We start from the raw sequence: 57671 nt of genomic DNA, 5'->3' as shown, positions 1-57671 counted from the left end.
CCGTGCCCGGAGAAACCGCAGGCGTTGATCCAGGTCGGCGCGGCAGGATCCGGTCCGAGGATGCCGTGCCGGTCGGGAGTGTTCTCGTAGGTGCCGGCCCAGCAGGCGCCGCGATCCAGCGGCAGGCCGGCGATCCACGGGAATCGCCCGGCGGCGCGTTCGAGCACCGCTTCCATCCACGGCCAGTCCACGGTCGTGTCGTAACCGTCCGTCTGGTCCGGCCGTGCCCCGCCGAACAGCAGCCGCGGCCCCTCGCTGCGGACATAAACGCCCGATCCGAGATCGATGGTCATGGGCAACGGAGATGGCAGAGCACCGGGGGCGGTCGCATAGATGTTGCGACGGGAATGCACGACCGGCACGGTCAGCCTGGCAAGGGCGGCCAGCTCGCCCGCCCAGCCACCTGCGGCGTTCACCAGATGCTGGGCGCGGATGGCGCGCCCGCTCGCGGTGACATGCCAGCCGCCGGTCGTGTCGTCGGAGGTGATCGCGCCGACCCGGTGCCGGAAGAGCACTTCCGCACCGGCGTTCCTGGCCAGCGTCAAGAACGCGCTCGTCGCCAGGTGCGGATCGACGACTCCGTCGGCCGGTCCCCAGGTGGCGCCCGCGATACCCGCCGGGACGAAGGGCGTGACGCGCTCGGCCGCGGCCACGTCGAGGACTTCGACCGGTACCCCGTGCCTGCGTTGCACCTCTACCGCGGCCAGCTGGGCCTCCCAGGCGGCGTCAGGAACCAGCAGCAGGTATCCGCTGGGCCGGTAACCGACGTCGATGCCGTGCTCGGCGGGAAACGACCGGAACCGGCGGATGCTCCGCCACGACATTTCGATGTTGAGCGGATCCGCCCACTGCGCGCGGATCGAGCCGAAAGAGCGGCCGGTGCTCCCTTCGGCCGGTCCGTTGAGGGCGTCCACGACGACGACCTGCCGGCCCGCCCGCGCCAGGTGGTAGGCGCTGCTGGCACCTACGATGCCGGCGCCGACGACGAGCGCGTCCGTGACGAGGGTCTTGCCCATGTGGGCCTCCCGTTCCTGCGGCTGGTGCGGTGATTCGACGCTAGGCGCGGTGAACGGGTGCAGGCTTCGGCACGGGCGCGGAAGAACAGGCGCGCATTCCGACACTACGTAGAAACGGCGACACGCCTAAAAAGCGACGTGAGGTGAACGGCGACACGCCTACAAAGCGGGACGTGAGGTGAACGGCGCCGCACTCGCGTCAGCGGGCCGCGGCGCGGTAGGCGGCGAGCCGCAACGCGACGTGCAAGTCGCCTCGGCCAGGGCCGCTTCTCAGGCTGACCCCGGTCAGCACCTCGATGCGGTCGAGCCGGTAGTAGAGCGTGGTGCGGTGGATGTGGAGCGCGGCCGCGGTTCGCGTGATGTCGCCGCCGTGGTCGAGCATGGCGCGGGCGGTGATCATCAGGTCCGGTTTGGGCTGCCGGGCCAGTACGTCGGCGCCTGGATGGATGTCGGCGACCGACAGGTCCGGCGGCGCGGCCACGATGAGGTGCCACGCGCCGAGCGCGTCCCAGGACGGCCGGGAGAGCGCCGCTCCGGCCCGCAGGACCTGTAGCGTCGCCGTCGCCCGCGTCACGGCGAGGTGCAGATCGCCCACCGGTACGGGCCGCCCGCTGGTGGCGCCGGCCGCTGCGGGCGGATTGACATGGGCGCTCATCCCGCCGCGCAGCTTCCAACCGCCCGGCGCCGATGAAGCCTGGACGACGACGGTGGCGGACGGATCGAGCTGTTCGAGGGCGATCAGTTCGCGCGCCGCGTCGTCGTCGGGACCGGCCTCAAGCCGCGCGAGAAGCGCGGCCCGTCGCCGGTCATGATCGTCCTGGCTCCTCGACCACGCCAGCGACATCGCGGCCAGGTCGGCACAGGCGACGATCCGCGGCAGGTCCGCCTCCGTGACGAGCTCGTCACCGTTGAGGACCCACAGGTAGCCGAGCAGATCCCGCCCGGCTCGCAGGGGAACGCACCAGCGCGGCAGCATCTCGGCCTCGGGCACGGCCGGGACGCGCACCGGACCTTGGGCGCGTGGCAGCCCCAGACGGACCACGACCGCGGCGGCGGCCGAAGAGACCTCGCGCTGCATGATGGTGCGCAGGCGCGTGCCGTCGACCTCACCCTGCGCGCTCCACCACAGCGGACGGTGACGGGCGTCCTCGACCAGAACGGGATGCCCCAGCGACACCGCGAGCTTGTCGACGGCCTCCTGCACATCTGCCGAGGCGGTCACAGCATTCGCCCCTTGGTCCGATCACGAGGGCCCGGCCACCGGTCGAACCCCTTTTCCATCCCCTACCCGACAAAGCGTAGGAGAGTCCCGCAGGAGATTCCACGACGGCGCCGAAGCCTGCGGCCGCTCGCGCTGCTTACGGTGCGGATATCCACCCGAAGCGACCTTCCCGGAGCCATCACCATGACCGCTCTCACCGGCCGTACCGCTCTGTTCCCGATCGGTCCCACGGCCTTTCGCGGCTATGCCGCAGGATCGCCCGAGCGCGCGAGCACGGCGGCAGCGCTGCAGGAGATCCGGACGGCCGGCTATGACATCGCCAACCTCATCGGCGGCCACGAGGTGCGTACGGGGCGGCAGTCGCCGGTCGTGACGCCGCATGAACATGCCTGCCGGCTCGGGCAGGTACACCAGGCCGGCGAGGCGGAGACACTCCGGGCGATCGAGGCCGCGACCGCCGCCTCCGCCTGGTGGGGCCGGCTGTCGTGGGAGGAGCGCGCCGCGCCGTTCCTGCGGGCCGCGGATATGCTGGAACACGGCCACTGGCGCGACCGGCTCAACGCCGCCACCATGCTCGAGCTGTCGAAGACGACCTACCAGGCCGACGTCGACGCCGCCTGCGAGACCGTGGACTTCATCCGCGCGAACGTCAAGAACATGCTCGACATGTACGACGTACAGCCCGGATCGCTGCCGGGTATGTGGAACCAGGCCGACTACCGTCCGCTCGAGGGCTTCGTCTTCGCCGTCACCCCGTTCAATTTCACCTGCATGAACAACCTGGCCTTCGGGCCCGCGGTGCTCGGCAACACCGTCGTCTGGAAACCGGCCGAAAGCGCGTCGCTGGTGGCGCATCTGTCCATGCGGTTGCTGCGCGAAGCCGGTCTGCCGGACGGCGTGATCAACGTCGTCTACGGTGACGGTCCCGAGATCGGCGCGGTCGCCCTTGGCCATCGCGATCTCGCCGCGGTGCACTTCACCGGCTCGACCACGACGTTCCAGCACATCTGGCGCACGGTCGGTGCGAACGTCGCGTCGTACCGGAACTACCCGCGTCTCATCGGCGAGACCGGTGGCAAGGACTTTATTCTCGCCCACCCGTCAGCCGACCTCGACTCCCTCGCCGTCGCCTGTGTCCGCGGCACGTACGAATACCAGGGCCAGAAGTGCTCGGCCGCGTCCCGCCTCTACGCCCCCCGCAGCCTCTGGCCCGCGCTCAAAGAGCGCCTGATCGAGCTCACCAAGTCGATGGTCGTCGGTGACCCGACGGAACCCGAGACGTTCGTGGGCGCGGTGATCAACGCCCGTCAGCACGCCAAGCACGCCGAGGCCCTGGCGCGCGCTCGCGCCGATGGACTGGTCGTCGTCGGCGGTGGCACCGACGACTCCAAAGGCTGGTTCGTCGACCCCACCGTTCTCGAGGTCCACGATCCCTTGTCGCCCTTCATCACCCAGGAACTGTTCGCCCCGGTGCTGACCACCTACGTCTACGACGACTCCGACTGGGAACACGTCCTGCGCCTGGTCGACGAATCCACGCCGTACGGCCTCACCGGAGCGGTCTTCGCGTCCGACCCCGCCGCGGTCCAACAGGCGGAGGACGCGCTGCGCTACACCGCCGGCAACTTCTACGTCAACGACAAGCCCACCGGCTCGGTCGTCGGACAGCAGCCGTTCGGCGGCGCGAGGGCATCCGGCACCAACGACAAGGCGGGCACCGTCTGGAACCTCATCCGCTTCGCCAGCCCGAGGGCCGTCAAACGCAACCACCTCCCGGTACGCGACTATCGCTACCCGCACCTCGAACCGTGAAAGCGCTCACCAAGCGATACGCCGGAGTGCGGTGGAGTAGGCGGCCGCCGCACGGTCGATGTCGTCGTCGGTGAGAGCGGTCGACATGTTGATCAGACCGCGCGGCGCGGTGTAGACGCCTTCCAGCAGCAGCGCCAGGTGCAGTGCGGCGAGCAGCGGGGACGCGGCGGCGCGTACCCCAGCGGCGTCGGACGGCGCCTCGGCGGCGAAGTGGACGTTGAGGATGGAGCCCGCTCGGGTCACGCTCAGCGGTAGCCCTGCGTCCCGTCCCGCGGCTGTCACGGCCTCAGCGAGCCGTACGGCGTGGCCTTCGAGCGTGGCGATGGCCGGCGCATCGAGATGGCGGAGCGTCACCATGCCGGCGACCGCCGCGGCGAGATGGCCGTTGAACGTCCCAGCGTGAGTGATGGATCCAGGAGTGGTGGAGGCGGCGAGCAGCATGACGTCCGCACGGCCGCCTACGGCGCCGATCGGCATTCCGCCGCCGATGATCTTTCCCAGGAGCGTGAGGTCGGGCGACAGCCCCTGCCTGCCCTGTTCGCCCGCGACGCCGTTGCGCAGCGCCTGGATCTCGTCCAGGACGAACAGCGCTCCGCGGGATCGGGCCAGGTCCTGCACCCCGGCGAGGAAACCGGGTGCCGCGGGGACGACTCCGCCCGCGCCCAGGAACGGCTCGGCGAAGACGGCGGCGACATCGTCGGTCAACGCCTCGCCGACGGCCTGGAGATCGTTGTAGGGAACTACGACCACGTCGGGCTCGCCCGGCAGCAGTGGTGGCATGCTGCCGTGGTAAGCCCCGTCGAACATCAGCAGTGCCTTTCGCCCGGTGGCCCGGCGGACGAGGCGGGAGGCGAGGATGGACGCCTCGGTGCCGGAGTTGGTGAACCGCACGCGTTCGACCGACGGCACCCGGTCCGCCAGGAGCTCGGCCAGCTCGATCTGCCGCTGGTGCGCGCTGGCGAAGGCCAGGCCGCCGGCGAGGATCGCGGTGACGGCCTCGGTGACCGGCGGGAACGCGTTGCCGTGAACCAGCGAGGTGTAGTTGTTGACCAGGTCGAGGTAGGTGTGACCGTCGACGTCGCGCAGGCGGGCGCCGTGTCCCTCGGCCAGGGCCACCGGGTGGGGCGGATAGGTGGTGATCGACCGGGTCTCCCCGCCGGGCAGCACCCGGACGGCGCGTTCGTGGGCCGCGGCCGATCGGGGCGTCCTGGCGCGGTACTCGGCGACGAGATCGGCCATGCGGTCGGCTCCAACGGTGGTCATGATCCTCCTTCTTCCAAGCCGGGCCGAAGCGTCAGCGGCAGACGAGCCGGGCGGGGTTCGCCCGGGTGATGTGGTCGTACTCCCCCGGGTCCAGGCCGGCCCGGAGCAGCCGTTCCCGGAAGCCGCCGGGAACGAACACGTAACCGCCGCCGCCGTACGCGCGGAGCTGGGAGACCAGGCAGACGTCGTGAGACAGCAGCACCCGGTCGATGTGGCCGGCCCGCACCAGGCCCATCACCATGCGGACCCGGCGCTCGACCTCTACCGCGCTGTCGGTGTTGATGGTATCGACACCGACGTAGGCCCCCCTGTCGGCGATCTCCCCGGCGTAGCCGGGGGTGAGCACCAGGTCGCAGTGCCCGATGGCGATCCGCGCCGGGTCCGCGCCCGCGGAGACCAGCAGGTCGAGCTGGGGCAGGCCGACCTGCCATCGCGCGGCGTGCGTGTAGATCGCGGCGCCGGTCTGTCGCTGGGCTCGGGCGGCGGCGCGGAGGGAACGTTCCTCCGCTGCGGAGATGTACCACTTGTCCGCCCCGACCTCGCCGATCAGACCGGCGCGGACGTCGGTGCCCGGAAACCCCTCGGTGAGATCGCGGACGATCTCCTCCGCTATCTGCTCGACGCTGTGCCGGTCGATCCACTCCAGGTCGAGGTACGGGTCACGATAGTGGCCGGTGCCCAGGACGACCTGCACACCGGTGGCCTCGGCGACCCGGCGTACCGCCTCGACGTTCGCCGGATCGCGGGTGGCTCCCGGCGGGTACGGCCGCGACCCGGCGTCCATCGCCGCCCCATGAGTGAGCTCGGCGCTGGTCAGGTCGAACACCGTGGCGCCGCCGAGATCGCGGAAGGCCCGGACCTCCTCAGCGACGAGGTCTTCGTCGATCAGCAGGCCGTCGGCGCGGCGCTCCCGCATCAGGTTGATGAACAGGTGCTCGTGCGGCAGGACGAACCCCAGGTCGTTCTGGTCGATCCGGCCAAGAACAGTCATCACTGATGGCATTCGGCTCCTAACGGATTTGTCGGGTCAGGGTGAGCAGGCGGGCGGGGGTGGTCCGGGTGAGCCGCCCGATGTCGTCCGGGTCGAGGCCCCGTGCCAGCATCAGTGGCAGGACCCGCCGCAGGATGTGGGTGTATCCCTCGCCGCCGTGGCGTCGCAGCTGGGTCCTGCGGCAGACGTCCTGGGCGATGACGACGCGGTCGCCGTACCCCGAGGCGGTCAGTTCCCGGATGTGGCGGACGCGGGTACCGTCGTTGGGCATGTCGAAGCCGGGATCTTGTGGGTAGTAGACGGATTCGGTGCCGAAAAGGTCGAATTCCAGCACACACCCGGTGTCCGCGAGTTCGCGCATGTCGTCCTGCTCGGTCAGCGTCCGGTCGATGTGCGACATGACGGTCCGAGCTGGATCGCCGCCCGCCTCGACGACGACCTTCAGGTGGTCCCTGGGGGCATCCGCGTGGCGGCCGGGGTGGATCAGCAGGGCGGCTCCGGTCTCGGACTGCGCGACGGCGGCGGCCCTCAGCACCTTGACCTCGTCGGGGTGGGGCGGCCAGGACAGTCCGATCTCGCCGATGACGCCCGCGCGCACCCCGGTCCCGTCCACGCCGTCGAGGATGTCGCCGACGATCTCCTTGGCGATGTCCTCCTCGGTCATGGTCGCGATTGCCGGCGGATGGAAGGCGACGGTGTAGTAGCCGCTGCCCATGACGATGTGGACACCGGTCCTCTCGGCGATCTCACGCAACCCTGAGGGATCGCGGCCGAGCCCTCTGGAGGTGGCCTCCACGATCGTCCCGCCACCGGCCGTGCGGAACTCGGCGAGCTCGGCGGCCGCGGTCCGCACGTCGTCGAGGCGCATGTCCAGCCGGTTACGGCGATCCACCCGTGTCTCGTACAGATTCTCCAGCGTGATCTCATCGTCGCGCGCCTCGCCTTCGCCGAGATAGCGGGTGAGGTCGCACAGGAGGTGTTCGTGGGTCTGAACGTGCCCGAGCCGATCCGCGGGGACCGGCCCGAGCACGGTCGAAACGACGCCGCCCTCGCCCACTAGGCGTCCGCGGGGTGGTCGGCGAGGCTGACCTTGTTGGTCTCGTGCGCGAGGTAGGCGGCCACGGCGGTGATCAGACAGGACACGGCCATGAAGACCGAGACGTAGATGGTGTGTGGCGCACCGCCACCCGCCGCGAGAAGGCTGGTGGCGATCAGGGGGGCGAGTCCGCCGCCGAGCACCGAGGCGATCTGGTAGCCGAGCGAGGCACCGGTGTAGCGGGTCTTCGTGCCGAACAGTTCGGCCACGAAGGCGCCCATCGGTCCGTACATCAACGCGTGCACGGCCAGCGCGAGGACGTACCCGAGCACGAGCAGCGGCACGGACCCGGTGTTGATCAGCTCGAACAGCACGAATGAGGTGAGGGCCAGGAGGATCGCGCCGGTGATGTAGATGGGCCGCCGGCCGTACCGGTCGGACAGCGCGGCGAACAGCGGGAGGCACAGCATCGAGACCGCGGACGCGATCATCAGCGCGTTCAGTGTCGTGGAGCGCTGGTAGCCGGCCCCGGTCGCGTACGCGATCACGAAGGTGATGAGCACCGAGTTGGCGGCGAACGGACCGAATCCGATGAGGGCCGCCAGCACGACCACGCGCGGACGGGTCCGCAGCACCTCGACGATGGGCGGCCGGGCGGGCCGGTCACCGCCGGCGCGGCGGGCCTGCTCGAAGACAGGGCTCTCCGCCACGCCGAGTCTGATCCACAGCCCCACCGCGATGAGGATCACCGTGGCGGCGAAGGGGATCCGCCAGCCCCACGAGAGGAACTGCTCCTCGGGCAGTCCTGAGACGAGGGAGAACACCCAGGTGGACAGCAGCAGGCCCGAAGGGGCGCCCATCTGCGCGACGCTGCTCCACAGGCCGCGGCGGTTCCCCTTCGCGTGTTCCAGCGTCATGAGCACCGCACCGCCCCACTCGCCGCCGACCGCGACTCCTTGCAGCAGCCGCAGCACGATGAGGAGGACGGGGGCCCAGACGCCGATCTGATCGTAGGTCGGCAGTGCCGCGATGAGCAGGGTGGCCGCGCCCATCAGCAGGATGCTCGTCACCAGCATCCGCTTGCGCCCGAGGCGGTCGCCGAAGTGGCCGAACAGGATGCCGCCGAGCGGCCGCGCGGCGTACCCCACGGCAAGTGTGCCGAACGAGGCGATCAGGCCGACGCCCGGATCGACCGCGGGAAAGAAGATCTTGCTGAAGACCAGGGCCGACGCGGTGCCGTACAGCAGGAAGTCGTACCACTCCACCACGCTGCCCAGATAACTGGAGATGAGGACGCGGCGCTTGACCGCCTTTTCTGCTTGAAGGACATCGCTACGGTTCGAGTCGGGGTTGTCGGTGGTCATGTATGCCTCCAAGGGGCCTGGGTCGCCAGGGCGGTGAATGCGTCCAGCGAGGTCGGTTCGGCCAGGGTGTCGCGGCTCGCGACCTCGGACGGCGCGGCGCCCAGCAGGATCTTCTTCACCGGCAGTTCGAGTTTCTTGCCGGTGCGGTTCCTCGGGATGACCGGCACGGTGGTGATGCCGTCGGGCACGTGGCGCGGGGAGAGGGCGTCTCGCAGCGCGGTGGTGATCCGCCGGCGCAGGGCGTCGTCCAGCTCGACGCCGTCATGCAGTGCGACGAACAGGAGCAGTTGGCCGGGGCCGCCGGCGCTGTCCTCCAGATGCACGACCAGGCTGTCGTCTATTTCCGGCAGTTCTTCGACGATGCGGCAGAACTCCGCGGTGCCCAAGCGCACCCCGCCACGGTTGAGGGTCGCGTCCGAGCGTCCGGCCACCGTGCAACTGCCCGTCGCCGCGGTGAAGCGCACCCAGTCGCCGTGCCGCCACACGCCTGGGTAGGTGTCGAAGTAGGCGTCCCAGTAGCGGGAGCCGTCGGTATCGCCCCAGAAGCCGATCGGCATCGAGGGCATGGGCCGGGTGATGACCAACTCGCCGAGCACGTCGGTCACCTCGTTGCCCAGCTCGTCGTAGGTGGTGGCGACGCCCAGGCAGGGGCCGGAGATCTCGCCGGCCCAGACCGGCTGCAGTGGGCTCCCCTGCAGGATTCCGGTGCACACTTCGGTGCCGCCGCTGCCCACGTTGAGCAGCACACCGGGGCCGAACTGCTCGTGCACCCAGCGGAATCCCTCGGCCGGCAGCGGGCTTCCCACAGCTCCGATCTGCCGCAGCCGGGACAGATCGTGGTCCTTGGCCGGGGTGAGGCCTTCTTCGCGGCAGGCCATCAGGAATCCGGGGCTGGCCCCCACGAGGGTGGCGCCGGTCTCCTCGGCCAGTCGCCACTGCCAGTCCAGGCCGGGGTGGAGCGGGTTGCCGTCGATCATCACGATCGAGGCGCCCACGAGCAGCCCGGAGACCAGTGAGTTCCACATCATCCATGCCGTGGTGGTGAACCACAGCATGCGGTCGCCGGGGCCAAGATCCCAGCTCAGGGAGTGGTTCTTCAGGTGTTCCAGCAGGATTCCGCCGTGGCCGTGGATGATCGGTTTGGGTTTGCCCGTGGTGCCGGAGGAGAACAGCACGCACAGCGGGTGGGCGAACGGGACGGTGTCGAAGCCGGGTTCGGCGGGTCCGGCGAGCAGGTCCGCCCAGGTGACCGTGTCGGCGAGTTCCCCCGGCCCGTACGGTACGTGGACGGTGTGACGAAGGGTCGGCAGTCCGGTGCGGATCGCCGCGACTTCGGCGCGCCGGTCGATGTCCTTCGCGCCGTAGCGGTACCCGGTCATGGCGAGCAGGACGGTGGGCTCGATCTGGGAGAACCGGTCGATGACGCCACGCGCGCCGAACTCCGGTGCGCAGCTTGACCAGATCGCCCCCAGGCTCGCAGTCGCCAGGAACGCCACGAGGGTTTCCGGGATGTTCGGCAGATAGGCCACGACCCGGTCGCCTCGGCCGACACCGAGGCCGCGCAGGCCGGCCCGGGCCCGGGCGACCTGGTCGGCCAGGTGCCCCCAGGACAGCTCCAGTGGTCCGCGGGTCTGCGAACGCGCCAGCACGGCCGTGTCGCCGGGCGCGGCTCCTGCCGGCCGCAGGACGTGCTCGGCGTAGTTGAGGGTCGCGCCGGGGAACCACTCGGCACCGGGCATCTCCCGTCGGCCGAGCACCCGGTCGTAGGGGGTGCGCGCGCTGACGTCGAAGTAGTCCCAGATCGACGACCAGAAGCCGTCGAGGTCCTCGACTGACCAGCGGTGCAGGTCGTGGTAGTCGGTGAAGGCGAGATCCCGGGTGCGCTCCAGCCAGGTGAGGTAGTCGCCGATCGCCGTGGCTCGGCGCGCGTCAAGAGCCGGTTCGCGCAGCATCTCCGGCTCGTTCATGTGACCGCCTCCTTGGTACGGCGGTGTCCCGGGCGCGGATGGAGTGTTGTCATGCGAGGGGGCTTGCCTTCTTGCTCAGCGTGGTCAGGGTGCCGTCGAGAAGTTCGAGCAGCAGGTCGGTCTCCTCGGCGGTGATGGTCAGCGGAGGAGCGACGAGGACGGCGTCGTTGATCCCGCCGGTCGCCGGGTAGAGGAGCAGCCCGTGGTCGCGGGCCGCGAGCACGATCGCGCGGGTGAGGGAGCCGACGGGCTCGCCGGGGCTTCGGGTCGCGCGGTCGCTGACCAGTTCCAGTCCTTGGAGCAGGCCGAGGCCGCGGACCTCGCCGATGACCTCGTGCCGCCCGGCCAGGTCCTCCAGACCCGCGCGCAGTTGCCTGCCGCGCGCTGCGGCGTTCGCCACCAGATCCCGGGATTCGATGGCCTCCAGGACGGCGAGCCCGACGGCGCAGCCGAGCGGGTTGCCGCCGTAGGTGTGCCCGTTGGTGACCGACGCGGTCCCGGCGGCGATGGTGTCGATGACGTGCTCGCTGACCAGCACCGCCGATACGGGCGCGTAGCCTGCGCCCATCCCCTTGCCCAGGACCACCAGGTCGGGTCGTACGTCCCAGTGCTGCGCGGCCAAGATGGTTCCGGTGCGGCCCAAGCCGGTCATGATCTCGTCGGCGATCAACGGCAGCCCGCGCTCGCGGCACAGGCCGGCCAGCGCGGGAAGGTAACCGTCGGGCGGTGTGATGGCCCCGCCGGCCGCGCCGCCGATGGGCTCCACCACCACGCCGGCCGCGGCAGGGCCGTGGGAGTCCAGCACGCGGGCCGCTCCCTGGGCGAGGAACGCGGTGAACGCCGCGTCGTCGCGGCCCTGGGCGAACCGGTAGGCGTAGGGCGGGGTGAGCTCGTTGAACCCGTGGAGCAGTGCTTCGGCGGCCCAGCGGCGCTGCGGATGGCCGGACAGCGACAGCCCGCCGAGGGTGGCGCCGTGGTAGCTCACCGCGTGGGAGACGAACCTTGCCCGCTCGGGCTCGCCCCGCTCCCGCCAGTACTGCAGGGTCAGCCGCAGCGCGGTCTCGACCGCCTCGGACCCGCTGTTGCACAGAAAAACATAGGGATAGCCGGTCATGGCGCCCAGCCGCTCCGCCAGTTGCTCGGCCTGCGCGCTGTGGAACGTCCCGCGGTGCGCGAAAGTGATCCGTTCCGCCTGCTCGCGCATGGCCCGCAAGACCTCCGGATCGGCGTGGCCCAGGCTCGCGGTCACCGCGCCGGAGCATCCGTCGAGGTAGCGGCGGCCGTCGGTGTCGTACACGAAGACCCCACGACCGTGGCTGACGAAGGGCAGCTCCTCGCCGAAGAAGAACTTGATCAGGCGGCTGCCGTCGGGCTGCATCGCGGCGCGTTGCGGGTTCATGGGTGGCGGCTCCTGGGGTCCGAGCACATGCGGGCATTTCTTGATGAAAGATCACAAACAGGACTCTCATCGCTTGTACGAGGTACAGGATGTCTTGTACAACGGACAAGAGCAAGGGGCATGCGTAAACCTCGTGTTCCCCGCCTCGACGCTCAGCGGGGGCGGCCGCCCTTCGGCCGTGTCAGGAGATCTTGGAACGCAGTCCTCTGACCAGCAGCTCCAAAGCCATGGTGAAGCTGCCATCCATGGGCTTGTCCCGTCCGGAGTCCCATCTGGTCAGGAAGGCGTTGTTCTCCAGCAGTGGCAGGTTGCGCGTCAGCGCCGGGAACGCGTTGGGGTTGACCGCTCGCAGTTCCGCCGCGAAGCCCTTCTGCCAGCCTTCCTTGGCGTCGGCGGGGCCTGCGGAAAGCTCCAGGGTGATCCATCCGAGCACGAACCCGATCACCGCGTTGTAGATGTGAACGAGCTCCTCCCCCGCGAATCCGGCCCGCTGCAGAACGCCTACCACGCGCTCCACGAAGGGAACCGCCGTCGTGGTCACCACCAGTTGGGAGCCGATGATGGGAGCGAGATTCGGATGCCGGTGCATCGCCTCTCGGCACAGCCGGGCCATTGCCACCAGCCAATCGTCCCAAGCCGCGCCCTGCTCGGCCGGCAGGACGATCTCCTCCAGGACCCGTGCCGAGACCGCTGCCACCAATTGCGCCTTCGTGCCGGTGTGCCAGTACAACGCCGTGGGGTAGACCCCCATCTCCTTGGCGAGCGCGCGCATGGTCAGCGCTTCCAGTCCGTGCTCGTCCACATAGCGCAAAGCAGCGTCCACCACGTCCTCACGCGACAACGGCGCGCGAGCCTCCCGCCGAGCACGGCGCTGCGGACCGCTGCCCTCGCTCATCCGGATTCCTTCCGTAGACGACCAGTCAAGACGAACCAAACGTTAGCCCGTGTCGCGTTCGCAGACGGGCACCGCGGGCATGGACCGTCACCCTCAAGTGGTGTCGCCGGCGACCAATCGCACGCTGGACCTCAAGTCAGGACGGGCGGGCGGGCCATACCCGTTGGTGTCGAGCTCGCGCAGCAACGCCTCCATCAAGGCGGCGAAGTCGACCGCGATGCTCGTCAACCGGGGAAAGACCAGTTGCCCGATCGCCGTATGGTCCACGCCGATCACGGAGATCTCGTCGGGCACGGCGAGACGCAACTGGCGCGCGGCGGCGAGGATCGCGATCGCGACGTCGTCGTTGTAGCAGCACACGGCCAAGCGCTCGGCCGAGCCGGCGGTCACCTGTGCCAGCGCCTCCGTCGCGCCCGCCGCCTTCAGGGGGACGTGGATGTGCGTGACATCCACGCCGCGTGACGCCGCTTCCGCTTCGGCGCCCCGCAGCCGGATCGGGCCGACGGGATCCAGGCGCCAGTCCGCGAGCGAGGCATAGACCAATCGGCGACGCCCATTCGAGAGCGCTTCGGCGACCTGCATGCGGCCGATCAGGAGGTCGACCTCGTTCGATTCATTGTTGATGACCTGAGGCACAAGGCGCACACCCGCCGCCTGAACGAGCTCACGTCCCGCTTGGTCCAATACGCCGAGATCGACGACGACGGCGGGCCGCAGGTTCAGGATGGCCCGAAGCGTCTCATCGGCATCGGGATCGGCGAATCGGACCATCAACGTGAGTCCATGCGTCGCCGCGACGCCGGCCAGGCTGTCGATTCCTTCCTGCAGTTGAGGGCCGAAGGTGGCATTGGGCATGAGGAGGAGGGCGATGTCGCTCTTGCCCATCGCCAGCGCCCTGCCTGCGTGAGATGGGCGGTATCCGAGTTCGGTGGCTGCGGCGTACACGCGGTCGCGGGTCTCTTGCGGGAAGCGTGCGTCCTTGCCGTTCAGGATGCTGCTCACGGTGGACCGCGAGACCCCGGCATGATTCGCGACATCTTGGCTCGTCACGCTGAGTCTCGGCGGGTCCTGCGTCATAAGGGGAGTTTGCCACAGCGTCACCGGCACATTTCCGGCCGGGAACGATCGGGTGGCGAGTCAGAGCCCGACCGTCCGTGCATCGGAGAGGCAGTTGGGTCCAATCCGATGTGAAGTGCCTGTTGACGCGCGTTACGGGGTCGCGTACGTTCCAGTATCGCGCGTTACTTACGCGAAACAACGGAGGTGTCCGCGAAAATGAGCGACCAGGACATGGAGTCTGACCCGGCTCGGCAGGCCCTGACTACACCCCTGGAGGACTCGCGCGGCGAGCAAGCCTCCTCCTTCCCCACCATCAAGATCCAAGAGAAGATCGCCTACGCGTTCGGTGACATCGGTTCCAATCTCGTCTACGCGCCGGCCACGAGCTTCGTGCTCTTCTACCTGACGAACGTCGCCGGGATCGGCGCGGCGATCGCCGGCACCATCCTCCTGATCGGGCAGTTGCTCAACGGCTTCACGGACGTCACCATCGGCGTGCTCATCGACAGGACATCGACGCGGTGGGGGAAGGCGCGCCCGTGGGTGCTCTGGACCGCTGTGCCGTTGACGGTGAGCTTCGTGCTGCTCTTCTCCGTACCGGCCGGATTCGGCGAGACCGGGAAGATCGTCTGGGTCCTGATCATGTACACGCTGGTCATGGCGGTCTTCTTCACCGCTTCGAACGTGGCGTACAGCGCCATGCTCTCGGTGATGACGCCGAGCCCCAAGACCCGGGTGACCCTGACGACCTTCCGGTTCTTCAGCGCGCTTCTGACCACCCTCATCGTGAACTCCATCACGCTCCCGGTTGTCGGAGCGCTCGGCAATGATCAGTTCGCCTGGACCTCGACCACCGTGATCTACGGCGTCATCGCGACGTTCACGCTGATCGTCGTCTTCGCCGGGACCAAGGAGCGCGTGACGCCGGCGAAGGACGTCGGCAACAGCGCGAAGCAGCCGCTGAGATTTCTGCTCAGGACCCTGACCCGCAACCACTATTTCTTTCTCGCCGCGGCCCTGTTCACCGCCTTCAACCTCATGAGCGGTCTGTCGTCGGCCTCGGGTGTGTACTACGTGGCGAACGTACTCGGCGACGTCTCGCTGTTCGGGATCGTCAGCATCGCGGGGATCCTCCCGGCTCTGATCGGCATGCCGTTCATGCCGGCCCTGATGGGACGCCACGGCAAGCGCGCCATGTTCCTCGTCGGCATCGGAGTCATGCTGATCGGATCGGTGATCCCGCTGTTCACCCCGGAGAACTTCGTGGTCGTCCTCGCCGGACTCGTCCTCCGCGGCTTCGGGATGGTTCCGCTGACCGCCGGCCTTCTGGCGATCGTCGCCGATGTCGTGGACTACGGCGAGTGGCGCAACGGAATCCGTACCGACGGCTTGATCTACAGCTCCGTCGTCCTGGGTCAGAAGATCGGCAGCGGCTTCGGAACGGCCATCGTGGGCTGGGTGCTCGCGTTCGGCGGCTACAGCGCCACCGCGGCGCATCAGAGCGACGGGGCCATCCGGGCGATCCTGGCGTCGTTCCTCTACCTCCCGCTACTGATGATCGTCATCACGGGAGTGATCGTCTACTTCTTCAAGATCGAGCGGCACGCGCCTGAGATCCAGCGCTTCCTCAGGCACCACGTGGAACTCCCGCCCGGCGATCCCACCACCAACCAGGGTTAACAGGCCCGAGGAGCTACTGATCCCGCGTCATGTGGGCTCTTTGCTCCGAACGATCGATTCACGTCCATCTGGCGCCCGCTTCGGGCAGAGGAGGAATGCCATGGCTCAGCCGACGTTCGCGTACGAGCGGGGTGTCGAGGTCCCGATGCGTGACGGGATACGACTCAATGCGGTGGTGTACCGGCCCGCGGAAGGGACGGCTCCGACGCTGCTGGTGAGAACACCGTACGGAGTGAGCTCGGCGTTTGTGGGGATGGCGGGGAACGGGGCCGGGTTTCCCAACGCCACGTCGTTCGTGGACGCCGGATTCGCGGTCATCTGGGTGGAGACGCGCGGGACTTTCGGCTCCGAAGGGATCTTCCGCCCCAAACTCGACGAGCCTCAGGACGGCTACGACACCATCGAGTCGATCGTCGCTCAGCCCTGGTCCGACGGCCGCGTGGCCATGTACGGGCCTTCCTACCTGGGGATGACCCAATGGGCCGCGGCGATCGCGGATCATCCCGCGCTCAAGGCCATCGCGCCGATGCAGACGGCCATGGATGTGCACGCTCTCTGGCATCACCCGGGCGGAGCGCTGTCCTTGAGCGCGGTCACCACATGGCACGCTCTCATGTACCTCAACAATGAGGTGCGGGAGATGATCCGCGGCAACGGCGACATGGAGCGTATCTCGGCCCTGAGCGCCGGGCTCGCGGACCAGCTTTCGCTCAACGACCACACGCCTCTGGCCGATCATCCTCTGCTAGCCGGGCGGGGCTGGCTCGACGAGATCCTCGAGCATCCGGACTATGACGCGTTCTGGGATGCTCAGGATTTCTCTGCCGCCCTGTCCAAGGTGACGGTCCCTGTGCTCGCCGTCGGCGGATGGTTCGACCTCTTCATCGGGCAGCAACTGCGTGATTTCCAGAACTACCAGAAGTCCGCCGGATCCGCCGAGGCGGTGGCGGGATCCCGGCTGATCGTCGGCCCGTGGGATCACAACCCCACCTTGGCCGGCCATTTCCGCGACCATGACTTCGGCCTGTTCGCCAGCGCCGGCGCCATCGATCTCACCGGAGAGCACATCCGGCATTTCCAGCGGTGGCTGGGGCCGCAGCCGCCCGCACCACAGATGCCGAGCCCGAGCAGGGTGAAGCTCTTCGTCATGGGTGTCGACGAGTGGCGGGATTTCGACAACTGGCCGGTCCCCAACGCCCACCCGGTCTCGTACTACCTCGCGCCTCCAACCGAACCCGGGGCGCGCAGTGGGAAGCTGACGGCGCATCCTGCCGAGTCCGAGCACCACTACGAGTACTCCTACGATCCCGCCGACCCGGTGCCGACGACCGGAGGCTCCCAGATCCCCACACTGTGGGGGTTCAGCGGGCCGGCCGACCAGCGCCCTCTCGACTCCCGGCCCGACATCCTCTCCTTCGAGACCGCCCCTCTCGATCGGGACACCGACGTCATCGGCTTCATCTCGGCGACACTTTTCGTTCAGTCGAATGCCCCCGACACGGACTTCACCGCCAAGCTGATCGACGTCCATCCTGACGGAAAGGCTCTCGGACTCTGCGACGGCATTGTCCGCATGCGCTATCGCGACTCACTGCGCACGCCGGAACCGATGGAGTCCGGCGAGGTCTACGAGGTCAGTGTCGACATGGCGGTGACGGCCAACGTCTTCCGAGCGGGCCACCGCATCCGGGTGGACATCTCGAGCAGCAACTTCCCCCGGTTTGACCGCAACACCAATACCGGTGGCCGCATCAGTGGAGAAAGCATCGAGGATGCGGTGATCGCGCACAATGCCGTTCTGGCGGGGCCGCGGCATCCGAGTCGGATCATCCTGCCCATCGTCCATGGCTGATGCGGCTATCCGGTCGCTCCTCGACCAACTGACCCGTCCACAGACCACCTACCCGGAGAAACACCCATGAGCCGTACCTCCTTCAACGGCGGATGGCAGTTCCGCGCGAAGTTCAATCCGTTCGCTGAGCTGGGCCGGATCACCATCCCCTATCAGGACGTGACCCTTCCGCACGACGCCATGATCGGCCGGGCGCGTGACCCGCAACTGCACTTGGGCGCCGGCACCGCCTACTTCCCCGGTGGCGCGTACGAGTACCGCAAGACGTTCGATGTGCCGGAGGATCTCGCGGGAAAGCGCGTCGTCTTCGAGTTCGAAGGTGTGTACCGCGACGCCATGATCCACGTCAATGGCGACTACGCCGGCCAGCGCCCTTATGGCTACTCGCGCTTCCTGATCGACGCGACCGATCTCGTCCGGGCCGGGGGCGAGAACGAGATCCACGTCGATGCCCGAAACCACGGCGACGGCCGGTGGTACACCGGCGCGGGCATCTACCGAGACGTCTGGATGCACGTGCTGGAGCCGGTCCACTTCGGGATCGATGGGATCCGGATCCGGACGCCGGACATCGAGCCGGCACGGGCGATGACAGACGTGGAGATCACCGTCGTCAACGACACGGCGGCGCTGCGCACCGTCGATGTCCGTTCGGAGATCGCGGATCCGTCCGGCGAGGTGGTCGCGTCGGGGGCTTCCCGCGTCACGCTGCTTGCCGGGGAGTCCGCGGTCACCCGTCACCGGCTGTACGTCCCTTCGCCGGCGTTGTGGAACGTCGGCACTCCCCGCCTGTACACCTGCTCCACCGAGCTGCGTGATCAGAACGAGCAGCAGCTCGAGACGCGCACCATCTCCTTCGGCATCAGGCGCCTGCAACTCGACCCGAGAGCCGGCCTGCGTATCAACGGCGAGACGGTCAAGCTGCGCGGGGCCTGCGTGCACCACGACAACGGGATCCTCGGCGCGGCCACCGTCGCCGCGGCGGAGGAACGCCGCGTCCGCATCCTCAAGGAAGCCGGCTTCAACGCCATCAGATCGGCCCACAACCCGATCAGTCCCGCGATGCTGGACGCGTGCGACCGCCTCGGCATGTTCGTGCTCGACGAGGCGTTCGACGTGTGGACCCACGACAAGACCAACTTCGGCTACGCCGTCGACTTCCCGGAGTGGTGGGAGCGGGACCTTGAGGCCATGGTGGCCACGGACTTCAACCACCCCAGCGTGATCCTCTACTCGATCGGCAATGAGATCCCCGAGACGGGAACCCCGATCGGCGGGGTATGGGGGCGCAGACTCGCCGAGAAGGTCCGATCGCTCGACGACACCCGATACGTGACCAACGCCATCAACGGGATGCTCGCCGTCATGCCCGACGTGATGGCGATGATGCAGCAGCCGGACACGCCATCGGACTCGACGGACGGCCCCGGCATCAACACCCTGATGGCCGACGTGGGCGACTTCATGAACATGATCGGCTCGTCGGAACCCGTGACGCGGAAGACCGCGGAGTCCTTCGGCGTGCTGGACGTCGCGGGCATGAACTACCTCGAGAGCCGCTACGAAACCGACCGTGACCTCTTTCCGAACCGGATCATTCTGGGCACCGAGACGTTCCCGGGTCGGATTGACCGGAACTGGCAGCTCGTGCTGCGCAACGACCACGTGATCGGCGACTTCACCTGGACCGGCTGGGACTACCTCGGCGAAGTGGGCATCGGGCGCGCCCGCTACCCCGACGACGAGGCGCCGGGCGCGGCCCTCAGCGGTGACTATCCCTGGCTGGCGGCGTGGTGCGGCGACGTCGACATCACCGGATACCGCCGCCCCGCCTCGTATTACCGCGAGACCGTCTTCGGTCTCCGGAGCGGACCCTACATTTCAGTCCAGCGCCCGGAGCGCTACGGCCAGATCGTCGAGCTCGGCCCGTGGACGTGGAGTGACAGCATCTCCAGTTGGAGCTGGGACGGATTCGACGGCAAGCCGATCAAGGTGGAGGTGTACAGCGACGCCGACGAAGTCGAGTTGCTCATCAACGGGCGGTCGGCCGGGCGTCAGCCGGCGGGACCGGAGCACCGCTTCCGCTGCGAGTTCGACACGGTCTTCGAGCCGGGCACCGTCGTGGCGGTCGCGTATCGCCGCGGACGGGAGGCGGGCCGATTCAGCCTGACCTCCGCCACCGGCCCGGTAACGCTCAGCGCCGTCACGGATCGGAGCGTCGTGCGAGCGGACACCTCCGACCTCGCCTTCGTCGACATCCTCCTGGTCGACGGCGCGGGCAATCCGTTCACCATGGACCGCGACGTGACAGTCGAGGTTGACGGACCCGGCATCCTCATGGGGCTGGGCAGTGCCAACCCGGCGACCGAGGAGGGATTCGGCGCGAGCACCTGGCGGACCTTCGATGGCCGGGCACTCGCGGTCATCCGCCCGACCGGGCCGGGGAGTATACGGGTCGCGGTGACGTCCAAGGAGTGCGAACCGATCGACCTGATCATCGAGGCCGGCTGAGCCCGAGCGCGCGACCCTGCGACATCGCTCAGGCGGTGTCGCAGGACCTCACGTCGCTGATGACTCCCCCGCCGTTACGAGGACGGCGACCTCGGCGGCCGTCGCTGCCCGATGCCAAGGTTCGAGCGCACCGGTCAATAGGTGGCGCGGCCGCCGCTGATGTCGTAGACGGCGCCGGTGGAGAAGCTCACCTTGTCAGAGGTGAGCCAGGCGATGAGCTCAGCGACCTCCTCGGCGCGGCCGATGCGGCCCATGGGGATGAGGCTGGTGATGTGGGCCAGCGCTTCGGGGCCGGTGGTGGCGTTCATCGGCGTCTCGATGACGGCGGGGGCGATGACGTTGGCGAGCACGCCGCTGGTGGCCAGCTCCTTGCCGAGGGACTTGGTGAGCGCGATGACAGCGGCCTTGGAAGCGGAGTAGGGCGACATGTTGGGGTTGCCGTCCTTGCCGGCCATGCTGGCGATGTTCACGATGCGCCCCCAGCCACGTTCGCGCATACCGGGGACGAAGGCTTGGCAGGTGTGGAAGGTGCCTTCGACGTTGACGTCGAAGGTGCGCCGCCAGCCGTCGAGCGGGATCTCCCAGAGCGGGGCGTTGGGGCCGACGATGCCGGCGGAGTTGACGAGGATGTCGATCGGGCCGATCTGGCCGGCGGCGGCGTGGACGGCGATGGGGTCGGTGACGTCCACGACCAGGTCGGCGTCGTCGGCGATGTCGAGGGTGATGACGTTGATGCCGTCGGTTTCCAGGCGGATGGCGGCGGCCTTGCCCAGGCCGCTGACGCCGCCGGTGACAACTGCGGTGCGGGAGGAGCTCATGATGTCCTTTCAGTGGGATTCGCGTGGCACGTGATCGCCGCTGGAGCCGACGAGGAAGCCGAGGTCGGCGCCGGTGTCGGCCTGGCCGACCGTGTCGACGTAGAGGCGCTGCCAGCCACGCGCCGGGCGGGCGAATGCCTGAGTCATCGCGGGAGAAGGCCGGCGGGCGGCCAGTTCCCCGGCGGGGATGTCAATGTCGAGCCGCCGGTTGGGAACATCCAAGATGATCATGTCGCCCGTCTGCACAACCGCCAGAGGACCGTGCGCGGCGGCTTCAGGGGCGACATGCAGGACGACGGTGCCGTAGGCGGTGCCGCTCATGCGGCCGTCGCAGATGCGGACCATGTCGCGGACGCCCTGGGCGAGCAGCTTGGGCGGCAGGGGGAGGTTGGCGACCTCGGGCATACCGGGGTAGCCCTTGGGGCCGCAGCCGCGCAGGATGAGCACCGAGTCGGCGGTGACGTTCAGATCGGGGTCGTCAAGGCGAGCGTGCAGGTCTTCGATGGAGTCGAAGACGACGGCGGGCCCGCGATGCCGCAGGAGGTGGGGCGAGGCGGCGGCGGGTTTGATCACAGCGCCGTCGGGGGCGAGGTTGCCATACAGCACAGCGATGCCCGCGTCCTGTTGCAAGGGCTTGTCACGCGTGCGGATGACCTCGGGGTCGTGGATCGTCGTGTCGTCGAGGTGGTCGACGAGCGGGCGGCCGGTGACCGTGATCGCGGCGGGGTCGAGCAGGTCACGGACCTCATTCAGGACGGCGTGCAGGCCGCCGGCGCGGTGGAGGTCGTCCATCAGGAAGCGCCCGGCCGGTTGCAGGTCCACCAGCAGGGGAACGCCGGAGCCGGTGCGGTCGAAGTCGTCCTGGGTCAGCTCGACGCCGAGCCGGCCGGCGATGGCGAGCAGGTGGACGACGGCGTTGGTCGAGCCGCCGAGTGCGGCCAGGGCGACGACGGCGTTGAGGAACGAGCCGCGGGTCAGGATGGTGCTGGGGCGGCGTCCGGCGGCGACCATCTCGACGATGAGCCGGCCGGTTTCGTGGGCGCCTTCCAGGAGGCGGTTGTCCGGAGCGGGGGTGCCGGCCAGGCCGGGCAGGGTCATGCCGAGCACCTCGGCCAGCAGGCCCATGGTGGAGGCGGTGCCCATCGTGTTGCAATGGCCCTTGCTGCGGATCATGGACGATTCCGAGCGCAGGAACTCGGTCTGAGTGAGCGTTCCAGCGCGGACTTCCTCGCTGAGCTTCCACACGTCGGTGCCGCAGCCGAGCGGCCCGCCCCGGAAGTGGCCGGTGAGCATCGGCCCGCCCGGGACGACGACGGCGGGCAGGTCGACCGAAGCAGCGGCCATGAGCAGGGCGGGGATGGTCTTGTCGCAGCCGCCGAGCAGCACCACGCCGTCGATCGGGTTGGCACGCAGCATCTCCTCCGTCGCCATCGCCGCCATGTTCCGCCACAGCATCGCGGTGGGCCGGACCTGGGTCTCGCCGAGCGAGACGACCGGCAGGTTCAGCGGGACGCCGCCCGCCTCCCACACGCCGCGCTTGACATGCTCGGCGACGTCGTCCAGGTGATTGTTGCAGGGGGTGAGGTCGGAGGCGGTGTTGGCGATCGCGATGTGCGGACGGCCGTCGAAGGCGTGGGACGGCAGCCCGCGCCGCATCCACGCGCGGTGGATGTAAGCGTTGCGGTCGGCACCCGCGTACCACTGAGCGCTACGACTCCTCGCCATGAAGCAACCACTCTTTCCAATAATTGGAACATAGATCCGGTTGTCGGAATTTCCTATGAGATTAGCCCATATGCCATCACGACAGAAGCGCTCATTGAGGAGAACTTCCGTTTAGTGGAACGGTGGTCTAACCTTCGGAACGTGTCCTCGCAAAACGTGGCCGAGTCGGCGATCGATGCCGATGCCGGCTCCAGGCTGGTCGGGTCCGACCGCGTGCTGGCGGTGCTGGCCGAGCTGGCGCGCCATCCCGACGGGATCGGGCTGGAGGAGATGGCGCGCGCGGTGGCCAGCCCGAAGCCGACGGTGCATCGGGCGCTGGCCGCGCTGCGCCGGGCCGGGTTCGCCGCGCAGAACGATCACGGCCGTTACGTGCTGGGGGACGAGTTCCTGCGGATGGCCTTCGCGCACCACGAGGCGCGGCCCGATCATGTGCGTGTCGCGCCGGTGCTGAAGGCGCTGTGCGACCGTTACGGCGAGACGATTCACTACGCGGTGCTGGATGGGACGTCGGTGGTCTACCGGTCCAAACTCGACCCGTCTGCCGGGGCGGTACGGCTGACCTCGGTCGTCGGTGGCCGCAACCCGGCGCACTGCACGGCCGTGGGCAAGGTGCTGCTGGCCGAGGCCCTGCGGGACGAGGACGCGGTCCGCGCCTGGGTGGGGAACCGGACGCTTGAACGCCCCACCGAGCGCTCGATCGGCACGATCGAGGAGCTGCACGCCGAGCTGGTACGCATCCGCGAGCAGGGTTACGCCGTCGACGACCAGGAGAACGAGCCGGGCGTCAACTGCGTGGCGGTCCTGGCCTTCCTGACCTCGCCCACCGTGCCCAGCGGCGCGATCAGCGTCAGCGGCCTGGCCTACCGCACCCCATTGCGGACGCTTATCGACGACCTGGCCGCCATCCACGCCATTGCTTCCGGAGAGGATCCCTCGTGACGGAGGACCTGGCGGCCCACCCCGGCTCCGGCCGACTGTTCACGGCGAAGGCCGGCGCGCGCGACCTGCCCGCGCCCTACTGAGTCCCGCTCAACTGAGATTCGGAGAAGCACTCTTGTACCTGATGCGCATCGGCGCGCCCGGCGCCGAAAAGCCCGTCGTTCGCGTGGACGACACCCACTACGCCGACGTCTCCGACGTCACCCCCGATTTCGACGAGAAGTTCTTCGGCGCGGGCGGCACCGCCCTGCTCGCCCAGCCGGTGGCCGATCGGATCGCACGCGGCGAGGTCCACGCCTTCGCCGGTGAGCGCATCGGCGCCCCGATCGCCCGCCCCCACCAGATCCTGTGCATCGGCTTGAACTACAGCGACCACGCCGCCGAGACCGGTCAGGCCGTGCCGGACGAGCCGATTCTGTTCACCAAGTCGCCCAACACCCTCGTCGGCCCGTACGACGACGTCCGCATCCCGCGCGGCTCCACCAAGACGGACTGGGAGGTGGAGCTGGGCGTCGTGATCGGCAAGCGCACCTCCTACCTGGACTCGGTCGAGGAGGCGCGCGACGCCATCGCGGGCTACCTGGTGGTCAACGACGTCAGCGAGCGCGCCTTCCAGATGGAGCGCGGCGGGCAGTGGAGCAAGGGCAAGTCGGCCGAGACGTTCAACCCGGCCGGGCCATGGCTGGTCACCCCCGACGAGATCGCCGACGTCGGGAACCTGGGCATGTGGCTGGATGTCAACGGGGTGCGCCGTCAGACCGGCACCACCAAGACGATGATCTTCGACCCGTATTTCATCGTGCACCACCTGAGCCAGTTCATGGTGCTGGAGCCCGGCGATCTGATCAACACCGGCACCCCGCCGGGTGTCGGCATGGGCTTCACCCCGCAGGTCTGGCTGCAGCCGGCCGACGTCATGGAGCTCGGCATCGACGGGCTCGGCAGCCAGCGACAGAACGTCCTCGGACCCCGCTAGTGCGCGCACTGGTCCTGACCGGCCCGGGCAAGGCCGAGCTTCAGGAAGTCGAGCCCCCGCTCGCCGCGCCCGGCCAGGTGGTCGTGGACGTCGAGCGGGTCGGCGTATGCGGCACGGACGTGGAGCTCTACACCGGTGAGATGAGCTATCTGCACACCGCGTCGCTGCCCGCGCTGCCGTGGGATGCCGTCGTCGACGCCTCCAACGCGCCCGAGTTGCCGGCGTTCGCGCTGGAGCTCGTCGAACCCGCTGGACGAGTCGTCTACATCGGCCTGGCGGGCACCCCGTCCACGCTCGATACCCGTGATCTGGTGCTCAAGGACGTCACCGCCGTGGGCATCCTCGGCGGGTCGGCCGGCCTGGCCGGAGCCATCGCCGCCTACGCCGACGGCTCGGTCGACGCCCGCCCGCTCGTGGCCGCCACGATCGGCCTGGCTGAAACCGCCGACGTTCTGGCCGGGCACCGTCCCGCCGGGGCCGGGCCAGGACCGAAGATCCACATCGATCCGCGGCGATGAGCCCAAGTGATAGACCTGCGAAGAGAGCATCAGCGTGACCGATCCTGAATCTCAGCGGCTGAGCGCGCCCGACCCGGCCATCCTGGCCGCCGTAGAAGCGGCCGTCCCGGGTATCGCCCGTACGCGGGCGAGCGATCGGCTCGGCATGGCGCACGACGCCTCGCACTACCTGCTCACTCCGCAGGCGGTGCTGGTACCCGAGAGCGCCGAGCAGGTCGCGGCGCTGCTGCGGACCGGGCTGCCGCTGACCTTCCGCTCAGGCGGCACCAGCCTGAGCGGCCAGGGGGTGAGCGAGCATCTGCTGGTGGACACCCGGCGGCACTTCCGCTCGATCGAGGTGCTGGACGGCGGGGCGCGGGTGCGGGTGCAGCCGGGCGCCGTGCTGCGGCAGGTCAACGCCCGGCTCGCCTCGTACGGTCGCAAGCTGGGCCCGGACCCGGCGAGTGAGTCGGCGTGCACGATCGGCGGCGTCGTGGCCAACAACTCCAGCGGCATGACCTGCGGCACCCACGCCAACACCTACCGGACCCTGGACTCGATGACCCTCGTGCTGCCCACCGGCACGGTCCTTGACACCGCGGCCCCTGATGTCGACACCCGCCTGCGCGCGTTGGAACCCGAGCTGGCGGCGGGCCTGGATCGGCTGCGCGACCGGATCCGCGGCAACCCGGACTCGGTGCGCCGGATCACCGCCCAGTTCTCGCTGAAGAACACCATGGGTTACGGGCTCAACAGCTTCCTCGACCACGACAGCCCCGCGCAGATTCTCGCCCACCTGGTCATCGGCAGCGAGGGCACGCTCGGATTCGTCGCCGAAGCAGTCCTGCGCACGGTCCCGGCCCACCCCGTGGCCGCCACCGGCCTGCTCGTCTTCCCGACCCTGCGCCAGGCGATGGCGGCCATGCCCGAGCTGGTGGCCGTCGAACCCGCCGCCGTCGAGCTGCTGGACGCCGAATCCCTGCGCGTCGCCCAGACCGACCCCAAGGCGGACGACGTCCTGCGCACGCTGGCCGTGCACGAGCACGCCGCGCTCCTGGTCGAATGGCAGGAATCCGCCACCGACCGGCTCGGCGCGCGCGAACGCGCGGCCGAGCACGTGTTCGCCGAGCTGCGCCTGGCCGCCCCTGCCCGGCTCAGTAGGGACAGCGGCGGCCGGGCCGCGCTGTGGCACATCCGCAAGGGCCTGTACGCCACCGTCGCCGGAGCCCGTCCGAGCGGTACCACCGCCCTGCTGGAGGACGTCGCCGTCCCCGTGCCCGCTCTGGCCGACCTCTGCGACGACCTGACCGCCTTGTTCGCCAAGCACCGCTACGAGCGCAGCGTCATCTTCGGCCACGCCAAGGACGGCAATCTGCACTTCATGCTCAACGAACGCTTCGGCACCGACCTGCGACGCTACGCCGACTTCACCGAGGACATGGTCGAAGCCGTCCTCGGCCGCGGCGGCAACCTCAAGGCCGAACACGGCACCGGCCGAGTGATGGCCCCCTTCGTCCGCCGCCAGTACGGCGACGAACTCTACGAGGTCATGCGCGAGGTCAAGCGCCTGTGCGACCCGGCCGGCACCCTCAACCCCGGCGTCGTCCTTACCGACGACCCCGACACGCACCTGCGCGACCTCAAGACCGTCGTCACCGTCGAGCCCGAGGTCGACCGCTGCGTCGAATGCGGCTACTGCGAGCCCGTCTGCCCCAGCCGGGACCTGACCACCACCCCCCGCCAGCGCATTGTGCTGCGCCGCGAGCTCGCCGCCGCCCAAGCCGCCGGCGACCAGGAGCTCGCCCGGCAGTTGGAGCGCGAGTACCGCTACGACGCCGTGGACACCTGCGCCGTGGACGGCATGTGCGCCACCGCCTGCCCCGTCCTCATCAACACCGGCGACCTGACCAAACGCCTGCGCGCCGAACGCCATGGCCGCGCCGCGCAGGCGGGCTGGAAGAGCGCCGCGAAACACTGGGACGGCGTCACCCGGGCGATGAACCTGGCCCTGGACACCGCCGCGACGGTCGCGCCCAAGCTGGCCGAAGGCGCCGCCACGGCCGCCCGAGCCCTCACCGGCCCGGACTCCGTGCCCGCGTGGACCAGAGACCTGCCCCGAGGTGGGGCGCGCCGCCGCCCGGCTCCAGCCGAGAACCCCGACGCCGTCTACCTGCCGTCCTGCCTGAACACCCTGTTCGCCCCCGCAGATGGCGGCCCCGGCGTGATGACCGCCTTCCAGCGCCTGGCCCAACGCGCTGGCCTGCGCCTGCACATACCGCACGGGATCGCGAGCCTGTGCTGCGGTACGCCTTGGTCCTCCAAGGGCTATACCGACGGCCACGAGTCCATGGGCCGCCGCGTCCGGGACACGCTGCTGGCGGCCACCGGCAACGGCCGCATCCCCGTCGTCAGCGACGCCGCCTCCTGCACCGAAGGCTTCGACCACCTCGTTCCCACCCTCCAGGTGCTTGACGCGGTCGCCTTCACGGCCGAGCACATCCTGCCCCGCCTACCCGTCCCTCGCCGCCTGCCCTCTCTCTCCATCCACCCCACGTGCTCCTCCACCCGCCTCGGCCTGGACACCGCCCTCACCCGGATCGCCGAGACGATCGCCGATCAGGTCGTCGTCCCCGACGGCTGGCAGTGCTGCGCCTTCGCCGGCGACCGCGGACTGCTCCACCCGGAGCTGACCGCCTCGGCCACCCGCGCCGAAGCCGCCTCCGTGGTCAGCGCGAGCTGCGGCGCTCACGCCTCGGTCAACCGCACCTGCGAGCTCGGCCTGACCCGCGCCACCGGCCGGCCGTACCACCACCTCCTCGAACTCCTCGACCAAGCCACCGCCTGAGAACGTCCGAACCCACCGCGAATACCCCCACCTGCCCTGAGATCGACAGGGCCGGGATGTCCCAGATCTTGTCCCTGGAATCCGGAGACACTCCGCTCACGTGCGTGGTTGGTTAGGGTGAGCGGCCGAATGGTTCCCGGCGATGAAGGCGAAAACGCAGGATGCGCCGATGCTTGCTCCTCCGGCGGGGTAGGCGCGGCCCATGACCGAGGCCGTCGCGTTGCCCGTGGCGTACAGGCCGGGGATCGGGTCTCCGGTCAGACCCAGGACTTGTGAGTGTTCGTCGCAGAGGAGACCGCCGCTCGTCCCGACGTCGCCGGGGAAGATCTGGACGGCGTAGAACGGCGGCTTCGTGAGCGGCCCGAGGCACGGATTCGGCCCGTGGGTCGGATCGCCCATGTACCTGTCGTGAGCGCTCAGGCCGCGCCCGAAATCTTCGTCGACGCCGGTCGCGGCGAACTGGTTGAACCGGTCCACCGTAGTCGCCAACGTGTCGGCGTCGATGCCGCACTGCCGGGCGAGTCCGGCAAGCGTGGCGGCGCGCTTCATCGCCCCCTTGACCAGCCACTTCTTCGGGGTGAAGCCTGGGGGCATCATCGCGAACAGGTAGCGGGAGCGGTGCCGCGAGTCGATGATCAACCAGGACGGCACGCCGCCGCCGGTCTCCAGCTGGCGCCGGTACATGTGCTGGCCAACCTCCATGGAGGACCCGGCTTCGTTGAAGTAGCGCGCGCCACCCGCATCCACGATGATCGCTCCCGGCCTGGCCCGCTCCTGGATGACCATGGCCAGGGCTCCGTCGGGCTTCAGCAGGGCCGGCACCCACCAAGCCTCGTCCATCAGATCGGTCGCGGCGTTGAGCTCTACGGCCCGCTGCATGACCTCACCGGTGTCGCCCGGATTGGCGAGCGTCCATTGCGCGTTGTTCGGCTGGTCTGCTCCGTGCTTGGCCCGCATCTTCGGGTTGTGCGCGAACCCGCCTGAGGCGATCAGCACGCCGGCGCGTGCGCGTACCCGGAGGCGGCGTCCGTCGCGCTGCACGACGATGCCGAGCACCCGGCCATCTTCCTGGACCAGGTCCACGACGGCAGCCTCGGTCCAGATGGGGACGCCTCTGCGCAGCAGCACCTCCAGCAGTTGGGCGATCAACGCTCCGCCGTTCGAGGTCATGCGCCGCCCCCGCAGGCGAGCGGCCATCGTGCGCGCTCCAACCGCCATCGCCTTGAGCATGCTGCGCGGGCTGACCCGGATCAGGGTCAGTGCGCCGGCCTCGCCGGTTCGTACCACAAGTGGAGCGGCGATCGCCGGGCGTAGTCTGCCCGCGAGTGAGCGGAGGCGCTTGGTGTCGGTCGGGACTACTTCGATGGCCCGCCCGCGTGCACACCCGCCTGCGAATCCCGGTACGTCCGCGTAGTAGTCGCTGTAGCCCTCACACCGGGCGAACTCGATGCCCTCCCGTTCCAGCAGGTGGACCATCTTGCTGCCCTCGATCACGTAACTACGGCGACGGGCATCCGAGGACGCCGGTCCGGCGTCTCCCACGACGGAAGCGAAATAATCCAAGGCCGCTTCCAACGAGTCGGGCACGCGTTCTCGCTGCATGAGCGGATTGTCAGGCAACCAGAGGACACCCCCCGATATGCCCGTGGAGCCACCGAGGAACTCGCTCTTCTCCACAACCAGCACGTCCATACCCGCCGCGCTGGCCGCCACCGCGCCGCACAGACCGCCACCGCTTCCGACGACGAGGAAATCGGTCACATGGTCCCAGTCGGCCATGCCTCACCTGCCTTCAGATCTGTTTCTGGCCGCCGTCAACGTAGAGGTTCGAGCCGGTGACGAAGCTGCTGTCCTCGGTGGCCAGGAAGAGCGCCACGCCGGCGACCTCGGCCGCATCGGCCACCCGGCCGAGCGGGATACCGCCGGCGATCATGTCGAACAGTCCCTCGGGCTGGTCCGGGTCAGGTGCCTTCGCGGCCAGACCCGGCGTCTTGACGGCGCCCGGGGAGATCGTGTTCACCCTGATGCCCCGGCCTTTCAGCTCGTTCGCCCACGTACGAGCGAAAGAGCGGACCGCGGCCTTGGTGGCGGCGTACATCCCGAACGCCTCGCTCCCGCCGTCGGCGGCGATCGAGCTGAGCAGGATCACCGACGCGCCGTCATTGAGCAGCGGCAGCGCTTTCTTCACGGTGAACACCGTGCTGCGGATGTTGGTGTCAACGGCCTGATCGACGTGCTCCTCGGTGGTCTGCTCCAGCGTGGCGAGCTCGCCACCACCCGCGTTGGCCACCAGAACGTCCAGCCGGCGGCCGTCGGCGGTGATCTGGGCATAGAGCCGGGCGAGGTCACCCAGATCGGTGGCGTCGGCTTGGATGCCGGTCGCGTCCGGCCCGATCCGCTCGACCGCGTCGTCGAGTTGCGGCTTGCGGCGACCGGTCACGTAAACGTGGGCGCCCTCGGAGAAGAAGCGCTGTGCGATGGCCATGCCGATGCCTGCCGACGCGCCCGTGACGAGCGCGGTCTTGCCTTCGAGTCTTTGCATGGGATGCTCCTCAGGGGCGCATGGTGGTGCCGCCGTCGACGCAGATCGATTGGCCGGTGATCCATTCAGAGAGATCTGAGAGCAGGAACGCGACCATCGCGCCGATGTCGGTCGCCCTGCCGTGGCGGGGCGCGGGTGTGGTGGCGAGGATCATGTCCCGATATTTCGCGGGCAAGTTCAACTTGGTCTGCTCGGTGAGGACCAGGCCTGGCGATACGGAGTTGGCCCGCACTCCGGATTTGCCGTACTTGCGGGCGATGTGGCGGGTGAGCGCGCCGATCCCGGCCTTCGTCACCGAGTAGGCGACTTTGTCCTCCATACCGGCATAAGCCGCGTTGGAGATCGCGTTGACCACCGACCCGCCACCCGCCGCGACCATGTGAGGGATCGTGTGCTTGAGGGTCAGCAGGTAGCCGGTCAGGTTGACATCCATTGTGCGCTGCCATGCGGCCAGGTCGATGTCGACGGCGTTCGTGTCCCTGATGACCTCGTCGGGGTGAATGTTGGCGGCCACGTTGAACAGGCCGTCGATCCTGCCGTATTCCTTGGCCGCGAGGTCGATCTGGCTCTTGACCTGCTCTTCGTTCGAGATGTCGACGGCCATGGCGATTCCCTCGCCGCCCGCATCCGTGGCGGCCCGCACCGTGCGTTCGGCGGCCGCCTCGCTGATGTCGCCGACGATCAGCTTCGCACCGCCCGCGCCCAGGAACTGGGCGGTCGCGGTGGCGATTCCCCCAGCTCCTGCGAAAATGATGACCTTGTCCTTGAGGCCTTCCATATCCGTGCACTCCTACGAGTCTTGTGACCAGATGCCGCAGCGGCGCTGTGCTCAGTTGAAGACGACGACGACCTTGTCCGTCGCGCCCGGGTCGCCGGCCAGCTCGAGCGCGCGCTCGACCTCGGTGAAGGGCACCTGGTCGCTCACGATGACGGCGTATTTCTCCCAGTTGTCGACGATGTCGTCGGTGACCTCGAAGATCTCGTCGGGGTGCCCCATCGCCATGGCGATCGTGAGCTCGGTCGCGAGAATGTCCTGGAAGTCGACTTCGATGGGCTTCTTCTGCACGCCGACGACGCCGAGGCACGCACCCAGCTTGGCCACCCGCAGCACGGTCTCGATCACCGCGGACGCGCCGGCGGCGTCCAGGTAGATGTCGGTACCTGGGCGTCCGCCACGGCCGAAACCGTCCCGCGCCTCACCGTGGAGCTCGATCAGGCGGGCGACGAGGTCCTCCTCGGCGGAGTTGACGACCGCGTCCGCGCCGATCCGCAGGGCCTTCTCCAAGCGGTTCGCCTGGAGGTCGACCACCACGACATGGCCGACGCCCGCCCGCTTGTAACCGAGCAGCGCGCCCAGCCCGATGGGCCCGGCGCCGAAGACGACGACCTTGTCGCCGGGCTTGGGCCGGGTACGGTTGACGCCGCGCAACGCCACCGCCATGGGCTCGTTCAACGCTGCGACGTGCCACGGAACGTGGCCAGGAATGACCTTGAGATTCCCGCCCGCGACGGCGTTTCGCACCACGATGAAGTCGCTGAGCGCCCCCTGCGCGCCGCCGCCACCCATGATCGCGTCGGGTACGCCCATCGGGTCCACCACGACGTGATCGCCGACCTTCACGTCGGCCACGTCCGGTCCTACGAACACGACCTCGCCGGCCGGCTCGTGCCCGAGCGGAGTCTGGCTCTGCCCGGGAACGATGCCGCCCTCGCGCACGGCATGCGGATCGGCGCCGCAGACTCCGCACGCCTTCATCTTGACGAGCACGTCCGCGGGCCCCGCCACCGGGTCGGGAACCTCCAGAACCTCGACCTTGCCGGGACCGGTGACCATGAGGGCCTTCATCGGCCTGCTCCCGTCGGTGCGGTGCGGTGCCAATGTTCGTGCGTGAAGCGGCGGATCTCGTCGGCCTGTTCACGGTCTTCGGGGGCCTGGCCGAGGAACATGCCGTGGCCGGCGGCCTCCCAGACGTGCAGATCCGCCGGTACGCCGGCCGCGCGCAGCGCCCGATGCATGCGCACGGTGTCCGACAGCAGCCGATCCCGGGTGCCGCTGAGCAGGAGAGCCGACGGGAAACCCTTGCTGAAGTCGCCGAACAGCGGCGACAGGTAGGGGTCGCGCAGATCATGACCATCGGCGTAAAGCCGGATGGCCGGGGTCAGGTCACCGATCAGCATGCTGTCGAGGCCGTCGTTGGTCTGCAAGGTGTCCCCGGCTCCGGTCAGATCGGTGGCCGGCGTGTTCAGCACCACCGCCGCCGGCAGCGGCAGACCCTCGTCACGGGCCCGGAGCATCAGCGCGGCCGCCAGGTTGCCGCCCGCCGACACCCCACCGACGATGATCTCCTCCGCGCGGCGTTCCTCAAGCAGGGCCCGGTAGGCGGCCAGGCAGTCGTCCAACGCCACCGGGAAGCGGTGGTCGGGCGGCATCCGGTAGTCGACCGCCCACACCCGCGCGCCCACAGTGGTCGCGGTGAGGGCGGCCGTGGCCCGGCACATCACCCCGCCGCCCTGAGTCCAGGCGCCACCATGAATGTCGAGGTACACCCGGCGATCCTCCGGCGCGGTCCCATCCGGAGTGACCACGTAGACGGGGAAGCCGTCCAGGTGGATCTGCTCCACCCCCTCGGCCATACCGGCCAGTGCCTCGCCGAACATGTCCACGACGTACCTGTCCTGCGCGACGATCATCTTCCGCCAGCCGTCGATGTCATCCAGCGGCGGATAGTCGACGATCGGCCCGGCCATGCCGCGCGCCAGGACCGCCTGGGCTTCCGCACTCGGTGAGGCGGGCACCGGGATGACCCGGGCCGGAAGGCGGATCGCCGGGCGCTCGTCATCGGTCGTCATCACACATCTCCTCGTATGCCCAGCCTTTGTCGGCTTGCGTCCTAGTGATCCGGACGCCCGCGCGACAGGGGGAAATGATCTTGCGCCGTACATCTAACTTGCACGTGCTAGTGCGAGCACGCTACCAGCGTCTGAAAGGTGTGCCAACAGCCCCGTTCCGGACGAAGTGACTACCGGCCTCCGGCGGTCGACTCGCGGGCGACCACCCTCACCTCGCCGTCGAATCCACCAGGCGGAAGAGCGCGGCCGTCGATCGCGTGCAGCGCAAGCGCCGCGAAGTAGCGACCGGCGCCGACATCGTCGATGTCCACGCTGGAGATCGAGGGGACGAACATGGCCGCCAGCGGGGTGTCATCGTGACCGATCACCGACAGGTCGGCGGGCACGCCGAGACCCGCGCGGATCGCGGCACCGACCACCATCGCCGCGACGTCGTCGTTGTAGGCCACGACACCGGTCACGCCCGCCGAGCGCCAGTGCCTGACCGCGTCGGCGGCCGAATCGTCGAGATAGTCGGCCGTCCGCACGTCGAGCGGCTCCAGACCGAGCCGGTCGACGGCCCGCTGTGCCGCCCGTAGCCGGGCCTCCTGCAGCGGAGACGTGCGCGGATCCGTGCTGGCCGCGAAGGCGAGCCGGCGATGGCCGAGCTCATGCAGATGCTCGACCTGCAGCGCCGGCCCAGAGGTGATGATGACTGCGTCATCCAGCGATCCGAGATGATCCGGGTCAGGCAGAATCCTCGTGACCCCACTGGCGCGCATGGAAGCCACCTCTTCCTCGTCGAACGGCCACAAACCCAGAACGACGTCCGGGGCGAGCAGTTCCCACAAAGGGCGCGCCCGGTTCGTGGCCTGGCGAGCGTAGATGGCCAGGGAAAAGCCGGCCTCGTCCACCGCCAGCGCGGCCTCCTCCAGGTGCCTGCGCAGCCGGTACTCCATCCGCCAGTCCGGGATCACCATCATGATCACCTTGCTGCTGCCCCGGCGCAGATCCTGCGCAGCCCGATGTGGCCGGTAACCGAGACGCTCGGCCTCGCCGAGCACCCGCTGACGGGTCCGTTCGGAAATGGTCTGCCCCGGAGTGTTGTTCAGCACGAACCCGACCGTGGCCCGGGAGATGCCCAGCGACCTGGCCACATCCGCCGCCGTCACCCGCCTACCGGCCTGCCCGCTCACCGGCCCCACTCCTCAAGGCTGACCTTGCAGCCAGTTGGGCAAGCCTAGCTTGCACGTGCTATTTGCCGTGTGAATAGTGTACGTGAGGTGCCGTCGTCGACTCTCATCGGCCGACATCGGGTGCGTTTCTGATGAGCAGCCAGCTTCATGCAAGGACCAGGGCCTCGATTGATCCTCGACGGTGATCAGGGGCTCGGCCGGAGCACCGTCCGCCGCCGTGGCAACGAGGCGGATCTTGCCGGTGCCGCTCGGGCGCAGGACAGCGAGCGGCACTTAAGGGGTCGGAGCGTGGGGGGTGGGAGCCCGCGCGTCAGCTCCCACCCCTCGTGCCTGTCGGTTAGTCAGAGGTGATGACCTCGGTCGCCGCCGTTTCACCTGACCTGATGGCGCCCTCGATGTAGCCGTACCAGCCGGTTGCCGTCTCAGCCCCGGCCCAGTGGATGCGGCCCACCGGGGTGCGGAGCGCGTGGCCGTACTGGGTCCAGGTGCCGGGCGGGAAGACGGCGGAGTAGGCGCCGCGCGTGTGCTGCTCGGCGCCCCAGTCCTGCTCGGTGTAAGCGATCGGGGAGGCGGCCGGTGGGCCGAACAGCTGGGTCAGCTGATCGAGGACCGCTGCCCGGCGCTGGTGTGCGGGGCGGGCGGTCATGGCGCGGGCCTCGGCTCCTTCGATGAAGCCGAGCAGGATGCCCGGTTCGCCCGAGCGCGGGCTACTGTCGAAGACCGCGCTGATGGGTCCGCGCAGGCTGGTGGCTTGGCCGCTGAGTCCGGACGAACGCCAGAACGGCTCCGGGTAGACGGCCACGCACTTGATCACGCTGCCCATGGGCAGCCGCTGGGTCAGCCCGTCGCGGGCTGCCGGCAGGGCCGGTTCGTAGGTGATGCGGCCGGACAGCGTGGGCGGGATGGCCACCACGACGTGCGCCGCCCGCCAACTCCGTTCCCTGCCGGCGGTTACCTCGACGCCGTGCTCATCCTGGACGATGTGATCGACCGGGGTGCCGAGGTGGATACGGTCGCCGAGCCGGCGCGCGAGGCGGACGGCCAGTTCGTGCGCGCCGCCGTCGAGGCGGTCCTGTTGCGCGCCACCCTCCACAGCGATCACGCGTTGCATGCTTCCGGCGGAGCGAGCGTAGAACAGCGCGTGCAGCAGGGACAGCTCGCTTGGCTGGCAGGACCAGACCGCCTGGCAGGCCATGGTGAACAGCCGTCGCCCGGCCCGGGTCCACGTGGTGCGACGGATCCAGGTTTCGAGTGTCTGGCCATCCAGGGCGGCGGCGTCGGGGCTACGCCAAGGCGCCTCGGTGTCGATCCTGCGGGCGAGCCGTTCGAACCGGGCTTGCGCCTGGGCGGCGTCCAGCAGGGCGAGCGGGCTCAGACGCGGGATGGTGCCCCGGTAGCGCCGTACTCGCCCGGTTGTGGTCTCGACCAGGTGGTGGCCCTGCCCGTACGTGGGGAAGACCGGCACGCCGAGGTCGGCGGCCAGCGCGTACGCGCGGTCTTGCCCCGGGCCGAGGAACTGCCCGCCCAGTTCGATGCTCTGGCCGTCGATCTCGGTGCTGAAAGTGCGGCCGCCGACGCGATCGCGAGCTTCCAGCACGACGACGTCCAGGCCATGGCGATGCAGGTCACGGGCGCAGGTCAGGCCCGCCAGGCCCGCACCCACGACGATCACGTCGACAGAGCGGACGGATGGGTGGTCGGACATGTGTTTCTCCGGTGGGTCGGGTCATGCCCCGGACCACGATCCGCCACCCGGTCGGGTGCGGACGTGTCCGTGGCATGACGGACACGCCAGCGCACCCACCGACCACCACGGCGCTGACCTGTATGAGGTTAATTGTCCCGGCTGATCTTACCCACGTCGGTTGTCGCCCGGCGCCATGACCACCATGTCGCGGGCCGGCGACCGCTCGGGCAGAGGAACGGCGTACATCGCGCACTTGTCAATTCCACTATCGGGTACTAGCGTACCCAAAATCGTACCCAATATAGTAGCCCTTGCGTTCCGAGGTGAACCCGCGATGGACCTCTCCGATCCCGGCCCGGCAACTGATCCGCTTGACCGAGTCCACGAGCTGGTCGCCGCCTACAGCGATCCGCGCGCCGGCGTCGCCCACCTGCTCTGCGATCGGCACCCGGCTGATGCGGTCGCCTACACCGTGGTCGAGCCGGACATGTCGGCCACCGTGCTCACCTACGGTCGGCTCAGGGCTGAATCCGAACGGTTCGCCGCCGCTCTGGCCGATCTGGGGGTGGGGCCGGGCGACCGAGTGGCGACGCTGATGGGCAAGAGCGCCGACTACCTCGTTGCGTTGCTCGCGGTCTGGCGGCTCGGCGCGGTGGCGGTGCCGCTGTTCACCGCGTTCGCGGCGCCGGCGATCGCGCTGCGGTTGCTGGCCGGCGGCGCCAAGGTCGTCATCTGCGACGACACGCAACGGCCGAAGCTCGACCCGGGTGACGACATCCCAGCGGACGCGCCTTGGCGGATCATCGTCAGCGGCAGCGGCGGCGAGCTGAACTTCGCCGAGCTGGTGTCCGCGCACGAGCCCGGATACCCGGCGGCCGCCCTGGGCGGAGATGCGCCGATCTTGCACATCTTCACGTCCGGCACGACGGGCCGCCCCAAGGGAGTCGTCGTGCCCGCCGCGGCGATCGCCGGCTTCCGCCTCTACGCCGAGTACGGCTGCGGTGTCAGGCGGGACGACGTCTTCTGGAACGCGGCCGATCCCGGCTGGGCCTACGGGCTGTACTTCGGTGTGATCGCCTCGCTCAGCCTCGGGGTGCCGAGCATCCTGCTGCACGCCGGGTTCTCACCTGAGCTCACATGGCGGGTCATGGACGAGTTCCGGGTCACCAACTTCACCGCCGCGCCGACGGTATACCGATCGCTGCGCGCTTCCGGCGTCCCGGTGCCACCGGGTCTGGCGCTGCGCTGCGCCTCCAGTGCGGGCGAGCCGCTGACGCCCGAGGTCAACGCGTGGGCCGAGCAGACGTTCGGCATCCAGGTGCATGACCACTACGGGCAGACCGAAGCGGGGATGTTGATCAACAACCACCAGTTCCCGACGCTGCGCCGACCGGTGCTCGCCGGATCGATGGGACATCCGATGCCCGGGTGGAGCCTGCACGTGCTGCACGAGGACCGCGACGAGATCGCGCCCGCCGGCACCATCGGCCGTATCGCCGTCGACATCGCCGCCAGTCCGCTGGCCTGGTTCCGCGGCTACGAAGGCGACCCGACCAAGAGCGCGGAGAAGTTCAGCGCCGACGCCCGGTGGTACTACACCGGGGACGTCGGCCGCGTGGACGAGGAGGGCTACTTCCACTTCTCCTCCAGGGACGACGACGTCATCATCATGGCCGGCTACCGCATCGGGCCGTTCGAGGTCGAGTCGGTGCTGGTCACACATCCCGCGGTGACCGAGTGCGCGGTGATCGCCGCGCCCGACGAGGTCCGCGGCGAGGTTCTGGAGGCCTTCGTCGTTCTCCAGGACGGGGAGGACGCCTCCGACGCGCTGATCACCGAACTCCAGCAACTGGTCAAGAAGCGGTTCGCGGCACACGCCTACCCACGCGCGGTGCACTTCATCGACCAGTTGCCGAAGACGCCCAGCGGGAAGATCCAGCGCTACCTCCTGCGCGCACAGCGGAAGAGCGACCTGGCGGCTCGCCCGTGACCGCTGCGGTTCTTTCCGAACAGGCCGGACCTCTGCGCTGGATCCGGCTCAACCGCCCCGGCAGACGCAACGCCCTCGATCCGCAGCTCATAGGCGCGTTCGACGAGGCCGTCGCCGCCGCGATGAGCGATCCGCACACCGAGGCGGTGGTGGTCGCCGGGAACGGGCCCAGTTTCTGCGCCGGAGCCGATCTGCGTCATCTCCTGGGACTGGCCCGCACCGGCGGGGATCCGCTGACGTTCCTCGGCTCCGTCTCGCGGTCCTTCGCGCGGCTGGAGTCTGCGCCGAAACCCGTCATCGCGGCCGTGCACGGGCATGCCGTCGCCGGTGGGCTCGAACTCGCGCTGGCGTGTGACGCGGTCGTGGCCCGAACGGGCACGCTCATCGGCGACGGGCACATCCGCAACGCTCTCCTGCCCGGCGCCGGGTCGAGCGTACGGCTGGCCCGCAAGGTCGGTGAGCCCCTGGCCCGGCGTCTGATGCTCACCGGTGAGCTGCTACCGGCCGAACAGTTCCTGCCGAGCGGCTTCGTGCAGGCCATCGCCGCGGTTGGAGAGTTCGACGCGGTGGTGACGGCGGTGGCGAACTCCTTCACCGGGATGCCGGCCGGCTGCCATGGACGGCTGAAGCAGCTGCTCGACGACCCGGACACGCCGAGTGCGCTGCTGAGGGAGCTCGACATGTTCGCCGAACACTGGCGCGAGCAGGACATCGCCGCGCAGCTGACCCACTTCTTCGACCAGCGAGCCATGAGGTAGCACCGTGCGACGTTATGAGAACCGGGTCGTCCTGATCACCGGGGCCGGGCAGGGGCTGGGCCGGGCGATGGCACGGCGGTTCGCGGCGGAGAGCGCGCTGCTGGCGTTGTGCGACGTCAACGAAGCCGCTGTCAAGGAGACGTCCGCCGAGTGCGACGGCAGCGACGTGCGCCCATCGGTGGTGAACGTCGCCGATGCCCAGCAGGTCGACCGGTGGATCGCGGACACGCTCGCGGCCTTCGGCCGGGTGGACGTCCTGGTGAACAACGCCGGGGTGATCCGGGACAACCGCCTGGAGCGAATGACCGATGACGAGTGGGACGCCGTGATCGACGTCAGCCTGCGCGGCATGTTCCACTGCACCCGGGCCGTGTTCGCGGAGATGAAACGGCAAGGGTACGGCCGGATCCTGTCCTTTTCGTCCATGTCCTGGCGAGGCAACTTCGGGCAGGCCAACTACGCGGCCGCGAAGGCGGGTGTGGTGGGCCTGGCCCGCACGATCGCCCTGGAGGGCGCCCCGCACGGTGTGACCTCGAACGCCATCGCACCCGGCCTCATCGACACACCGATGCTGGCCTCGATGAACGCCGCCGCCCGGGCCAAGCTCGCCGGCCGGGTGCCCATGGGCCGCATCGGCGACCCGGCGGACATCGCCGAGGCCGCGGCGTACCTGTGCTCGGAGTCGGCGGCGTACGTGACCGGCGTGGTGCTCGACGTGGACGGCGGCATCAGCATCGGCAGCACCCTGCGCTGACCCGCGCCACCCAGAACCCGCGCCACATCGGCGCACGCGACGTGGAGAAGGAGCAACAAACATGACCACTGCCGACGACCTCATCGTCGAGAACGACGTGATGGTCCCCATGCGCGACGGCATCCGCCTGCGTACCGACATCTTCCGCCCGGCGGAGCCGGGCCAGTATCCGGTGCTCGTGCAGCGCTACCCGTACAGCACGCGCGACGGGTACATGAAGATGTTCGGCAAGGCGATCGCCCAGCAAGGCTACGCCGTCCTCGTGCAGAGCTGCCGGGGCCGGTACGGCTCCGAAGGCGACTTCTCCCCGCTCCACCCCGATGTCGAGGACGGCTATGACACCGTCGAATGGGCCGCGGCGCAGCCGTGGTCGAACGGCAAGGTGGGCATGTACGGCACATCCTACAGCGGCTACACGCAGTGGACCGCCGCCATCGCCCGGCCGCCCCACCTGGTCGCCATCGCACCGCTGACGTGCGCGTGGAACTGGGACGACAGCACGTGGTACTACGCACCCGGCGTGCTCCACCTCGGCCTCGCACTGAGCTGGAGCGCCCTGATGACGACGTGGGAGGCCGAGCGCCGAGGCGTCGCATCGCCCCTGCCCAAGTTCGCCGAGGCCGCGAAGATCATGGATGGGGGCGGCCTCGGCGGGGTGGCGGAGCTGGCCGAGCTGAATCGGCTGGAGGCCGACGGGACCCGGGAGTTGCTGGACCGCCGCCCCTTGCGCGACATCGAGGAGCTGCGCGAACTGGCGCCGTGGTTCCGCGAGTGGTGCGACCGCGATGACCCGCAGGACCCCTACTGGCGGCGGATCAGTGCCGCCGACCACATTCAGGACATCGACCTGCCGGTCCTGCACCTGACCGGCTGGTACGACTTCTTCGCCAAGGGCGGCCTTGACGCCTTCACCACGATGAAGCGCTACGGCGTCACCGAGCAGACCCGGAAGGGACAGCGCCTGGTCGTCGGGCCGTGGAACCACGGGAGCGCCCAGCTCCGGCCCGATGCCGACCCGGCGGTCGGGGTGTTCATTGACATGAGCCCGGACGGGCCGCTCATGCGGTTCTTCGCCCATCACCTCAAGGGGGAACTTCCCGGCTACGTGGACGAGCCGCCGGTCCGCCTGTACGCGATGGGCGACAACGTCTGGCGAGAGGAGCACGAGTGGCCGCTGGCCCGCACCCAGTGGACCTCGTACTTCCTCCACGACGGCGCTCTGTCAACGGAAGCGCCAGGCGATGAGCAGCCGGACGCGTACGTCTACGATCCGAGCGACCCGGTGCCAGGCTCGCTCCGGACCGGCGCCACCTACGGGGACCCGGTCGACCTCAACGCCGTCGCCGAACGTCCTGACGTGCTCGTCTACACCACCCCGCCGCTGGAGAGCGACGTGGAGATCACCGGCCCGGTGACACTCGAGCTGTGGGCGTCCTCGTCGGTGGAGAACACCGACTTCACCGCGAAGCTGATCGAGGTCTTCCCCGACGGCGGCGCCATCAATGTCTGCCAGGGAGTCGTCCGCACGGGCGTCGGTGTGGCACAGCCTCGGACGCCGGGAGCGGCCTACCGCTACGAGATCGACCTGTGGTCGACGAGCACCGTCGTCAAGGCCGGGCACCGCATCAGGCTGGACATCTCCTCCAGCGAGTTCCCCACCTACGACCTCAATCCGAACACCGGCGAGCGCATCACCCACGCCACCTCCGCCAAGACGGTGCCCGCGACCCAGCGCATCTTCCACGACGAGCTCCACCCGTCCCGCCTGATCCTCCCGATCATTCCCCGCTGATGGCGGCGCTCGTATTTCGAGCCGACACCGATGCGGCACCGGAGCTTCCGCACATGACATCCCGGGCGGCGCGCCCAAGTAACACGACGTGGAGGGTGGAGGAGCTATGACGACGGAGTATGTCCCCGGCCCCGCAGGGCTCGATGACGCTCGCTCGTTGTGCGATGTACTGCTCCGCACGGCGGCGGCGAACTCTGATCGCCTCGCGCTGCGCACCATGGACGGGAAGCTCGAGGTCACCTACGAAGAGGCGCTGGCGCGTATCCGCTCGTTCGTCGGCGGGTTGGGCGCGCTGGGTGTCGCACGCGGCGAGCCGGTCGCGCTCATGCTCGCCAACCGGCCCGAGTTCCACCTCATCGACGCGGCCGCGATGTTCCTCGGTGCGGTCCCGTTCAGCATCTACAACACCTCGCCCCCGGAGCAGGTCGGATACGTCCTGAGCGACGCCGGCAGCCGCGTCGCGATCATCGAGGAGCGCTTCCTCGCGACGGTGCGCGCAGCACGCGAGCACGGGGCGCGGCTCGACCACGTCGTGGTGATCGACGCCGAGTGTGACGGCTGCTTGACCCTGGCCGATTTGGCGGCCGGCGACGCGGCAGAGGTCGATCTCGAGGCGAGCGCCGACCATGTCGCCGGCGACGACCTGCTCACGCTGATCTACACGTCGGGGACGACCGGACCGCCGAAGGGCGTGGAGATCACTCACGCGAACATGCTCGCTCAGCTGCGCGGCATGGATGCCGCGGTCCCGCTCCCGGGTGGCGGGCGGCAGGTCTCGTTCCTGCCGACGGCTCACATCGCCGATCGCTGGACCTCGCACTACTCGGCGTTCATGACCTACGCCAACACCGTCACGAGCGTTGCCGAGATACAACAGGCCATGGAGGTCGTCGCCCGCGTCCGGCCCACGATCTTCGCCGCCGTCCCGCGCATCTGGGAGAAGGTCAAGGCATCGCTCGAGGCCGGCTTCGGACCCGATCTGGGAGCGAAGGCGCGCGCCACGCCCGAGTTGGCAGAGAGCATCCGCGTGAAGCTCGGTCTCGACCAGGCGCAGTGGCTTGTCACGGGCGCCGCGCCCACGCCCGTCGAAGTGCTCGAGTTCTTCGACGCGCTCGGCCTCCCGCTGTGCGAGGGGCTGGGGATGTCGGAGGCCTCGTGCATCGTGGCCACGAATCGGCCCGGCGTGGTCCGTCAGGGCAGCGTCGGGCTCCCGCTCGACACCGTTGAGCTGCGGCTGGCCGGCGACGGCGAGCTGTTCGTGCGCGGCCCGCAGGTCATGCGGGGCTATCGCAACATGCCGGAGCGCACGGCGGAGGCGATCGACGGCGACGGCTGGCTGCACACGGGGGACGTCGCACGGATCGATGAGGATGGCTTCGTCTGGATCGTGGATCGCAAGAAGGAGCTGATCATCAACGCCGCCGGCAAGAACATGTCGCCGGCCAACATCGAGATGCGGCTGAAGTCGGCCGGCCCGCTGATCGGCCAGGCGTGTGTGATCGGCGACCGCCGCCCCTACAACGTCGCGTTGCTCGTCCTCGACCCGGTCGCCGGGGCGGATCTCGACCCAACCGACCTGGGTGTCGTCGCACGCGTACGCGAGGAGGTCGACGCTGCCAACACCCATCTCGCACGCGTCGAGCAGATCAAGCGGTTCAGGCTGCTCGCCGGCGACTGGTCGCCCGACGGCGACGAGCTCACGCCGACCATGAAGCTCAAGCGCCGCACCATCGAGCGGAAGTACGCCGACGAGATCGAGGCGCTCTACGCGCAGGGTCAGTCATGAAGTGATCGCCGTACGACTGCCGCCGGACGGCAGCGGGGGACGACGAGGAATGTCAGGGGTGATCGGAGCTGAGCCCGTTGAGCAGCAGGTCGCCGAGCTCGGCGAAGGCGTCGCCGGCGCTGAGGCCGGTCGTGCGCAGCAACTCTCCCGATTGGACCCCGTCGATGGCCAAAGTGATCAGCTGGGCCGCGAACGTGCCGTCGACCGGGCGGAACACGCCCTGCCGCACACCGTCCTCGATCAACTCCCGGACCCGGCGAGCGGCGGTGTCGGAATTGTGCCGGTAGATCTCGGCGGTCGAGTGGAAACCGACCATGTCGACGTAGAACGTCGGGGACTGGCGGCGCATGGCCGTGCCCACCCCGGCCAGGTAGGTACCGATGCGTTGCCGCGCGTCGGCCTCGGCCGCGACCGCCGTCTCGATCTCCTCGGCCGCCTGGCCGAAGAAGCGTTTGGTCACCGCGATCACGAGCTGTTCCTTGGTGCCCGCCAGGCTGTAGAGGGTGGCCTTGGAGCAGTTCGTCCGCGAAGCCAGATCGTCCATCGTCAGGCCGATGAAACCCTCGGCCAGCAGAATGCTCGCAAGTTGTCCCATGAGTTCCTCGCGGCGCGACTCATTGACGCGGCGACGGCGAACGCTCGTCCGCTTCGGGACTCTCTCAAGGTCGCTGGCTGGCGGCATGCATCCGAGTCTGACACAGGCATACCCGCACCCTCGCGGCGGAACATTTTTAGGTACTATCGCACCTATAAAAGTACCCAACTGAGGGAATTGCCATGGCTGACGTGACTCCCGCCGCCTTTCAACGATCGCCAGGGGACGGCTCGGCGACGTTCATCCCCCACGCCTCCCACCTCCCCGCCCTGGACGACTACGACTACGTCCAAGAGGAATGGATCGCCACCGGCGAGGAGGACGGCCACCCCTACGCGACAACGGTGCTCGTACGCCGCCCCCGAGACGCCGCTCGTTTCAGCGGCACCGTGATCGCCGAGCCGCTGCACGTCCACGGAATCGCGCCGATCTGGCTCTACAGCGGCCCCTACATCCTGCGGTCAGGGCACGCCTGGGTGGAGATCACCGCGCAGAAGACGACACTCGACATGCACCTCAAGCCGTCCGGCCCGCAGAACTACGCGAACCTGCACATCGAGGGGCCGGACACCGCGGACTTCGACCCCGACCCGCACCTCGGCAACCCGGAGAGCTCGACGGTGTTCTGGTCAGAACTGGAACGCCGGAACCGGGCAGCCAGCACGATCCTCGCCCAGGTCGGTGCCGCCCTCGCAGCATCCCAGGGGCCGTTCAAGGGCTGGAACGTCACCAACATCATCCTCGCCGGTCACTCGCAGACCGGCAGCGTGACCACCTACTACATCCGTGACGCACACGACGTGCAGCGTCTCGCCGACGGCTCACCCGTCTACGACGGCTTCTTCCCGTCGGGTTTTCCCTTCGAGCCCTTCCACGACGTCGACGTCCCGATCGTGCAGGTCATGAGCGACGGCGACATCGCCCTTCCCGGCTACTCCTTCCGTCCCGGCTACGAGGGCCGCCGCTATCGGCGCGACGACAGCGACGAGCCCGGCGACCGATACCGCCTGTACGAGCTCGCCGGCATTCCGCACATGGGCACCCGGTACTCGCCCTTCAACGACGTGTCCCTGTGGAAGGACAAGTTCGCCGACGAGCCCGGCGTCCCGATCGTCGCCCGGATGAACAGCCTGCCCCACTTCGAACTGTTCAACATGGGCCTGCACCACCTGGTCGAGTGGGTGGCCAACGGCACCGTGCCGCCCCGGGCCGAGCGCATCGAGGTCGGCCCGGACGGCTACGTCGCCAAGGACGAGCACGGCAACAGCCGAGGAGGCGTGCGCTGCGTCCAACTGGACGTCCCCCACTCCACGCACCGGCCCAACCCGGCGAAGCCGGACGGCACTCCGAGCCCCATCACCGTCGGCAGCGACGAGCCGTTCGACGTGCGGAAACTGCGACAGCTCTACCAGGACTCGGCCGGATACGTCGAGCGCTTCGACCGGCGCCTGGACGAACTCATCGATGAGGGCTGGTTCCTCGCCGAAGACGCCGAGAACATGCGGCGTGAAGCGCAACAGGTCGACATCCCGTAGCCGGATCGAGGACCAGGTACTGATCGCTCGGCCGCACGGTTGCCGCAGAGCGAACCCACGAAGGAGAAACATGATGATTGACGCTTCATATCCGGTGACGCACGTCCCGGCGCGGAATGTCCCGGTGCCTAAATCGCTGAGCGAGCAGGCACAGGCGCTGCTGGCGATGGGCGTGAGCAAACCGCAGAGCGAGTTGCCGCCGGTGGATGATCTCGAGGCGTGGCGGGCTCTGGTCGCGGAGCGGAACGCCATGGTGACAGGAGCAGCGGTGGGGATCGTGGGGACGTCGGTCACCGGCGCCGTCGAGACAGGTGTCGGCACCAAGACGGAGGATGTCGACGTCGACGGGGTGACCGTCTACGCGGCCAGGCCTGACGGCCTCTCGCCGGACGACCGCCGGGTGCTCCTCCTCCTGCACGGTGGAGCCTTCATCATGGGCGGCGGAGCGGCGTGCCGATCTGGGGCAGCCGCCATGGCGGGGTCTGTCGGTGCGACCGTGTGGTCGGTCGACTACCGGATGCCGCCGAACCACCCCCATCCCGCACCGCTCGATGAGTCCCTGACCGTCTACCGGAGGCTGCTGAAAGACCACCGGCCGGAGGAGATCGCCATCGGGGGTATCTCGGCCGGGGCCAACCTCACAGCGGCTCTGATCCTCCGAGCGCGTGACGAGGGACTGCCGCTGCCGGCCGCCGCCGTGCTGATGACCCCGCCCACGGACCTGACCCGCGGTGGCGACACGCTGGCGACCAACGACGGGGTCGACTCGCAGCTCGTGGAGGCCCTCGAACCTCTGATCCTCCTGTACGCCGGAGGTCATGACCTGCGCGACCCGTACCTGTCACCGTTGTTCGGAGACTTCACCAAGGGGTTCTCGCCGACGATCCTGTTCAGCGGCACCCGCGATCGGTTGCTGTCGGACACCGTGCGCCTGCACCGCAAGCTACGCGCCGCCGGCATCCCCGCGGACCTGCACGTCTTCGAGGCCGCGCCCCACGGTTTCTTCCTCGGGACGGCACCAGAGGACCACGAGCGGGTCCGGGAGATCCGCCGCTTCCTCGACGAGCACTGGGCCAAGCCAGTCACTGACGGCTAGATCCGCCTAGATCGCTGTGTCCTCATCCCCGTTCCGGCTCGGCCAGAGCCGGCACGGCGGAGCCCAGGAACTGGCGGATCGCCGACTCCATCTGCACCGAGTCCCTGTCGAAAAGCCACTGCTCCTGCAGGCCGTTGATGAGCGCGATGGTCATCGTCGCAAGCGTCTCCGGATCGATGGCCGACCGTAGCTCTCCACGATCGGCCAGAGCCCTGAACGCCTTCCCGAAGAACTGGCGGAGCATGCGGTAGCGCTCGGTGTAGTAGGCGTGCGCCGGGTGGTCGGGCGACGTGGCCTCGCCCGACAGCACACAGTGCAGCTCCATCAGCCCGGGCTGCAGCTCGTTGTCCACGATGACGGCGAGCATTCCCCGGAGGGTCTCGACGGGGTTGGAGCTCGGGTCGAGGGCGTGCGCGGATTCGAGGTATTCGCTGCTGCGCTCGTCGCGCAGCTCCAGCACCGCGGTGAGCAGGTCCTCCTTGCGTGGGAAATGGTGCAGCAGCCCCGTGTAGCTGCTGCCCGCGCGTTTGGCGACGTCTTTCATGGTCGCGCCATAGAAGCCCGTCTCGCCGAACGCGTCCACGCAGGCTTCGACGATCCGCCTCCGGATCGCCGCCGTCTTGGCGTACGGGCCGCGGCTGGTCGTCGCGGTCATGGTTCTCCTTCCGTCGAGGGCTTGAAATTCGTATCGTGATTCGGGTTTCATGTTAGCGTGCATCCCGCCTCTCGCAAGGATCTCTCATGACCACACTTGCCCCCGGCTTCCTCTGGGGCGCGGCCACCGCCCCACACCAGGTGGAAGGCAACAACGTCAACAGCGACTGGTGGCAGAACGAACAACACGTCCCCGGAATGGACCCCAGCGGCGACGCCATCGACAGCTACCACCGCTACCCGGAGGACATGCGCCTGCTCGCGGAGGCGGGGCTCAACGCCTACCGCTTCGGCATCGAGTGGGCGCGCATCGAGCCCCTCCCGGGCAGGTTCTCCCGTGCCGAGCTGGCGCACTACCGCCGGATGATCGACACCGCGCTCGGCCTCGGGCTGACGCCGGTCGTCACCTTGCACCATTTCACGGGCCCACGCTGGTTCAACTGGCTCGCCGACGACGCCATCGAGCGCTTCGAGGCGTACGTACGGCAAGCCGCGACCATCCTCGGCGACGTCGAGTGGGTCTGCACGATCAACGAGCCGAACATGCTCGCCCTGATGACGAGCATGAGCCTGGCGACCGTGTCCGACGAGGCCGACAAGTGGATGAGCCCGACCCTCGAAGGAGCGGCCCGCCCGGTGCTGCCCGCCCCCGATCCCCAGGTCGGGCGGCGGCTGGCCGAGGCCCACCACGCCGCTCGCGACATCCTGAAGAAGCACACCGACGCGGCGGTCGGCTGGACGGTGGCCAACCAAGCCCTCACCGCCACGCCCGGCAACGAGGCCGAACTACGCGAGGTGCGCTACGTCCGCGAGGACCTGTACCTGGAGGCCGCACGCGGTGACGACTTCATCGGCGTGCAGTCCTACTCCAGCCAGGCCGTGGACGAAAACGGCGTCGTCCCGCACCCGCAGAGCCCGGACACCACCCTCACCGGCAACGCCTACCGCCCCGACGCGATCGGCATCGCCGTCCGCCACACCTGGGAAACCACGGGCGGCGTACCGATCCTCATCACCGAGAACGGCATCGCCACCGACGACGACACCCGCCGGATCGCCTACACCTCCGAAGCGCTCACCCACCTGTACGCATGCGTGGACGAGGGCATCGACGTGCGCGGATACCTCCACTGGAGCGCCCTGGACAACTACGAGTGGGGCCACTGGGAGCCCACCTTCGGTCTGATCGCCGTGGACCGCGAGACCTTCGAACGCCACCCCAAGCCCAGCCTGACCTGGCTGGGCGAGGTCGCCCGCCGCGGAGGAGAACTCTGATGCTCGATGACACGCCCGTGGGGCGCCTGCCCATGCATGCCCTGCGCCGCGACCCCGAGATCGAGCTCGACGGCGAATGGGACTTCCAGCTCCTCCCTTTCCCTACGGCACCGCTCGGCGCCACCTGGAAGACCGTCCACGTGCCGAGCTTGTGGACGATGCGGGAGAGCGAGGACCGGCCCCACTACACGAACGTGCCGATGCCGTTCGAGGAGGTGCCCCCGCACGTCCCAGAACACAATCCGACGGGCGTCTACCGGCGCCGGTTCACCCTGTGGCCGACCGGCGAACGCCGCACGATCCTGCACGTCGGCGCAGCCGAGGGCCTGCTGCGGGTCTCGGTCAACGGACAGCCGGTCGGCGTGAGCACCGACTCGCACCTCGAGGCCGAGTTCGACATCACGGACGCTCTCGTCCCCGGAACGAACACGATCGAACTCAGGGTCGCCAAGTGGTCGGCCGCCAGCTACCTGGAGGACCAGGATCACTGGTGGCAGTCGGGACTGAGCCGCTCGGTCTTCCTGCATACGGTGCCGGAGATCCGGCTGGCCGACATGTCCGCGGTCGCCGACTACGACCCGCAGACCGAGCGCGGGAACCTCCGGGTGACCGTGTCCACGTCGGGGCTGGATCACCTCTACGAGACCGACTGGTCGGTGCGGATCGAGGTGCTCGGCCGATCGCTGACGCTGCCGGTCTCCCCCCGTCTGGCCACGCGTACCCTCCCGAAGCCGTCCCTGGACCGGTCGGCGCGCCCCGAGCCCCTGCTGCCACCCGACTTCATGGATCTGCTCAGCATCAACGCGGCGGGGGCGCCGATCCCCCCGGAGTTCCGCGCGATCCCCGCCACCATGGGCAAGCTGCCGGATCCTACGCCGCCCGCCGGAACCGCTGTCTTCGCTCTCGACGGCCTCGACGTCACCCCGTGGTCGGCGGAGATCCCCCACCTCGAAGACCTCACGGTCAGCCTCGTCAGCCCTGAAGGCGATGTCGCCGACGAGACCCGCGTCCGCATCGGCTTCCGCCGCGTCCAGGTCGTCGGACGCGACCTGCTCGTCAACGGCAGGCGCATCCTCGTCCAGGGTGTCGCCCGGCACGACGTCGACCCGCGCACCGGGCGCGTCGTCTCCCGCGACCGGCTCCTGGCGGAATTGTCGCTGCTCAAGCGGTTCAACGTGAACGCGATCCGCACGGCCCACTACCCCAACGACCGGCAGATCCTCGACCTGTGCGACGAGATCGGGTTCTACGTCATCGACGAGGCCGACGTCGAGGGGCACGCGTTCGCCTCCACCATCCCCGACGACCCCCGCTACCTGCCCGAGATCCTGGAGCGCATCACCCGGATGGTGCTGCGCGACCGCAACCACCCGTCGGTGATCTCCTGGTCGCTGGGCAACGAGACCGGCTACGGCGCCGCCCACGACGCGGCGGCCGGCTGGCTGCGGCGCTTCGATCCGACCCGGCCGCTGCACTACGAGGGTGCGATCTCCCTCGACTGGCACGCCGGGCACGCCGCCAGTGACATTCTCTGCCCGATGTATCCATCTTTCGCCAGCCTCGAGGGGTACTCTGCCGACCCGCGCGCGGACCGCCCCCTGATCACCTGCGAGTACGCGTTCTCCCAAGGCAACGGCACGGGCGGACTCGCCGACTACTGGGAACTCTTCGAGTCGCTGCCCGGCCTCCAGGGCGGCTTCATCTGGCAGTTCACCGACCACACCCTCGACCCGGATGGCGACGGCCGCCTCCGGTACGGCGGCGACTTCGGCGACGAGACCCACAACGGACCCATGCTCGCCAACGGCGTGGTGTTCCCCGACCTCACGCCGAAGCCGGCTCTGTTCGAGGCCCGCGGCCTGTTCAGCCCTGTTCGCATCGTCTCGGACGCTGCCGACGCGTGGGCGGGAACGCTCCGCATCCGCAACCGTCAGACGTTCGCGGACCTGGGCGCGTACGAGCTCGAACTGCGTGTCGAGACCGCGACCGGCCCGGCCGGGGCGGTGCCGGTCCCGACGCCGGCGGCACTGGCGGGCGGCGAGGGCACGATCGACATCCCGGCCCCAGTGCGGGAGCTGCTCACGAGCGGGACGGCGCTGGCGCTGACCCTGACCGTGCGCACTCGGGAAGCCGCCGTGTGGGCGCCCGCGGAGACCGAAGTGGCGGTCGAGCAGGTCACCTTCCCGCGCGTCCCCGCGCCGCTGCCGGGCGCGCGGGCGTCCGGCGGACTGGTCGACGCCGAGTTGCGGCACCCGCTGCTGCGCCGTTCGCCGCAGCTCAGCCTGTGGCGGGCGCTCACCTGCCATGACAAGTCGTTCTCCCTCGACAACCGGTTCGTCCGCTCCGGCTTCTTCCAGCTCACGCCCGTCGACGTCGAACTCAAGGAGACCGGCGACGGGGCCGTGGTCACCACCCGCTACGAGGCCGCCTTCGGCGACCAGGTCGTGCACCGGCGGACGATCACGGCACTCGCCGACGGCGACTGGATACTCGACGAGCAGGTGACGCTGCCCGAGGACACACAGGACGGACTTCGCGTCGGTATGGAGTTCGAGCTCGTCGACGGGTTCGAGAACGCGGGCTGGGTCGGTCTCGGCCCGTGGGAGAACTACCCCGACCGGCGGGCGTCGGCCCTGCTCGGCTCCTGGGAGAGCACTATCGACGGCCTGGCCGTGCCCTATCTGTTGCCGCAGGAGAACGGCACTCGCGGTGAGGTCACCTCGCTGCTGCTGACGGGCCCCGCCGGCACGGTGCGCACCGCTCACGAGACGCCGCTGCACATGAACGTGAGCCGGTACTCGGTGAGCGAACTGGAGGCGGCCGACCACTGGTGGGAGCTCCCGCCGAGCCGGAAGACCGTGGTGCACCTCGACATCGCCCACCGCGGGCTCGGTACGGCGGTCCTCGGCCCCGACACCCGCCCGCACCACCGGCTCACCGCCACCGAGTACGCCTGGCAGTGGCGTCTCACTCTCTCGACGGAGGGCCGCTAGATGCTCAAACCCCGACCGACTCCTACGCGGGAGCTGGTGAATCTCGACGGGCTGTGGCGTTTCACCCTCGACACCGTCGCCGGTTCCCACCCGTGGTCCGGCCCGCTGGAGACGTCGCTGGAGGTGGCGGTGCCCGCCAGCTACAACGACCTGTTCACCGACAGCGCGATCCGCGACCACGTGGGCTGGGTGTGGTACCAGCGCCAGGTCCGCGTGCCGCGCGGCTGGACCGGCGAGCGCATCATGCTGCGCGTGGACGCGGCCACGCACGAGGGCAGGGTGTACGTCAACGACACCCTGGTCGCCGAGCACGTCGGCGGCTACACGCCGTTCGAAGCCGACATCACCGGGCTGGTGCGCCCCGGCCAGGAGTTCCGCCTCACCATCGGTGTCGGCAACGAGTTGACCAACGTCACCATCCCACCCGGCACGATCACCGTTACCGAGGACGGCGGGCGTCGGCAGACGTACCTGCACGACTTCTACAACTACGCCGGGCTGGCCCGCTCGGTCTGGCTGTACAGCCTCCCGCCGGTGCACGTCACCGACGTCACCGTCGTGACCAGCCTGGACGGAACGGTCGAGTACGCGGTGGAGACCAGCGAGCCCGCCCCGGTCAGGGTGCGCGTCGTGGACGCCACCGGGGCCGAGATCGCCGCCGCTGATGGCGCGAGCGGAACCGTACGCGTCGAGAACGCCGTCCTGTGGCGGCCCGGAGCCGCCTACCTCTACGACCTGGTCGTCGAGGTGCCCGACCAGGACATCTACCCGCAGCCCTTCGGCGTGCGCACGGTCGAGGTCAAGGGCACGCAGGTGCTCATCAACGGCGAGCCGTTCTACTTCACCGGTTTCGGCAAGCACGAGGACTCCCCCGTCCGGGGCAAGGGCCACGACAACGCCTACCTCGTCCACGACTTCCAGCTCATGGACTGGATCGGTGCCAACTCCTTCCGCACCTCGCACTACCCCTACGCCGAGGAGGTGCTGGAATTCGCCGACCGGCACGGCATCGTCGTCATCGACGAGACCGCGGCCGTGGGACTCAACCTGTCCATCGAGGCGGGGCTGACCGGTGCCGCCAAGCGGCCCACGTTCTCGCCGGAGACCCTCAACGACGAGACCCAGGAGGCGCACGCCCAGGCGATCCGCGAACTGATCGCCCGCGACAAGAACCATCCCAGCGTCGTGATGTGGTGCATCGCCAACGAGCCGTCCTCGAACGAGGAAGGCGCACGCGAGTACTTCGAGCCTCTGGTGGAGCTCACCCGCAAGCTCGATCCCACCCGCCCGGTCTGCTACGCCACCGTGATGTTCGCGACCTACGACAACGATCTGATCGCCGACCTGTTCGACGTCGTCTGCCTCAACCGCTACTACGGCTGGTACGTCGCCACCGGCGACCTGGCCACCGCCGAGACCTACCTGGAAGCGGATCTGCGCGGCTGGGCGCAGAAGTACGGCAAGCCGATCATGATGACGGAGTACGGTGCCGACACCATGCCTGGCGTGCACTCGGTATGGGACATCCCATGGACCGAGGAGTATCAGGCGGCCTGCCTCGCCATGCACCACCGGGTGTTCGACCGCATCGACGCGCTGGTGGGCGAGCACGTGTGGAACTTCGCCGACTTCCAGACCACCGGCGCCATCCACCGGATCGACGGCAACAAGAAGGGCGTCTTCACCCGCGAGCGCAGGCCCAAGGCCGCCGCGCACGCGCTGAGGGCCCGCTGGACCTCTCTCGGCGACCGCAAGCCATCGAAGTGAGAGCGACAGAAGCCCCGAGTGCGCCGCCCTCCGCACGAGGCGGCGTGCCCGGGTGGTACATCGCGTTCCTGCTGCTGGCGACCTTCGGCGGGTCCATGGCGATCGTCGTGCCGATGGCGTACACGCTGGCCCTGCGCGTCGACCAGCTCGCACCCGGGAACGAGCAGGTTCTCGGCTACATCCTCGGGATCAGCGCCACGTTGTCGCTGCTGTACGGCCCGGTGCTCGGCACACTCAGCGATCGCACCCGGTCGCGGCTGGGCCGGCGCAAACCGTACATGCTCGGAGGGTGCGCGCTCGGCCTGCTCGCCCTGATGATCATGACGTTCGCGCCGGACGTTCCGATCCTGGGGCTGGGCTGGGTTCTGACCAGCCTCGGCTGGGGTACGGCCGCAGCCGCGCTCGGCAACGTGCTGGCCGACCGCCTGGCCGGGCATCAGCGCGGCAAGGTCGCCGGCCTGTCCGGCTTCATCGGGCAGGCCGCGCCGGTCGGCGGCGTGGTCCTCGCGGGTGTCTTCAGCACCGATCAGGTCCTGGTCTTCCTCGTACCCGGAGCCGTGGCGGCCCTGCTGTGGCTGCCCTTCCTGCTCTTCGACCACGAGGAGGACACGCGGGCACTGCCCGCCCCCGAACGGCTGACCATCGGACGGCTGCTCGGCACGTACGTCTTCAGCCCACGCGCCTACCCCGACTTCGCCTGGAACTGGCTGGGGAACCTGATGTTCTTCTTCGCGCTGTCGCTGAGCACCACCTTCACCACGTTCTTCTACGCACAACGGCTCGGCATCGAGCTCAAGGACGTCTCCCAGATGGTCACCCTCACCGCGGGCATCGGCCTCGTCACCGCGACGGTCGGCGCCCTCGGCTCCGGCTACCTCTCCGACCGGATCGGGCGCCGGCGCCCGTTCGTCCTCGGCGCGGCGGCGCTCTTCGCCGTCGGCAGCCTGCTCTCCGCGTTCGCCCACAGCCTGCCGGGCCTGCTCGCCGGCTTCATCCCGATGACGCTGTCCATCGCGGTCTTCGCGGCGGCCAATCAAGCCACCGTGCTCGACATTCTGCCCGAGCGGGAGACCCAGGCCGGCCGGTTCACCGCGATCGCCAACCTGGCCCAGCGCATCGCTGCCGCCACCGCACCGCTGGTGGCCCCTCTCCTGGTGACCCTTGGTGCGACCGCGAACGCGAAGAACTACACCCTGCTGTACCTGGTGTCGGCCCTACTCGGTCTCACCGGCGGATTCCTGATCTTCTTCAAGGTCCGGGCACGCTAGCGGACGGCTCAGACGGTGGAGCGCCGGATCACGCGAGGAAAGCCGGCGGCGGTGGTGAGATGAGGTTCGCCGCTCGACAGGCTCACCGCCACGGCTTGCGCGAGGTGACGGCCCGCTTCCCGCAGATCGAAGCGGACCGTGGTGAGCGGCGGATCCGTCAACCGCGCCAGCGGGATGTCGTCCATGCCGATGACGGCCAGATCGGCGGGGGCGGTGCGGCCGTTCTCCCGCATCCCCGCCAGGACGGCGAAGGCCGTCTCGTCGTTGTAGGCGCACACGCCGGTCACCGACTCCTCGATCCAGCCCCTCACGGCACTCGCCGCGCCGTCGAGCTCCGTCTCGACGACGAGGACCGCCGGTGCGGGCAGAGACGCCGCGGCGCAGGCATCCTCGACCCCCGCCAGGCGTTCCTCTGCCATCTTGCGCAGCCTGTCATCCTCGGGGAGCGCGTACCCGAGACGCCGGCGCCCGTGCTCGATGAGGTGCTCGGCCTGAAGCCGACCGGCGTGCCGCATCGGTGAGTACGTCCCCGCCTCCCCCTCCGCGGGGAGCACGATGTCGGCGCCCGCCCGGCGCAGAGCTTGCACGGTGCCGGGGTCGAAAGGCTCGATACCGACGACCACGGAGGCGTCCACGGCCGCGCAGACGTCGGGCAGCGACCGCCCGGGTACGCCCGCCAGGTGCGTGATCAGCGTCAGACCGGTCTGTGCCAGCGCGCTCGCGAACTCCTCGACGAACCGGGTGATTCCGGGCCCCGGAGACAGATGGGGAATGGACAGCAGGACGACGTTGCTCCGGCCGGCCGCCAAAGTGCGCGCGGACGCATGGGGACGGTAGTCGAGCCGCTCGACCGCCTCCAGGACCCGGCGACGGGTTCCCGGAGGGATCGACTGCCCAGGAGTGTCGTTCAGCACGAAACTCACCGTCGTCGGCGACACGCCCGCGACACGGGCGACATCCGCTCTGGTGACCCGCTTGGCAGAGCCGGTCATGAGCCCTCCTTCGCCGGTCTCATGACCAAGGTGCTGTGTTCATTGATGACCTCGACAAGCTCGGTCATGGCCCCTCGCTGCGTGGAAGCGTTTGCGTCGCCTCATCGTAGAGGACGACGGCGCAGCGGCTTCTTCTCCCTTTTCCAATGAGTCGTTGTGGAGTCGTTACAAGGATATGTCTTGCGATCTAGGGGTTACCCGATGTTAACGTACTAATGCGCGTTAGTAACGGTGCCTTTATCTTCTATCGCACTCCCGGGCGTCCTCATTTCCACGGGCTGATCGCCTGGTCGGAGCACATCCTCTTAGATCCCTTCAGCGAAAACCATTCGACACCTACTTATCGGTGAGGTTCTCGTGTCGTTCACCCCCGCGAAACAGCCACACGACAATGGGCCGGCGGATTCAACAAGCGACGGAGCAGTCGCGACGCTGTCGGAGGACATGCCCAAGGTAAGGGCCTCCTACATCTGGTTCCTCCTTCTCGGCATCTTCGGCGGCCAGATGGGCCTCGTCACGCCGACCGCGATCTCTCTGGCGATCCGGCTCAGCCAGTTGGCTCCCGGGCACGAGGAATACCTGGGCTACATCGCCGGCGTGGGCGCGGCCGTGAGCATGGTGGCGGGCCCTCTGTTCGGGGCGCTCAGCGACCGCGCCAGAACCCGGCTCGGCCGGCGCCGCCCCTTCATCCTCTATGGCATGACGACAGGTGTCGCCGCGCTGTTCACCATGGCGCTGGCGCCCAATGTCGTCGTCCTCGGCCTCGGCTGGGTGCTGGTCCAACTGACCTGGGCCATCGCGTTGAGCATGTTCACCGCCTCACAGGCCGACCGCGTACCACCGTCCCAGCGCGGCAAGCTCTCTGGGCTGACGGGGTTCCTGTCGATGCTGGCCCCCACTATGGGTGCCGTCGTCGCAGGCAGCCTCGCGTTCAACTCCTTGCTGCTCTTCATGGTCCCCGCCGCCGTGGGCGTGCTGGGCATGATCCTTTTCATCGTCTTCGTGCCGGAGCCGGACGGCAGGCTGCTACCGCCTCCCGGTCCTCTGTCGCTCAAGAGTTTGGTGAGCAAGTACGTCTTCAACCCGCGGCTGCATCCCGACTTCGCCTGGAACTGGCTGGGCAGGTTCGTGTTCATCTCCGGCATGTGGCTCGGCACGACGTTCATGGCGTTCTTCCTGGCATCGCGCCTGGGAGTCCGCGTCGAGCAGGCCGCCACCACGGCGGCCGCCCTTTCCGCGGTCGGGATTCTGGCCAGCATGGCCGGCGCCGTCGGCGGCGGGTTCCTCTCCGACAAGCTGCGCCGACGACTGCCGCTGGCGCTCATCGCCGCCTGCCTGTACGCCGCGGGTGCGCTCCTGATGGCGCTGGGACCGGACTTCACGTCGATCGCGGCCGGCATGATGCTCTGCAATCTGGGGATCGGCGCCTTCTCCTCGGTCGACCAGGCCATCGCCATCGACCTCGTGCCCGATCGCGAGACAGAGGCCGCCCGCTACATGGCGATCTACGCGCTGTCCAACAGCATCGCGCACGCCGTCGCCCCTCTCGCCGCGCCGATCTTCCTGGCCATCGGCGCCACCTCGGCGGAGGACAAGAACTACTCCCTGCTCTTCGTGATCGCGGCGGCCCTCACAGTGTTGGGCGGTCTCCTCATCTTGCGCGTCAAATCCATCCGTTGAGGACGGTCCCACAGCCGGCCCGGGCGCCGCGCAACACGAGCGGATCGCTACTACAGCCCGCTGGCCGAGCAGGCGTTGCACGCCACCGTCCTGTCCGCCGTCATCGATGCCATCGCCCGGTCCCCGCACCTGCCGGTTCACCAGGACTGGATCGCGGCGGGATCCCACCGCGTGGGCACACGGTCCATGGCAGCCCTGCCTACGGCCTCGTCCTGCAGGAGGACGCAGACCAGTTCCTCCTGCTGGGCCGGGGCATCACGGCGGCCTTCTCCTCAGCGGACCACACCACCAAGGTCAGCCTCCTGTCGGTCGACGAACTGGACTTCGACGGCCAATGGACCGTCACCCGCCGGCTCAACGGCGACGAACCCGGATCAGGCTCCGCCCTGGCACTGCACACGCTTGATACTTCCCAGCCCGCCTTCTTTCCGATCCACATCCCCATGACCTTCACCGGAATCGCCCGCGTCCGCCTCTCTCGCCCGCCCCGTTGACCAGACTCGTCGGAGAGCGCGTCCCCGGGCCTGTCCAGTAAACGGTGTAACTCGATCTTGAATTAGTTCTATCGGGTGGTCGGGTTCAGGCGGCCTTCGAAGGTGATGGCGAAGGCGTTGA

43 protein-coding genes (1 of these 43 running past the window's edge) are annotated in these 57671 nt (G+C 68.9%); 21 read left to right on the top strand and 22 right to left on the bottom strand.

Annotated elements, in window-relative coordinates:
- Together AB0F17_RS22150 and AB0F17_RS22145 are read right to left on the bottom strand one after the other, a co-directional pair.
- A protein-coding gene (locus tag AB0F17_RS22150) for an FAD-dependent oxidoreductase (RefSeq protein WP_358025719.1) crosses the window boundary here: on the bottom strand, positions 1-1016 show its 5' portion. Its footprint begins 142 nt before the window's first position; the window shows 1016 of its 1158 coding nt (coding positions 1-1016); its start codon is at positions 1014-1016; its stop codon lies off the left edge, out of view.
- A 199-nt stretch (positions 1017-1215) separates the two neighbouring features.
- Positions 1216-2238 (bottom strand): helix-turn-helix domain-containing protein, encoded by a 1023-nt coding sequence (locus AB0F17_RS22145; RefSeq protein WP_358025717.1) that lies wholly within the window; start codon positions 2236-2238, stop codon positions 1216-1218.
- 183 nt (positions 2239-2421) lie between these two features.
- Between AB0F17_RS22145 and pruA the strand changes: the two genes are divergently transcribed.
- The gene (gene pruA, locus AB0F17_RS22140; protein ID WP_358025715.1) at positions 2422-4050 is read left to right on the top strand and encodes an L-glutamate gamma-semialdehyde dehydrogenase; all 1629 of its coding nucleotides are present in this window, start codon (positions 2422-2424) and stop codon (positions 4048-4050) included.
- Positions 4051-4056: 6 nt separating this feature from the next.
- Here the strand turns inward: pruA and AB0F17_RS22135 are convergent, their stop codons facing one another.
- The 8 genes from AB0F17_RS22135 to AB0F17_RS22100 form a co-directional block, all read right to left on the bottom strand.
- Positions 4057-5313 carry an aminotransferase class III-fold pyridoxal phosphate-dependent enzyme gene (locus tag AB0F17_RS22135; protein ID WP_358025713.1) on the bottom strand — a complete coding sequence of 419 codons (1257 nt, stop codon included), beginning with the start codon at positions 5311-5313 and terminating at the stop codon, positions 4057-4059.
- Between the two features lie 31 nt (positions 5314-5344).
- Positions 5345-6304: a hypothetical protein gene (locus AB0F17_RS22130; RefSeq protein WP_358026198.1), complete on the bottom strand. Its 960-nt coding sequence runs from the start codon at positions 6302-6304 to the stop codon at positions 5345-5347.
- Positions 6305-6323: 19 nt separating this feature from the next.
- Positions 6324-7334 (bottom strand): phosphotriesterase-related protein, encoded by a 1011-nt coding sequence (locus AB0F17_RS22125; protein WP_358025711.1) that lies wholly within the window; start codon positions 7332-7334, stop codon positions 6324-6326.
- A gap of 26 nt (positions 7335-7360) precedes the next feature.
- A complete protein-coding gene (locus AB0F17_RS22120; RefSeq protein WP_358025709.1) occupies positions 7361-8704 on the bottom strand; it encodes an MFS transporter in 1344 nt (447 codons plus the stop codon).
- Positions 8701-10671 (bottom strand): acetoacetate--CoA ligase, encoded by a 1971-nt coding sequence (locus AB0F17_RS22115; protein ID WP_358025707.1) that lies wholly within the window; start codon positions 10669-10671, stop codon positions 8701-8703. The genes AB0F17_RS22120 and AB0F17_RS22115 overlap by 4 nt, the downstream gene beginning before the upstream one ends.
- A gap of 49 nt (positions 10672-10720) precedes the next feature.
- Positions 10721-12070, bottom strand: a complete 1350-nt coding sequence (locus AB0F17_RS22110) for an aminotransferase class III-fold pyridoxal phosphate-dependent enzyme (protein WP_358025705.1) — start codon at positions 12068-12070, stop codon at positions 10721-10723.
- Positions 12071-12251: 181 nt separating this feature from the next.
- Positions 12252-12965 (bottom strand): TetR/AcrR family transcriptional regulator C-terminal domain-containing protein, encoded by a 714-nt coding sequence (locus tag AB0F17_RS22105; RefSeq protein WP_358025703.1) that lies wholly within the window; start codon positions 12963-12965, stop codon positions 12252-12254.
- A gap of 93 nt (positions 12966-13058) precedes the next feature.
- Positions 13059-14042: a LacI family DNA-binding transcriptional regulator gene (locus AB0F17_RS22100; RefSeq protein ID WP_358025701.1), complete on the bottom strand. Its 984-nt coding sequence runs from the start codon at positions 14040-14042 to the stop codon at positions 13059-13061.
- A gap of 198 nt (positions 14043-14240) precedes the next feature.
- On the opposite strand from AB0F17_RS22100, the gene AB0F17_RS22095 reads away from it, so the two are divergent.
- From AB0F17_RS22095 to AB0F17_RS22085, 3 genes are all read left to right on the top strand, one after another.
- Positions 14241-15704, top strand: a complete 1464-nt coding sequence (locus AB0F17_RS22095) for a glycoside-pentoside-hexuronide (GPH):cation symporter (protein WP_358025699.1) — start codon at positions 14241-14243, stop codon at positions 15702-15704.
- A gap of 100 nt (positions 15705-15804) precedes the next feature.
- A complete protein-coding gene (locus tag AB0F17_RS22090; protein WP_358025697.1) occupies positions 15805-17556 on the top strand; it encodes a CocE/NonD family hydrolase in 1752 nt (583 codons plus the stop codon).
- A gap of 66 nt (positions 17557-17622) precedes the next feature.
- On the top strand, positions 17623-20067 hold the full coding sequence (locus AB0F17_RS22085) for a glycoside hydrolase family 2 TIM barrel-domain containing protein (protein ID WP_358025695.1): 2445 nt from the start codon (positions 17623-17625) through the stop codon (positions 20065-20067).
- Between the two features lie 134 nt (positions 20068-20201).
- On the opposite strand, the gene AB0F17_RS22080 is transcribed toward AB0F17_RS22085, so the two are convergent.
- Both AB0F17_RS22080 and AB0F17_RS22075 read right to left on the bottom strand, forming a co-directional pair.
- On the bottom strand, positions 20202-20885 hold the full coding sequence (locus AB0F17_RS22080; RefSeq protein ID WP_358025693.1) for an SDR family NAD(P)-dependent oxidoreductase: 684 nt from the start codon (positions 20883-20885) through the stop codon (positions 20202-20204).
- 9 nt (positions 20886-20894) lie between these two features.
- Entirely contained in the window at positions 20895-22610 is a 1716-nt protein-coding gene (locus tag AB0F17_RS22075) for an IlvD/Edd family dehydratase (protein WP_358025691.1), read from the bottom strand.
- A gap of 141 nt (positions 22611-22751) precedes the next feature.
- Between AB0F17_RS22075 and AB0F17_RS22070 the strand changes: the two genes are divergently transcribed.
- The 4 genes from AB0F17_RS22070 (at position 22752) to AB0F17_RS22055 (ending at position 27867) form a co-directional block, all read left to right on the top strand.
- A complete protein-coding gene (locus tag AB0F17_RS22070) occupies positions 22752-23549 on the top strand; it encodes an IclR family transcriptional regulator (protein WP_358025689.1) in 798 nt (265 codons plus the stop codon).
- A gap of 115 nt (positions 23550-23664) precedes the next feature.
- Positions 23665-24525, top strand: coding sequence for a fumarylacetoacetate hydrolase family protein (locus AB0F17_RS22065; RefSeq protein ID WP_358025687.1), 861 nt, complete (start codon positions 23665-23667; stop codon positions 24523-24525).
- Positions 24525-25043, top strand: coding sequence for a zinc-binding dehydrogenase (locus AB0F17_RS22060; protein ID WP_358025685.1), 519 nt, complete (start codon positions 24525-24527; stop codon positions 25041-25043). Before AB0F17_RS22065 ends, AB0F17_RS22060 begins: the two co-directional genes overlap by 1 nt.
- A gap of 34 nt (positions 25044-25077) precedes the next feature.
- Positions 25078-27867 carry an FAD-binding and (Fe-S)-binding domain-containing protein gene (locus AB0F17_RS22055; protein WP_358025683.1) on the top strand — a complete coding sequence of 930 codons (2790 nt, stop codon included), beginning with the start codon at positions 25078-25080 and terminating at the stop codon, positions 27865-27867.
- A gap of 96 nt (positions 27868-27963) precedes the next feature.
- Here the strand turns inward: AB0F17_RS22055 and AB0F17_RS22050 are convergent, their stop codons facing one another.
- From AB0F17_RS22050 to AB0F17_RS22020, 7 genes are all read right to left on the bottom strand, one after another.
- The gene (locus AB0F17_RS22050; protein WP_358025681.1) at positions 27964-29646 is read right to left on the bottom strand and encodes an FAD-dependent oxidoreductase; all 1683 of its coding nucleotides are present in this window, start codon (positions 29644-29646) and stop codon (positions 27964-27966) included.
- 13 nt (positions 29647-29659) lie between these two features.
- Positions 29660-30409, bottom strand: coding sequence for an SDR family oxidoreductase (locus AB0F17_RS22045; protein ID WP_358025679.1), 750 nt, complete (start codon positions 30407-30409; stop codon positions 29660-29662).
- Between the two features lie 10 nt (positions 30410-30419).
- Complete coding sequence (locus AB0F17_RS22040) at positions 30420-31187, bottom strand: SDR family NAD(P)-dependent oxidoreductase (RefSeq protein WP_358025677.1); 768 nt, start codon at positions 31185-31187, stop codon at positions 30420-30422.
- 51 nt (positions 31188-31238) lie between these two features.
- Entirely contained in the window at positions 31239-32255 is a 1017-nt protein-coding gene (locus AB0F17_RS22035) for a zinc-binding dehydrogenase (protein WP_358025675.1), read from the bottom strand.
- Complete coding sequence (locus AB0F17_RS22030) at positions 32252-33259, bottom strand: alpha/beta hydrolase (protein ID WP_358025673.1); 1008 nt, start codon at positions 33257-33259, stop codon at positions 32252-32254. The genes AB0F17_RS22035 and AB0F17_RS22030 overlap by 4 nt, the downstream gene beginning before the upstream one ends.
- A gap of 170 nt (positions 33260-33429) precedes the next feature.
- Positions 33430-34434 (bottom strand): LacI family DNA-binding transcriptional regulator, encoded by a 1005-nt coding sequence (locus tag AB0F17_RS22025; protein ID WP_358025671.1) that lies wholly within the window; start codon positions 34432-34434, stop codon positions 33430-33432.
- A gap of 337 nt (positions 34435-34771) precedes the next feature.
- A complete protein-coding gene (locus AB0F17_RS22020) occupies positions 34772-36139 on the bottom strand; it encodes a flavin monoamine oxidase family protein (RefSeq protein ID WP_358025669.1) in 1368 nt (455 codons plus the stop codon).
- 316 nt (positions 36140-36455) lie between these two features.
- Between AB0F17_RS22020 and AB0F17_RS22015 the strand changes: the two genes are divergently transcribed.
- The 5 genes from AB0F17_RS22015 to AB0F17_RS21995 all read left to right on the top strand — a co-directional run bounded on the left by AB0F17_RS22015 (position 36456) and on the right by AB0F17_RS21995 (position 43201).
- Positions 36456-38111 (top strand): AMP-binding protein, encoded by a 1656-nt coding sequence (locus AB0F17_RS22015; protein WP_358025667.1) that lies wholly within the window; start codon positions 36456-36458, stop codon positions 38109-38111.
- A complete protein-coding gene (locus tag AB0F17_RS22010) occupies positions 38108-38869 on the top strand; it encodes an enoyl-CoA hydratase/isomerase family protein (protein ID WP_358025665.1) in 762 nt (253 codons plus the stop codon). The genes AB0F17_RS22015 and AB0F17_RS22010 overlap by 4 nt, the downstream gene beginning before the upstream one ends.
- A 4-nt stretch (positions 38870-38873) precedes the next feature.
- Entirely contained in the window at positions 38874-39623 is a 750-nt protein-coding gene (locus AB0F17_RS22005; protein ID WP_358025663.1) for an SDR family NAD(P)-dependent oxidoreductase, read from the top strand.
- Positions 39624-39684: 61 nt separating this feature from the next.
- A complete protein-coding gene (locus AB0F17_RS22000) occupies positions 39685-41415 on the top strand; it encodes a CocE/NonD family hydrolase (protein ID WP_358025661.1) in 1731 nt (576 codons plus the stop codon).
- Between the two features lie 106 nt (positions 41416-41521).
- On the top strand, positions 41522-43201 hold the full coding sequence (locus AB0F17_RS21995; RefSeq protein ID WP_358025659.1) for an AMP-dependent synthetase/ligase: 1680 nt from the start codon (positions 41522-41524) through the stop codon (positions 43199-43201).
- Between the two features lie 52 nt (positions 43202-43253).
- Here the strand turns inward: AB0F17_RS21995 and AB0F17_RS21990 are convergent, their stop codons facing one another.
- A complete protein-coding gene (locus tag AB0F17_RS21990) occupies positions 43254-43796 on the bottom strand; it encodes a TetR/AcrR family transcriptional regulator (protein WP_358025657.1) in 543 nt (180 codons plus the stop codon).
- A 182-nt stretch (positions 43797-43978) separates the two neighbouring features.
- On the opposite strand from AB0F17_RS21990, the gene AB0F17_RS21985 reads away from it, so the two are divergent.
- Together AB0F17_RS21985 and AB0F17_RS21980 are read left to right on the top strand one after the other, a co-directional pair.
- Positions 43979-45331 (top strand): alpha/beta hydrolase domain-containing protein, encoded by a 1353-nt coding sequence (locus AB0F17_RS21985; RefSeq protein WP_358025655.1) that lies wholly within the window; start codon positions 43979-43981, stop codon positions 45329-45331.
- Between the two features lie 73 nt (positions 45332-45404).
- On the top strand, positions 45405-46427 hold the full coding sequence (locus tag AB0F17_RS21980; protein WP_358025653.1) for an alpha/beta hydrolase: 1023 nt from the start codon (positions 45405-45407) through the stop codon (positions 46425-46427).
- Between the two features lie 22 nt (positions 46428-46449).
- Here the strand turns inward: AB0F17_RS21980 and AB0F17_RS21975 are convergent, their stop codons facing one another.
- Positions 46450-47082: a TetR/AcrR family transcriptional regulator gene (locus AB0F17_RS21975; protein WP_358025651.1), complete on the bottom strand. Its 633-nt coding sequence runs from the start codon at positions 47080-47082 to the stop codon at positions 46450-46452.
- An 86-nt stretch (positions 47083-47168) separates the two neighbouring features.
- Here AB0F17_RS21975 and AB0F17_RS21970 point away from each other — a divergent pair, with 86 nt between their 5' ends.
- The 4 genes from AB0F17_RS21970 to AB0F17_RS21955 are packed head-to-tail and all read left to right on the top strand — an operon-like array spanning position 47169 to position 54384.
- Positions 47169-48356 carry a family 1 glycosylhydrolase gene (locus AB0F17_RS21970; RefSeq protein WP_358025649.1) on the top strand — a complete coding sequence of 396 codons (1188 nt, stop codon included), beginning with the start codon at positions 47169-47171 and terminating at the stop codon, positions 48354-48356.
- The gene (locus tag AB0F17_RS21965) at positions 48356-51349 is read left to right on the top strand and encodes a glycoside hydrolase family 2 TIM barrel-domain containing protein (RefSeq protein WP_358025647.1); all 2994 of its coding nucleotides are present in this window, start codon (positions 48356-48358) and stop codon (positions 51347-51349) included. The genes AB0F17_RS21970 and AB0F17_RS21965 overlap by 1 nt, the downstream gene beginning before the upstream one ends.
- Entirely contained in the window at positions 51350-53116 is a 1767-nt protein-coding gene (gene uidA, locus AB0F17_RS21960) for a beta-glucuronidase (RefSeq protein ID WP_358025645.1), read from the top strand.
- A 44-nt stretch (positions 53117-53160) separates the two neighbouring features.
- Positions 53161-54384: an MFS transporter gene (locus AB0F17_RS21955; RefSeq protein WP_358025643.1), complete on the top strand. Its 1224-nt coding sequence runs from the start codon at positions 53161-53163 to the stop codon at positions 54382-54384.
- An 8-nt stretch (positions 54385-54392) separates the two neighbouring features.
- On the opposite strand, the gene AB0F17_RS21950 is transcribed toward AB0F17_RS21955, so the two are convergent.
- On the bottom strand, positions 54393-55376 hold the full coding sequence (locus tag AB0F17_RS21950) for a LacI family DNA-binding transcriptional regulator (RefSeq protein WP_358025641.1): 984 nt from the start codon (positions 55374-55376) through the stop codon (positions 54393-54395).
- Between the two features lie 444 nt (positions 55377-55820).
- Here AB0F17_RS21950 and AB0F17_RS21945 point away from each other — a divergent pair, with 444 nt between their 5' ends.
- A complete protein-coding gene (locus AB0F17_RS21945; protein WP_358025639.1) occupies positions 55821-57056 on the top strand; it encodes an MFS transporter in 1236 nt (411 codons plus the stop codon).
- Positions 57053-57550, top strand: a complete 498-nt coding sequence (locus tag AB0F17_RS21940) for a DUF5597 domain-containing protein (RefSeq protein WP_358025637.1) — start codon at positions 57053-57055, stop codon at positions 57548-57550. The genes AB0F17_RS21945 and AB0F17_RS21940 overlap by 4 nt, the downstream gene beginning before the upstream one ends.
- The last annotated feature ends 121 nt before the right edge of the window (positions 57551-57671 follow it).

The organism is Nonomuraea sp. NPDC026600, assembly GCF_040638335.1.
Taxonomy (GTDB): Bacteria; Actinomycetota; Actinomycetes; order Streptosporangiales; family Streptosporangiaceae; genus Nonomuraea.
This window is presented reverse-complemented; position numbering and strand designations above follow the sequence as displayed.

Excerpts from the sequence above, each read along its gene's own strand:
- pruA (WP_358025715.1), top strand. The coding sequence starts at position 2,422 with ATGACCGCTCTCACCGGCCGTACCGCTCTGTTCCCGATCGGTCCCACG.
- AB0F17_RS22135 (WP_358025713.1), bottom strand. The coding sequence starts at position 5,313 with ATGACCACCGTTGGAGCCGACCGCATGGCCGATCTCGTCGCCGAGTAC.
- AB0F17_RS22130 (WP_358026198.1), bottom strand. The coding sequence starts at position 6,304 with ATGACTGTTCTTGGCCGGATCGACCAGAACGACCTGGGGTTCGTCCTG.
- AB0F17_RS22120 (WP_358025709.1), bottom strand. The coding sequence starts at position 8,704 with ATGACCACCGACAACCCCGACTCGAACCGTAGCGATGTCCTTCAAGCA.
- AB0F17_RS22115 (WP_358025707.1), bottom strand. The coding sequence starts at position 10,671 with ATGAACGAGCCGGAGATGCTGCGCGAACCGGCTCTTGACGCGCGCCGA.
- AB0F17_RS22110 (WP_358025705.1), bottom strand. The coding sequence starts at position 12,070 with ATGAACCCGCAACGCGCCGCGATGCAGCCCGACGGCAGCCGCCTGATC.
- AB0F17_RS22105 (WP_358025703.1), bottom strand. The coding sequence starts at position 12,965 with ATGAGCGAGGGCAGCGGTCCGCAGCGCCGTGCTCGGCGGGAGGCTCGC.
- AB0F17_RS22100 (WP_358025701.1), bottom strand. The coding sequence starts at position 14,042 with ATGACGCAGGACCCGCCGAGACTCAGCGTGACGAGCCAAGATGTCGCG.
- AB0F17_RS22095 (WP_358025699.1), top strand. The coding sequence starts at position 14,241 with ATGAGCGACCAGGACATGGAGTCTGACCCGGCTCGGCAGGCCCTGACT.
- AB0F17_RS22090 (WP_358025697.1), top strand. The coding sequence starts at position 15,805 with ATGGCTCAGCCGACGTTCGCGTACGAGCGGGGTGTCGAGGTCCCGATG.
- AB0F17_RS22085 (WP_358025695.1), top strand. The coding sequence starts at position 17,623 with ATGAGCCGTACCTCCTTCAACGGCGGATGGCAGTTCCGCGCGAAGTTC.
- AB0F17_RS22080 (WP_358025693.1), bottom strand. The coding sequence starts at position 20,885 with ATGAGCTCCTCCCGCACCGCAGTTGTCACCGGCGGCGTCAGCGGCCTG.
- AB0F17_RS22075 (WP_358025691.1), bottom strand. The coding sequence starts at position 22,610 with ATGGCGAGGAGTCGTAGCGCTCAGTGGTACGCGGGTGCCGACCGCAAC.
- AB0F17_RS22050 (WP_358025681.1), bottom strand. The coding sequence starts at position 29,646 with ATGGCCGACTGGGACCATGTGACCGATTTCCTCGTCGTCGGAAGCGGT.
- AB0F17_RS22045 (WP_358025679.1), bottom strand. The coding sequence starts at position 30,409 with ATGCAAAGACTCGAAGGCAAGACCGCGCTCGTCACGGGCGCGTCGGCA.
- AB0F17_RS22040 (WP_358025677.1), bottom strand. The coding sequence starts at position 31,187 with ATGGAAGGCCTCAAGGACAAGGTCATCATTTTCGCAGGAGCTGGGGGA.
- AB0F17_RS22035 (WP_358025675.1), bottom strand. The coding sequence starts at position 32,255 with ATGAAGGCCCTCATGGTCACCGGTCCCGGCAAGGTCGAGGTTCTGGAG.
- AB0F17_RS22030 (WP_358025673.1), bottom strand. The coding sequence starts at position 33,259 with ATGACGACCGATGACGAGCGCCCGGCGATCCGCCTTCCGGCCCGGGTC.
- AB0F17_RS22020 (WP_358025669.1), bottom strand. The coding sequence starts at position 36,139 with ATGTCCGACCACCCATCCGTCCGCTCTGTCGACGTGATCGTCGTGGGT.
- AB0F17_RS22015 (WP_358025667.1), top strand. The coding sequence starts at position 36,456 with ATGGACCTCTCCGATCCCGGCCCGGCAACTGATCCGCTTGACCGAGTC.
- AB0F17_RS22000 (WP_358025661.1), top strand. The coding sequence starts at position 39,685 with ATGACCACTGCCGACGACCTCATCGTCGAGAACGACGTGATGGTCCCC.
- AB0F17_RS21995 (WP_358025659.1), top strand. The coding sequence starts at position 41,522 with ATGACGACGGAGTATGTCCCCGGCCCCGCAGGGCTCGATGACGCTCGC.
- AB0F17_RS21990 (WP_358025657.1), bottom strand. The coding sequence starts at position 43,796 with ATGGGACAACTTGCGAGCATTCTGCTGGCCGAGGGTTTCATCGGCCTG.
- AB0F17_RS21985 (WP_358025655.1), top strand. The coding sequence starts at position 43,979 with ATGGCTGACGTGACTCCCGCCGCCTTTCAACGATCGCCAGGGGACGGC.
- AB0F17_RS21980 (WP_358025653.1), top strand. The coding sequence starts at position 45,405 with ATGATTGACGCTTCATATCCGGTGACGCACGTCCCGGCGCGGAATGTC.
- AB0F17_RS21975 (WP_358025651.1), bottom strand. The coding sequence starts at position 47,082 with ATGACCGCGACGACCAGCCGCGGCCCGTACGCCAAGACGGCGGCGATC.
- AB0F17_RS21970 (WP_358025649.1), top strand. The coding sequence starts at position 47,169 with ATGACCACACTTGCCCCCGGCTTCCTCTGGGGCGCGGCCACCGCCCCA.
- AB0F17_RS21965 (WP_358025647.1), top strand. The coding sequence starts at position 48,356 with ATGCTCGATGACACGCCCGTGGGGCGCCTGCCCATGCATGCCCTGCGC.
- uidA (WP_358025645.1), top strand. The coding sequence starts at position 51,350 with ATGCTCAAACCCCGACCGACTCCTACGCGGGAGCTGGTGAATCTCGAC.
- AB0F17_RS21950 (WP_358025641.1), bottom strand. The coding sequence starts at position 55,376 with ATGACCGGCTCTGCCAAGCGGGTCACCAGAGCGGATGTCGCCCGTGTC.
- AB0F17_RS21945 (WP_358025639.1), top strand. The coding sequence starts at position 55,821 with ATGCCCAAGGTAAGGGCCTCCTACATCTGGTTCCTCCTTCTCGGCATC.